Annotated in this window: 60 protein-coding genes (1 of these 60 running past the window's edge); 39 read left to right on the top strand and 21 right to left on the bottom strand. The window is 65.8% G+C overall.

Features of this window, described 5'->3' with window-relative positions:
• The 4 genes in view from DSM104443_RS02925 to DSM104443_RS02910 are tightly spaced (at most 16 nt apart) and all read right to left on the bottom strand, a layout consistent with a single transcriptional unit that may run on beyond the window.
• Nucleotides 1-818: the 5' portion of a retroviral-like aspartic protease family protein gene (locus tag DSM104443_RS02925; protein ID WP_171089287.1), read on the bottom strand. Its footprint begins 565 nt before the window's first position; 818 of the gene's 1,383 nt are visible here — the first part of the coding sequence; it begins with the start codon at nucleotides 816-818; the stop codon falls past the left edge of the window.
• A gap of 8 nt (nucleotides 819-826) precedes the next feature.
• Nucleotides 827-1,486, bottom strand: a complete 660-nt coding sequence (locus tag DSM104443_RS02920) for an RraA family protein (protein ID WP_171089285.1) — start codon at nucleotides 1,484-1,486, stop codon at nucleotides 827-829.
• Between the two features lies 1 nt (nucleotide 1,487).
• On the bottom strand, nucleotides 1,488-2,453 hold the full coding sequence (locus DSM104443_RS02915) for a Bug family tripartite tricarboxylate transporter substrate binding protein (RefSeq protein ID WP_171089283.1): 966 nt from the start codon (nucleotides 2,451-2,453) through the stop codon (nucleotides 1,488-1,490).
• A 16-nt stretch (nucleotides 2,454-2,469) separates the two neighbouring features.
• Nucleotides 2,470-2,871, bottom strand: coding sequence for a cupin domain-containing protein (locus DSM104443_RS02910; RefSeq protein WP_171089281.1), 402 nt, complete (start codon nucleotides 2,869-2,871; stop codon nucleotides 2,470-2,472).
• A gap of 55 nt (nucleotides 2,872-2,926) precedes the next feature.
• Here DSM104443_RS02910 and DSM104443_RS02905 point away from each other — a divergent pair, with 55 nt between their 5' ends.
• From DSM104443_RS02905 to DSM104443_RS02895, 3 genes are read left to right on the top strand one after another with little or no spacing between them, the layout of a single operon-like run.
• The gene (locus DSM104443_RS02905; RefSeq protein WP_171089279.1) at nucleotides 2,927-4,189 is read left to right on the top strand and encodes an amidohydrolase; all 1,263 of its coding nucleotides are present in this window, start codon (nucleotides 2,927-2,929) and stop codon (nucleotides 4,187-4,189) included.
• A 31-nt stretch (nucleotides 4,190-4,220) separates the two neighbouring features.
• Nucleotides 4,221-5,009 carry a class I SAM-dependent methyltransferase gene (locus tag DSM104443_RS02900; RefSeq protein WP_171089277.1) on the top strand — a complete coding sequence of 263 codons (789 nt, stop codon included), beginning with the start codon at nucleotides 4,221-4,223 and terminating at the stop codon, nucleotides 5,007-5,009.
• On the top strand, nucleotides 5,006-5,800 hold the full coding sequence (locus DSM104443_RS02895) for a hypothetical protein (RefSeq protein WP_171089275.1): 795 nt from the start codon (nucleotides 5,006-5,008) through the stop codon (nucleotides 5,798-5,800). Before DSM104443_RS02900 ends, DSM104443_RS02895 begins: the two co-directional genes overlap by 4 nt.
• 10 nt (nucleotides 5,801-5,810) lie before the next feature.
• On the opposite strand, the gene DSM104443_RS02890 is transcribed toward DSM104443_RS02895, so the two are convergent.
• Entirely contained in the window at nucleotides 5,811-8,018 is a 2,208-nt protein-coding gene (locus DSM104443_RS02890) for a hypothetical protein (RefSeq protein ID WP_171089273.1), read from the bottom strand.
• 158 nt (nucleotides 8,019-8,176) lie between these two features.
• Here DSM104443_RS02890 and DSM104443_RS02885 point away from each other — a divergent pair, with 158 nt between their 5' ends.
• From DSM104443_RS02885 to DSM104443_RS02875, 3 genes are read left to right on the top strand one after another with little or no spacing between them, the layout of a single operon-like run.
• Nucleotides 8,177-10,129: a gluzincin family metallopeptidase gene (locus DSM104443_RS02885; protein ID WP_171089271.1), complete on the top strand. Its 1,953-nt coding sequence runs from the start codon at nucleotides 8,177-8,179 to the stop codon at nucleotides 10,127-10,129.
• Nucleotides 10,130-10,137: 8 nt separating this feature from the next.
• Nucleotides 10,138-11,637, top strand: a complete 1,500-nt coding sequence (locus DSM104443_RS02880) for a ComEC/Rec2 family competence protein (protein ID WP_171089269.1) — start codon at nucleotides 10,138-10,140, stop codon at nucleotides 11,635-11,637.
• A gap of 19 nt (nucleotides 11,638-11,656) precedes the next feature.
• Nucleotides 11,657-12,805 (top strand): patatin-like phospholipase family protein, encoded by a 1,149-nt coding sequence (locus DSM104443_RS02875; RefSeq protein ID WP_171089267.1) that lies wholly within the window; start codon nucleotides 11,657-11,659, stop codon nucleotides 12,803-12,805.
• Here DSM104443_RS02875 and DSM104443_RS02870 read toward each other — a convergent pair.
• Nucleotides 12,802-13,893, bottom strand: coding sequence for a metallophosphoesterase (locus tag DSM104443_RS02870; protein ID WP_171089265.1), 1,092 nt, complete (start codon nucleotides 13,891-13,893; stop codon nucleotides 12,802-12,804). The two genes, DSM104443_RS02875 and DSM104443_RS02870, sit on opposite strands and share 4 nt — an antisense overlap.
• A 138-nt stretch (nucleotides 13,894-14,031) precedes the next feature.
• Here DSM104443_RS02870 and DSM104443_RS02865 point away from each other — a divergent pair, with 138 nt between their 5' ends.
• The 15 genes from DSM104443_RS02865 to DSM104443_RS02795 all read left to right on the top strand — a co-directional run bounded on the left by DSM104443_RS02865 (nucleotide 14,032) and on the right by DSM104443_RS02795 (nucleotide 22,723).
• Nucleotides 14,032-14,547, top strand: coding sequence for a hypothetical protein (locus DSM104443_RS02865; RefSeq protein WP_171089263.1), 516 nt, complete (start codon nucleotides 14,032-14,034; stop codon nucleotides 14,545-14,547).
• A 31-nt stretch (nucleotides 14,548-14,578) separates the two neighbouring features.
• On the top strand, nucleotides 14,579-14,965 hold the full coding sequence (locus tag DSM104443_RS02860; protein WP_171089261.1) for a hypothetical protein: 387 nt from the start codon (nucleotides 14,579-14,581) through the stop codon (nucleotides 14,963-14,965).
• Between the two features lie 117 nt (nucleotides 14,966-15,082).
• Complete coding sequence (locus DSM104443_RS02855) at nucleotides 15,083-15,466, top strand: AgmX/PglI C-terminal domain-containing protein (RefSeq protein ID WP_171089259.1); 384 nt, start codon at nucleotides 15,083-15,085, stop codon at nucleotides 15,464-15,466.
• Nucleotides 15,467-15,483: 17 nt separating this feature from the next.
• Nucleotides 15,484-16,002: a nuclear transport factor 2 family protein gene (locus DSM104443_RS02850; protein ID WP_171089257.1), complete on the top strand. Its 519-nt coding sequence runs from the start codon at nucleotides 15,484-15,486 to the stop codon at nucleotides 16,000-16,002.
• Between the two features lie 23 nt (nucleotides 16,003-16,025).
• A complete protein-coding gene (locus tag DSM104443_RS02845; protein ID WP_246232472.1) occupies nucleotides 16,026-16,349 on the top strand; it encodes a DUF2200 domain-containing protein in 324 nt (107 codons plus the stop codon).
• Nucleotides 16,346-16,852, top strand: coding sequence for a hypothetical protein (locus DSM104443_RS02840; protein ID WP_171089253.1), 507 nt, complete (start codon nucleotides 16,346-16,348; stop codon nucleotides 16,850-16,852). Before DSM104443_RS02845 ends, DSM104443_RS02840 begins: the two co-directional genes overlap by 4 nt.
• Nucleotides 16,853-16,895: 43 nt before the next feature.
• A complete protein-coding gene (locus DSM104443_RS02835; RefSeq protein WP_171089251.1) occupies nucleotides 16,896-17,303 on the top strand; it encodes a hypothetical protein in 408 nt (135 codons plus the stop codon).
• 3 nt (nucleotides 17,304-17,306) lie between these two features.
• Nucleotides 17,307-17,762, top strand: coding sequence for a cupin domain-containing protein (locus tag DSM104443_RS02830; protein WP_171089250.1), 456 nt, complete (start codon nucleotides 17,307-17,309; stop codon nucleotides 17,760-17,762).
• Nucleotides 17,763-17,804: 42 nt separating this feature from the next.
• Nucleotides 17,805-18,197: a hypothetical protein gene (locus DSM104443_RS02825; protein ID WP_171089248.1), complete on the top strand. Its 393-nt coding sequence runs from the start codon at nucleotides 17,805-17,807 to the stop codon at nucleotides 18,195-18,197.
• A gap of 2 nt (nucleotides 18,198-18,199) precedes the next feature.
• The gene (locus DSM104443_RS02820; RefSeq protein WP_171089246.1) at nucleotides 18,200-18,865 is read left to right on the top strand and encodes an FABP family protein; all 666 of its coding nucleotides are present in this window, start codon (nucleotides 18,200-18,202) and stop codon (nucleotides 18,863-18,865) included.
• On the top strand, nucleotides 18,865-19,983 hold the full coding sequence (locus DSM104443_RS02815; protein ID WP_171089244.1) for an SRPBCC family protein: 1,119 nt from the start codon (nucleotides 18,865-18,867) through the stop codon (nucleotides 19,981-19,983). The genes DSM104443_RS02820 and DSM104443_RS02815 overlap by 1 nt, the downstream gene beginning before the upstream one ends.
• Complete coding sequence (locus DSM104443_RS02810; protein ID WP_171088668.1) at nucleotides 19,980-20,330, top strand: hypothetical protein; 351 nt, start codon at nucleotides 19,980-19,982, stop codon at nucleotides 20,328-20,330. Before DSM104443_RS02815 ends, DSM104443_RS02810 begins: the two co-directional genes overlap by 4 nt.
• A 102-nt stretch (nucleotides 20,331-20,432) precedes the next feature.
• Nucleotides 20,433-21,023: a hypothetical protein gene (locus DSM104443_RS02805; RefSeq protein ID WP_171089242.1), complete on the top strand. Its 591-nt coding sequence runs from the start codon at nucleotides 20,433-20,435 to the stop codon at nucleotides 21,021-21,023.
• Entirely contained in the window at nucleotides 21,004-21,987 is a 984-nt protein-coding gene (locus DSM104443_RS02800; protein WP_171089240.1) for a sensor histidine kinase, read from the top strand. The genes DSM104443_RS02805 and DSM104443_RS02800 overlap by 20 nt, the downstream gene beginning before the upstream one ends.
• Nucleotides 21,980-22,723 (top strand): LytR/AlgR family response regulator transcription factor, encoded by a 744-nt coding sequence (locus DSM104443_RS02795; protein ID WP_171089238.1) that lies wholly within the window; start codon nucleotides 21,980-21,982, stop codon nucleotides 22,721-22,723. The genes DSM104443_RS02800 and DSM104443_RS02795 overlap by 8 nt, the downstream gene beginning before the upstream one ends.
• A gap of 9 nt (nucleotides 22,724-22,732) precedes the next feature.
• On the opposite strand, the gene DSM104443_RS02790 is transcribed toward DSM104443_RS02795, so the two are convergent.
• From DSM104443_RS02790 to DSM104443_RS02765, 6 genes are all read right to left on the bottom strand, one after another.
• Nucleotides 22,733-23,527: a cytochrome P460 family protein gene (locus DSM104443_RS02790; protein ID WP_171089236.1), complete on the bottom strand. Its 795-nt coding sequence runs from the start codon at nucleotides 23,525-23,527 to the stop codon at nucleotides 22,733-22,735.
• Between the two features lie 51 nt (nucleotides 23,528-23,578).
• Entirely contained in the window at nucleotides 23,579-25,204 is a 1,626-nt protein-coding gene (locus DSM104443_RS02785; protein ID WP_171089234.1) for an NAD(P)-binding protein, read from the bottom strand.
• 65 nt (nucleotides 25,205-25,269) lie between these two features.
• A complete protein-coding gene (locus DSM104443_RS02780; RefSeq protein ID WP_212756912.1) occupies nucleotides 25,270-26,841 on the bottom strand; it encodes a polyamine aminopropyltransferase in 1,572 nt (523 codons plus the stop codon).
• Nucleotides 26,841-27,056, bottom strand: coding sequence for a DUF350 domain-containing protein (locus tag DSM104443_RS02775; protein ID WP_171089232.1), 216 nt, complete (start codon nucleotides 27,054-27,056; stop codon nucleotides 26,841-26,843). Before DSM104443_RS02775 ends, DSM104443_RS02780 begins: the two co-directional genes overlap by 1 nt.
• Nucleotides 27,057-27,077: 21 nt before the next feature.
• Nucleotides 27,078-27,269: a hypothetical protein gene (locus DSM104443_RS02770; RefSeq protein ID WP_171089230.1), complete on the bottom strand. Its 192-nt coding sequence runs from the start codon at nucleotides 27,267-27,269 to the stop codon at nucleotides 27,078-27,080.
• Between the two features lie 10 nt (nucleotides 27,270-27,279).
• Nucleotides 27,280-29,274 (bottom strand): DUF4178 domain-containing protein, encoded by a 1,995-nt coding sequence (locus tag DSM104443_RS02765; protein ID WP_171089228.1) that lies wholly within the window; start codon nucleotides 29,272-29,274, stop codon nucleotides 27,280-27,282.
• Nucleotides 29,275-29,404: 130 nt separating this feature from the next.
• Here DSM104443_RS02765 and DSM104443_RS02760 point away from each other — a divergent pair, with 130 nt between their 5' ends.
• The 5 genes from DSM104443_RS02760 (at nucleotide 29,405) to DSM104443_RS02740 (ending at nucleotide 33,565) form a co-directional block, all read left to right on the top strand.
• On the top strand, nucleotides 29,405-30,196 hold the full coding sequence (locus tag DSM104443_RS02760; RefSeq protein ID WP_171089226.1) for a DUF4184 family protein: 792 nt from the start codon (nucleotides 29,405-29,407) through the stop codon (nucleotides 30,194-30,196).
• 85 nt (nucleotides 30,197-30,281) lie between these two features.
• Complete coding sequence (locus DSM104443_RS02755) at nucleotides 30,282-31,487, top strand: NAD(P)/FAD-dependent oxidoreductase (RefSeq protein WP_171089224.1); 1,206 nt, start codon at nucleotides 30,282-30,284, stop codon at nucleotides 31,485-31,487.
• Nucleotides 31,488-31,552: 65 nt separating this feature from the next.
• The gene (locus DSM104443_RS02750; protein ID WP_171089222.1) at nucleotides 31,553-32,041 is read left to right on the top strand and encodes a tetratricopeptide repeat protein; all 489 of its coding nucleotides are present in this window, start codon (nucleotides 31,553-31,555) and stop codon (nucleotides 32,039-32,041) included.
• Between the two features lie 10 nt (nucleotides 32,042-32,051).
• Nucleotides 32,052-32,522, top strand: a complete 471-nt coding sequence (locus tag DSM104443_RS02745) for a tetratricopeptide repeat protein (RefSeq protein WP_171089220.1) — start codon at nucleotides 32,052-32,054, stop codon at nucleotides 32,520-32,522.
• Nucleotides 32,523-32,530: 8 nt separating this feature from the next.
• Nucleotides 32,531-33,565 (top strand): DUF3187 family protein, encoded by a 1,035-nt coding sequence (locus DSM104443_RS02740; protein WP_171089218.1) that lies wholly within the window; start codon nucleotides 32,531-32,533, stop codon nucleotides 33,563-33,565.
• A gap of 15 nt (nucleotides 33,566-33,580) precedes the next feature.
• Here the strand turns inward: DSM104443_RS02740 and DSM104443_RS02735 are convergent, their stop codons facing one another.
• Entirely contained in the window at nucleotides 33,581-34,849 is a 1,269-nt protein-coding gene (locus DSM104443_RS02735; protein ID WP_171089216.1) for a serine hydrolase domain-containing protein, read from the bottom strand.
• A 32-nt stretch (nucleotides 34,850-34,881) separates the two neighbouring features.
• Here DSM104443_RS02735 and DSM104443_RS02730 point away from each other — a divergent pair, with 32 nt between their 5' ends.
• Nucleotides 34,882-35,769: a YihY/virulence factor BrkB family protein gene (locus DSM104443_RS02730; protein ID WP_171089215.1), complete on the top strand. Its 888-nt coding sequence runs from the start codon at nucleotides 34,882-34,884 to the stop codon at nucleotides 35,767-35,769.
• A 101-nt stretch (nucleotides 35,770-35,870) separates the two neighbouring features.
• Here the strand turns inward: DSM104443_RS02730 and DSM104443_RS02725 are convergent, their stop codons facing one another.
• The 4 genes from DSM104443_RS02725 to DSM104443_RS02710 form a co-directional block, all read right to left on the bottom strand.
• Entirely contained in the window at nucleotides 35,871-36,050 is a 180-nt protein-coding gene (locus DSM104443_RS02725; protein WP_171089213.1) for a hypothetical protein, read from the bottom strand.
• Nucleotides 36,051-36,152: 102 nt separating this feature from the next.
• The gene (locus DSM104443_RS02720; RefSeq protein ID WP_171089211.1) at nucleotides 36,153-37,313 is read right to left on the bottom strand and encodes a serine/threonine-protein kinase; all 1,161 of its coding nucleotides are present in this window, start codon (nucleotides 37,311-37,313) and stop codon (nucleotides 36,153-36,155) included.
• A complete protein-coding gene (locus DSM104443_RS02715) occupies nucleotides 37,310-38,185 on the bottom strand; it encodes a PEGA domain-containing protein (protein WP_171089208.1) in 876 nt (291 codons plus the stop codon). The genes DSM104443_RS02720 and DSM104443_RS02715 overlap by 4 nt, the downstream gene beginning before the upstream one ends.
• 7 nt (nucleotides 38,186-38,192) lie before the next feature.
• The gene (locus tag DSM104443_RS02710; protein ID WP_171089206.1) at nucleotides 38,193-38,579 is read right to left on the bottom strand and encodes a YkgJ family cysteine cluster protein; all 387 of its coding nucleotides are present in this window, start codon (nucleotides 38,577-38,579) and stop codon (nucleotides 38,193-38,195) included.
• Nucleotides 38,580-38,740: 161 nt separating this feature from the next.
• On the opposite strand from DSM104443_RS02710, the gene DSM104443_RS02705 reads away from it, so the two are divergent.
• The 4 genes from DSM104443_RS02705 to DSM104443_RS02690 are packed head-to-tail and all read left to right on the top strand — an operon-like array spanning nucleotide 38,741 to nucleotide 41,592.
• Nucleotides 38,741-39,022: a hypothetical protein gene (locus tag DSM104443_RS02705; protein WP_171089204.1), complete on the top strand. Its 282-nt coding sequence runs from the start codon at nucleotides 38,741-38,743 to the stop codon at nucleotides 39,020-39,022.
• A 6-nt stretch (nucleotides 39,023-39,028) separates the two neighbouring features.
• A complete protein-coding gene (locus DSM104443_RS02700; protein WP_171089203.1) occupies nucleotides 39,029-39,973 on the top strand; it encodes an aldo/keto reductase in 945 nt (314 codons plus the stop codon).
• Between the two features lie 57 nt (nucleotides 39,974-40,030).
• On the top strand, nucleotides 40,031-40,411 hold the full coding sequence (locus tag DSM104443_RS02695; protein ID WP_171089200.1) for an RDD family protein: 381 nt from the start codon (nucleotides 40,031-40,033) through the stop codon (nucleotides 40,409-40,411).
• A gap of 35 nt (nucleotides 40,412-40,446) precedes the next feature.
• On the top strand, nucleotides 40,447-41,592 hold the full coding sequence (locus DSM104443_RS02690; RefSeq protein WP_171089198.1) for an alpha-hydroxy acid oxidase: 1,146 nt from the start codon (nucleotides 40,447-40,449) through the stop codon (nucleotides 41,590-41,592).
• Between the two features lie 62 nt (nucleotides 41,593-41,654).
• Here DSM104443_RS02690 and DSM104443_RS02685 read toward each other — a convergent pair whose 3' ends face one another.
• Together DSM104443_RS02685 and DSM104443_RS02680 are read right to left on the bottom strand one after the other, a co-directional pair.
• A complete protein-coding gene (locus DSM104443_RS02685; protein WP_171089196.1) occupies nucleotides 41,655-42,515 on the bottom strand; it encodes a pirin family protein in 861 nt (286 codons plus the stop codon).
• On the bottom strand, nucleotides 42,493-44,232 hold the full coding sequence (locus DSM104443_RS02680; RefSeq protein ID WP_171089195.1) for an IlvD/Edd family dehydratase: 1,740 nt from the start codon (nucleotides 44,230-44,232) through the stop codon (nucleotides 42,493-42,495). The genes DSM104443_RS02685 and DSM104443_RS02680 overlap by 23 nt, the downstream gene beginning before the upstream one ends.
• A 95-nt stretch (nucleotides 44,233-44,327) precedes the next feature.
• On the opposite strand from DSM104443_RS02680, the gene DSM104443_RS02675 reads away from it, so the two are divergent.
• The 7 genes from DSM104443_RS02675 to DSM104443_RS02645 all read left to right on the top strand — a co-directional run bounded on the left by DSM104443_RS02675 (nucleotide 44,328) and on the right by DSM104443_RS02645 (nucleotide 50,886).
• Nucleotides 44,328-45,110 (top strand): polysaccharide deacetylase family protein, encoded by a 783-nt coding sequence (locus tag DSM104443_RS02675; protein WP_171089193.1) that lies wholly within the window; start codon nucleotides 44,328-44,330, stop codon nucleotides 45,108-45,110.
• Nucleotides 45,107-45,571, top strand: coding sequence for a hypothetical protein (locus DSM104443_RS02670; protein ID WP_171089190.1), 465 nt, complete (start codon nucleotides 45,107-45,109; stop codon nucleotides 45,569-45,571). The genes DSM104443_RS02675 and DSM104443_RS02670 overlap by 4 nt, the downstream gene beginning before the upstream one ends.
• A gap of 48 nt (nucleotides 45,572-45,619) precedes the next feature.
• Nucleotides 45,620-47,530: a DUF2339 domain-containing protein gene (locus DSM104443_RS02665; protein ID WP_171089188.1), complete on the top strand. Its 1,911-nt coding sequence runs from the start codon at nucleotides 45,620-45,622 to the stop codon at nucleotides 47,528-47,530.
• Nucleotides 47,527-48,510: a Bug family tripartite tricarboxylate transporter substrate binding protein gene (locus DSM104443_RS02660; protein WP_212756910.1), complete on the top strand. Its 984-nt coding sequence runs from the start codon at nucleotides 47,527-47,529 to the stop codon at nucleotides 48,508-48,510. The genes DSM104443_RS02665 and DSM104443_RS02660 overlap by 4 nt, the downstream gene beginning before the upstream one ends.
• A 14-nt stretch (nucleotides 48,511-48,524) precedes the next feature.
• The gene (locus DSM104443_RS02655) at nucleotides 48,525-49,625 is read left to right on the top strand and encodes a Gfo/Idh/MocA family protein (protein ID WP_171089184.1); all 1,101 of its coding nucleotides are present in this window, start codon (nucleotides 48,525-48,527) and stop codon (nucleotides 49,623-49,625) included.
• A 154-nt stretch (nucleotides 49,626-49,779) separates the two neighbouring features.
• On the top strand, nucleotides 49,780-50,055 hold the full coding sequence (locus tag DSM104443_RS02650) for a hypothetical protein (RefSeq protein WP_171089182.1): 276 nt from the start codon (nucleotides 49,780-49,782) through the stop codon (nucleotides 50,053-50,055).
• A 234-nt stretch (nucleotides 50,056-50,289) separates the two neighbouring features.
• Nucleotides 50,290-50,886: a DUF2087 domain-containing protein gene (locus tag DSM104443_RS02645; RefSeq protein ID WP_171089180.1), complete on the top strand. Its 597-nt coding sequence runs from the start codon at nucleotides 50,290-50,292 to the stop codon at nucleotides 50,884-50,886.
• A 5-nt stretch (nucleotides 50,887-50,891) separates the two neighbouring features.
• On the opposite strand, the gene ettA is transcribed toward DSM104443_RS02645, so the two are convergent.
• Nucleotides 50,892-52,553: an energy-dependent translational throttle protein EttA gene (ettA, locus tag DSM104443_RS02640; RefSeq protein WP_171089178.1), complete on the bottom strand. Its 1,662-nt coding sequence runs from the start codon at nucleotides 52,551-52,553 to the stop codon at nucleotides 50,892-50,894.
• A 111-nt stretch (nucleotides 52,554-52,664) separates the two neighbouring features.
• Between ettA and DSM104443_RS02635 the strand changes: the two genes are divergently transcribed.
• Entirely contained in the window at nucleotides 52,665-52,892 is a 228-nt protein-coding gene (locus DSM104443_RS02635) for a hypothetical protein (protein WP_171089176.1), read from the top strand.
• A 414-nt stretch (nucleotides 52,893-53,306) separates the two neighbouring features.
• On the opposite strand, the gene DSM104443_RS02630 is transcribed toward DSM104443_RS02635, so the two are convergent.
• Nucleotides 53,307-53,750, bottom strand: coding sequence for a YXWGXW repeat-containing protein (locus DSM104443_RS02630; protein ID WP_212756908.1), 444 nt, complete (start codon nucleotides 53,748-53,750; stop codon nucleotides 53,307-53,309).
• Between the last annotated feature and the right edge of the window lie 11 nt (nucleotides 53,751-53,761).

The following is a 53,761-nucleotide window of genomic DNA, read 5'->3' as shown; positions in this document are numbered from 1 at the left end:
GACGCCTGCCTCATGTCCGTCGTCGAGTAATCCTGGATGCGGAGCATCGGATCGCGGATCGTCTCGTTGCCGATGGACACCGAGTCGAACCGGGACACCCAGTTGCGCAGGCCCGTGCCTCCCATGCCGGACGAGCATCCGCCCGGAAGGACGCCCGGGGAATCCTTCGTGATGCCCACGCTCTCCGCGAATGCAAGCGAAACGAGCGAGCCCGCGGCGCCACTGTCGAGCGTGGCCCTTCCCTCGCGGCCATTGATCTTGATGGGCACCACGACATGTTGCTTGTCGTTCAACATCGGCAGCACCTGCGCGTTCGCATCCCAATATCCGAGAAAGGCGCTCTTGCAGTTCTCCGGCTGGAAGACGCGCACCACGCCCTTGGCGTAGTCGAACTCGAGATCGACCTGCCTGAAGAAATCGTCGCCGAGGATGAAGTCGAACGGAGGAGCGCCTTCGCCCGCGACGCGCACACGCCAGTTCTTCCGCACCGATTCGCCGATACGCATCTCCTCGATATTCGTCACGAAGATCGGCGTCGAGCCGCCGAAGCCGCCCGCGAACTGGCCCGTCCCCCTCAGGTTCAACCCGAGCTTCTCCGCCGATGCCTTCATGACCAGGCTCACGTAGGAGCCGGTGTCCAGGAGGATCGTGATCTTCTTGCCGTTGATAGCACCGTCGATAACCGGATTGTTTCCGACGAATCGAACCGGCCACTCCGCGATCTTCGCGAGCTGGCATTTCGCGGGCTGCTGGGCGATGGCCGGGAGGATGGCGGTGGCCATCGCCACGCCGATGAGAAGCGAGCGCATCGTCTTCATGGCGGTCCTCAGGTATCGGTCGGTCTCTGGAGGTCGTGATACTTCACGATCTTTCGCGCTTCGTCCATCCGCATCCCACCGCGCACCATCTCCCGCACGCGCGTCTCCGCCGAGGCGACTTCCTCGGCGATCTTCAGCACCTCGTCCTCGCGCGATTGCGGCACGACGACCACGCCATCCGCATCGCCGCGAACGAGGTCGCCAGGCGAGACGCACACCTGGCCGATGGTAACCGGCACCTGCAGTCCGGCCAGCTCGATGCGGCCCTTGCCGGTGCGCATCCAGTGGCCACGCGCGTAGATGGGGTAGCCCAGCTCGAGGCACGCGGAGGCATCGCGCACGAGACCATCGACGAGCGTTCCGGCGATGCCCTTGTGATGGGCTGTCTCGGTGAGGATCCCGCCCCAGGTGCTGACGTCGTCGCGGCCCTGGTTGTCGATCACGATCACGCTGCCGGGCGGGACGTCGTCGATGTACTCGCCGACGTTGCCGGTGGTGACGGTCGCGGGTCGATAAAGGATCGTGAAGGCGCGGCCGGCCATGCGGAATTTCTTGTCGATCGCCACGATGCGATAGCACTGGCCGGCGATGCGCAGGCGGTCCAGCGCATCGCTGATCGCGGCACACTCCAGCTTCGCCGCGCGGGCGACGTTCTTGTCGGTGCTCATGTCAGTCCGCCTTGATCTTCGCGTCGGTGATCACCTTCGACCAGTACGCGAGGTCGGTCTTCACCACGGCATCCAGCTCCGTGGGGGTGAGGTAGCGCATCGTCATCCCCGTGGCGCGCGTCTTCTCGGCGACCTCGGGGTTGGCGAGCGCCGCTTTCGCGGCGGCAGTCAGCTTCGCGATTGCATCGGGCGGCGTGCCCGCGGGCGCGAACAACGCCACCCACGCCTCGAGCTCGAAGGCGGGGAAGCCCTGCTCCGCCGCGGTGGGCACGTCGGGCAACAACGGATGACGTGTCTTCGCGGCGACCGCGAGCGCGCGCATCCGCCCGGCCAGCACGAACTGGAGCAGCGACGGCGGCGTAGCGACAGTGACCTGCACATTGCCCGCGATGACGTCCTGCATCGCCGGGCCCGAGCCCTTGTAGGGGACGTGCGTGAAATCGGTGCCCGTCTGCTGCTTGAAGAGCTCCATGCCGACGTGCGGCACCGAGCCGCTGCCGGGCGTGGCGTAGTTCAACTTCCCGGGGCTCGCCTTCGCGAGCGCCACCAGCTCCTTCAGGTTGTTCGCGGGCACCGACGGATGCACCGCGAGCACATGCGGCGAGACGACGAGCATCGCGACCGAGGAGAAGTCCTTCACGGGATCCCATGGCAGCTCCTTGAACATCGACGGGTTGCCGACGTGGAACATCGAGTAGCCGACGAGCAGCGTGTAACCGTCGGGCTTTGCCTTCGCAACGATCGCGGCGCCGATATTGCCGCTCGCTCCCGGCTTGTTGTCCACGACGATCGGCTGGCCGAGCGCTTTCGACATCTCGGGCGCGATCATGCGAGCGACGGTGTCGAGAATTCCGCCGGGCGCCACCGGAACGACGAGCGTGATCGGCTTGTTGGGGAAGGCCTGGCCAAATGCGGCGGTGGCAGCGAACAGCGCGGCACCGAGCACGAGACGGATGGTTGTTGTCATCGGGAGCGTCTCCGGTTCATTTCGGGTCCATCGTGGTGAGCGGCTCGCCCGCATTGACGATGAAGACCGCGAGCATCTTCGCCGGCCGCGTCTTGCTCGCGTTCTCGCTCACCACGTGGTGGGCGCCCGGCTCCTCGAAGAAATCCTCGCCCTCTTCGTACACCCTGGCGGGACCGTCATCGACCTTGCTGCGGATCGAGCCCGACAATACATAGGCATAGATGAAGGCGGAAGGCGCATGGCGGTGCGAAGGGGTCTTCCCGCCCGGTGGGTATTCGACGACCACGGTGACGATCTTCTTGCCCGGGATGTTGGGCAGGTCGCGCTGGAACTGGATGCCGCGGGGCTTCGGCTCGTCGGCATGGGCAGGGATCAGTACGGCGCAAAGCAAGGCGATGGCAAGGGCTCGGACGATCATGGCGCACTCCTCTCGGGTCTCTGCCGGATTCTAACCGCGGGATTAGAATGGCCCCATGAACGCACCCGACCGCGCCTTCCCCTTCGACGAAGCCATCGCCACCGCCGCCGAGAAGATCGAGGCCAAGGTGATCGCGTGGCGACGTGACCTCCACCAGAACCCGGAGCTCGGCAACCGCGAGTTCCGCACCTCCAAGCTGCTGGCCGCGCACCTCAGGTCGCTGCCCGGCATCGAGGTGCAGGAGAAGATCGCGCACACCGGCGTGATCGGCGTCCTCAAGGGTGGCCAGCCTGGACCCGTGGTCGCGCTTCGCGCCGACATCGACGCCCTGCCCGTGAAGGAGCTGGTCGATGTGCCCTTCAAGAGCCAGGTAACGACGGAGTGGAACGGCGCGCAGTGCGGCGTGATGCACGCGTGCGGCCACGACGCGCACACCTCCATCCTGATGGGCGTGGCGGAGATCCTTTCCGGCATGCGGGACAAGATTCCCGGCACCGTGAAGTTCATCTTCCAGCCCGCGGAGGAAGGCGCTCCCGATGAAGAAGAAGGCGGTGCGCAACTGATGATCAAGGAAGCCGCGCTCAAGAATCCGGACGTGCAGGCGATCTTCGGGCTTCACGTCACGTCGAACCACCACACGGGCCAGGTCGGCTACCGCGTGGGGCCGATGATGGCCTCGTCGGACAAGTTCAAGGTCTTCGTGAAGGGCGTGCAGACGCACGGGGCGCAGCCGTGGCGCGGCGTCGATCCCATCGTCACCAGCGCGCAGATCGTGATGGGGCTGCAGCAGATCGTCTCGCGCAAGATGGATATCGCGAAGGAGCCGTCGGTCGTGACCGTGGGCAGCATCCACGGCGGCAACCGCGACAACATCATCCCCGACGACGTGAGCATGGAAGGCACCATCCGCACGTTCGACGAGCAGCAGCGCGACAGCATCCACGAGCACGTGAAGCGCATCAGCGAGATGATCGCGGCCGCGGGCGGCGCCAAGGCTTCGGTATCGATCAAGCGCGGCTACGACGTGACGGTGAATCATCCCGCGTTGACCGAATGGGCGATCCCGACGCTGGGCCGCATCGCGGGTGAAAAGAACGTGGGCGTCGTGGACAAGGTGTGTGGCGCCGAGGACTTCTCGTTCTTCCAGAAGGAAGTGCCCGGCCTCTTCTATCGCCTGGGCTGCACGCCGGCCACCACGGCGATCAACGATTCCGCGCCCGGCCACAGCCCGCGCTTCTACCTCGACGAGAACTGCCTGAAGCTCGGCGTGAAGCTGCAGTGCGCCCTCACGCTGGACTGGCTCAGCGCCAATCAATAAAAGGGTCAGACCCTTTTATTGGAAGACATCGATGAGTGTGTCCGACAACTGGAAGCAGGGAGACCTCTACGAACGCTACGTCGGGCGGTGGAGCCGGCAGGTCGCTCCGCGCTTCGTCTCGTGGCTGGGCGTTCCCGCGGCACGCCGGTGGCTCGACGTGGGCTGTGGCACCGGGGCGCTCTGCGCGGCGATCGCGGACCACGGGTCGCCCGCGAGCGTGACAGGGGTCGAGCCCTCCGAAGGATTCCTCAAGTCGGCCGCGGAGAACCTCGCGGGCCGCGCCACTTTCCTGCAGGGCAACGCCGCATCGATCCCCCTCGGTGACGCTTCGGTGGACGTCGTGGTATCCGCGCTCGTGCTCAACTTCGTGCCCGATGCGCGCGCGGCGCTGGCCGAGATGAAGCGCGTGATCACGCCGGACGGCACCATCGCGGCGTACATCTGGGACTACACCGGCCGCATGGACCTCATGCGCTACTTCTGGGATGCGGCCGTGGAGATCAACCCGGAAGCGGCCTCGGCGAACGAGAGCGTGCGCTTCCAGCTCGTCACCGCGCCGGGACTCGCGAGCGCCTTCACGGCGGCGGGATTCAAGAACGTCGAGACGGGCGCCATCGACATCCCGACGCCCTTCGCGAGCTTCGACGAGTACTGGCAGCCGTTCCTCGGCGGCCAGGGACCGGCACCCGCGTATGCGATGTCGCTCGACGAGGCCACCCGCGCCAAGCTGCGCGATCGGCTGCGCGCCAAGCTGCCCACCGCTGCCGACGGATCGATCGCCCTGCTGGCTCGCGCGCTCACGGTGCGCGGAACGGCGTGAGCCCGGCTCGCGCTCGACGCGGCCTTCTTCTTTTCGCGTCGCTGTTCGCGCTGGCCCTCGGCGCGGCGGCAGAGCTGCGCGTGAAGGTCGTCGAGACGAGCCCGCCCATGCCGGCCGTCGTCGGCATCGATGAGCCGGTGTTCCTTCGTATCGAGTATTCCGGCGCGGTGGATATCCGGCTCTGGACGACGCCCTACTCCGGAGGCCAGCCCCTCGCGCGCGTGAAGACCAACGTCTCGCGGGCCTACGACGGCTCCGGCACCACGTTCGGCTGGTTCTCGCTCAACGGCGAAGGGCGCGTCGAAGAGGTGCGCATTCGCGCCGGCGGCGGGAAGCCCTACAAGGAATTCGAGGTCGCGCGCTTTCCGGTCGATGTGCGCGGGAGTGGCCTGCCCGGTCCCGAGGCGCCGCCGCGTGCGCAATGGGTGACGGACCTCATCCTCGAGAACGAGGCCATCGTGAAGAAGGAGCGCACCGAATCGCGATCGGGGAGCTCCGCCTCCTCGGCGCTGCTCTTGTCGGGCTTCGGATTGGCGGTGATGGGATTCGTCGTCTTGATCGTGCTCGGGCCGTTGTTTGCGATCTGGAAGTGGCACGGCCCGTGGCGCTGGCTCGCTGCGCTACCGCTGGTTGTCATGGCGGTTGTCGTAGGGAGGATCGTCATCGATACGTCGCGCGATCCCACTTCCCACAATCTCTGGCCGTTCGAGATCCTGATGTTCGGGGGTGGCGGACTCGCCTTCTTCGCCACGCTCGTGATGCTTCGGCGAGTCCTGGGCCGACGGTCATAGTTCGGTCGCGCTATTGGAGCGCCAGGGAGATTCCTTCGGCGGGCTTGTTGTCGGCGACGTTCTTGAGGATGCCCTTCAGATTCGTCGCCGCGCCGTCCAGGGCAGTCTTCGCGGCCGCATCTGCCGGCTTCGCCTTCAACACCTTCAGCGCCGCGTCGAGATCCTTGAGAGGCTGCACGGAATCCGCCACGGCCTTGGACACCAGCTGGTAGTAGGCCAGCGCATTCTTGGCCGCGGTAGCCGTAGCACCCGCCTCGTCGACGCGCGGCTTGTACGCCGACGGATCGCCCTCGGTGTTGAGTCGCGAGCGCACGCCCTCGAGGGTCTCCCGCGCCTGCTTGAGCGCCTCGACGCCCGCCTTGCCGTTGCCGAACAGATCCGCTTTCAGCTTCGATTTCGCGTCGCCAGGCTTGACTCCATCGACGAGCAGCTTCAGGGGCTTGATGACATTGCCATCGAGATCCGCCTTGGTCGTCGCGTCGGCATGGGCTGTCACGCTCTTCGCCGCTTCCGTCAACGCGGTCTGCGCATCATTCCAGGTGCCGCTCGGAAGATCGAACAGCTTCGCGCCGGTCGCTTGCGTCGACCAAGGGCGTAGGAGCTCGAGCTTTCCGATCAACGCGGGGACCTCGCCCAGGAGATCGAGGTACTTGTCGCGAATGGCCGGATTCTCCACCTCGAAAAGGTCTTCGAGCCGGATCGAAAGGTTGTCGAAGCTCACCGCTATAACGTATGTCTTCGGCTTCGCGTTGCGGATATCGCCATCGGGAGTATCGCTACCGCTGATCCGACCGAAGAGGTACGGATCCGACACCATGCCGTCGATGTCCTTTTTCGGGAAGAAGAGGACCTTCGGCTGTTCCGTCCTCGAATTCGGGCCCACCTTGATGAGGTCGGGCATCGCGTCGCGCACCAGGTTCTTCTGGTAGCCCGGCCAGCGATCCGGCCAGGCCCTTTTCGTTTCGGGGATTACCAGCCCGGTGAAGAGACCGAGGTTCTTCGTCGTCTGGATGCCCGGAGAAGTAATCGCGGCGATGCCGGTTGCGAGCGCACCCACGAGCTCGAGCGCCCGGAAGGTCCGGGGCCGCACCTGGTCAACCTCCTGGTCCTGGAGGATCGAATAGATCTCCTGGAGGCTGTGGGGAACGAGCGTGAGTGGCATGGCGAACGGCGGCTCACCGGAGCCCGGCTCCGGTTCGACGCGGGCCGTTCCCGTGACCCGAATCCCTCCGCTGCTGACAAGCTTCGCCGTGGCTCCGGGGTTGCGAATGGAGATCCGCACGGCGAAGTAGTTCTTGGCGATGAGCGGCCCGTAGAGGCTGTCGATTTCCTCTTCGGTAAGCGGAAATGCGCTATGGGGACCGATCCGATCCTTCTGGTAGACCTGGCGGTAGTCACCAATCTCGAACAAGGTGAAGGCGCGCTTGGAGTAGGCAACCTTCCGCGGTTTCTTTTCATCCGGAGGGTATCGCTCGCTGAAGCTCACCGAGATCGTCAGCATGTCGCCCGTCTTGAGTCGATCGAGATACGGCTCCAGCAGAATGACATTGGCCGTGTCCGGCCGATCGGGCGTGGGTTCGGTGACATAGAAGTCCGAGTTTTTTTCTTTTTCGCTGCGCTCGGTGCGACTGCCATATCGCGAGACGGGCACCGTGCCCGAGATCTGGATTCCCATCACGACGCAACGCGGATCGAGGGCAAAGCCATCGATGGGAATACGCACCGCGCGTTCGCCAGCGCTCGTCGGGCGAGAATCGCTCCTCGCCTCGAACACCAGCTCCGGCTGGAAGCCGATGGTGTGGATCTGCGGGCGCGTATTCCCGCAGAACTTGTATCGGTCGTTCAGCGCCGCTTGATAGGGGCCCAACAGACGCTCGAGTCGCTCCGCCGACAGGAGGGACATGAACTGCGCCTGCCAGACTCGAGCATCGACCTGGGCTTTCTGGTCCTCTCCCGTACGGTTGGATCCCGCACCCAGCTTGCCGGGTGCGCAATCGAAATCCGATTTTGTCTTCTTGATTTCCTCGCAGCTGGACTGGAAGGCGGCTGCCCCCGCCTTCATGATCACATCCTCGAAGAGGAAGGGATCTGCCTTGAGGTTCTCGCGGGCCTGGCTTGCGAGATGTGGCGTGGCCTGAACGACGGGCACGGCATCGGCTGCATTTGCCGTGGACAGCGAAAGGCAGAGCAATAGCGCCAGCGTCGAGCTTCTTTTCATTTTTGACCTCCCAGGTGCGCGACGCCGTCAATCCTAGGCCGGCCATCTCTGCACGCGGTGTGAATTTTCCCGTTCGTGCCCGCCGGAATTGCCGTATTCCCTGGAACATCCCGGCGCAAAGATGGCGCGCTAACAAGAACAATTAGAAAGGGAAGCCGATGGCAAACCGCAAACCCGCGAATCGCAATGTCGTCCAGGTGGCCTGGTCGGGCCCGGCCAAGGCGCCGCGCCACATGGCGTCGCAGCCCCAGCAGCCGACGCATCGCGCGCTGCGCGGCTATGCGTTCGACCCGAGCCTCGCCACCAGCCTCGATACCGCCGTGGTCAGCGAGATCACCTACCGCGTGCCGTGGGAGAAGCTCGAACGCGGACCGATCGGCGAGTACGTCGAGGTCGTCGACTACGATCCCGCAAGCCAATGCTTCTATGCACCGGTGGACCTCGATCATCCTTTCGTCCTGGCTGAAGACGGCTACGGCCCCTCCGAGGGGAATCCCCAGTTCCACCAGCAGATGGTCTACGCGGTGGCAATGACGACAATCGATCACTTTGAACGCGCACTTGGCCGCAAGGCCTTCTGGGCGGACCGCTTCGAGAAAGGAACGCATCTCAGCGATGACGAGCAGTTCGTCCGCCGGCTACGCATCTACCCGCACGCGATGCGCATGGCCAATGCGTACTACAGCCGCGGCAAGTTCTCGATCCTGTGCGGCTACTTCCCGGCGACCGAGGACCGCAGCACGGGGCAGTTTCCGCGAGGCATGGTGTTCACGTGCCTTTCGCACGACATCGTTGCGCACGAAACGACGCACGCGCTGCTGGACGGATTCCATGAGTATTTCCTGGAAGCGACGAACCCGGACGTGCTCGCCTTCCACGAGGCCTTCGCAGACCTCGTCGCGCTCTTCCAGCACTTCACCTTCCCCGAGATCATCGCGCATCAGATCGCCAAGACGCGCGGAAACCTCGAAAGCGACAACCTCCTCGCCCAGCTTGCAGCGCAGTTCGGGCTCGCGCGCGGAACGCACGGGGCGCTGCGCGATGCCATCGGCCGCTTCGATGCCGACAAGAAATGGGTACGGCATGTCCCCGACCCCACGGAGCTCGACGATACGCTGGAGGTCCACGAGCGCGGCGCCATCCTGGTCGCGGCGATCTTCGATGCTTTCCTGGCGATCTACAAAGGCCGCACGCGCGACCTTGTGCGACTCGCTTCTGGAGGCACAGGCGTACTGCAACAGGGTGACCTCCACCCCGATCTCGTGAACCGACTCGCCGACGAAGCCGCCATGGCCGCCAGCCACGTCCTCAACATGTGTATCCGTGCGCTCGACTACTGTCCGCCCGTGGACCTCACGTTCGGCGAGTACCTCCGCGCCCTCGTCACTGCGGACATGGATCTCTACCCCGAAGACCAGCGTGGCTATCGCGTGGCATTCATCGAGGCGTTCCGCCGGCGTGGCATCTACCCCGAGGACATCCGCACACTCTCCGAGGACAGTTTGCGCTGGGCGCGACCCGGGGAGGATCCGGAGCGGGAGCCTGGGGAGGTCGAGGGAATGCTCGCGCGCTTCATCAACGACATCAAGCTGCGTACTCACGTGGACAAGCTGCGTTACCTCAAGACGCGCAAGGAGATCTGGAAAGAAACGCGGCAGATCCGGATCGACCTTCACAATTTCATCCAGAACGCCGTGGTCAAGGCCGAGTTGCTGCAACGCCTCACAGGATTGGCGCTGGCGGAATACCAGGCGCCCGAAGGCGTGAGGGTCCGCCGCAATGGCATGCCGGTCTTTTCAGTGCGGAGCCTCCGCGAAGCGCGGCGCGCGCGCGAGGACGGCCGCGCCCTGAACCAGGTCTTCGTGACCATCCTGCAGACCGAGACGATGGAGCACGAAGGCCAGAGCCACACGATCCGGTGCGGGAGCACGCTCGTCATCGACCTCGACGAATCGAAGGTGACCTACGTGATCGGCAAGGGCCTGCACGACAAGGCGCGGCTCCTTCGCAACATCAAGTTCAAGGAGGCGATGGAGAACAGTCCGCTCGCAGTCACGTACTACGGAGAAGGCAAGGAACCGTTTGCCGCCCTCCACAACATCTCCGCGTAAGGACGACCATGGCCACCCAGCGGAAGCCCACCTCGAAGAAGCGCATCACCACCAAGAAGAAGCTGGCAGCACCGGCGGGCTCGCTGGGTCCGATCAAGGCACCCGGCACGCCTCAAAGCTACCGTGCACGCGTGCGCATGTACCGGCACGGGCTGGGCGACTGCTTCCTGCTCACGTTCCCGCGCCCGGGCAGGGTGCCCTTCCAGATGCTGATCGACTGCGGGGCGCTCGCACGCGACGCGAAGGCGATGACCGCCGTGGTCGAGCACATCCGCGACACTGCGAAGGACGGCCAGGACCGCGCACGCCTCGACGTCGTGGTCGGCACACACGAGCACAAGGATCACCTCTCGGGCTTCAACCAGGCGCGGAAGGTCTTCAACGACGACATCGACTTCGGCGCCGTGTGGATGAGCTGGGCGGAGAACCTCTCCCAAGCCGACGCCCGGAAACTGAAGGAGGCGAAGAAGGTCGCCAAGGCGAAGCTCGAGATGGCCCTCTCCAGCTCCTTCGCCGGAGCCGCACCTCTTGCCGGCGTGTCGGAGCTGCTTGGCTTCACGAACGACGACGACTCCATCGAGGGGAAGAAGGTCGCCGACGCCGTGGCGTACCTCAAGCTACGCGGCAAGGAGGCGCAGGACCTGCGCTTCCTCGAACCGGGTAGTGAGCCGTTCGTCGAGAAGGAGCTGCCCGGATTCCGGTTCTACGTGCTCGGGCCGCCGCGCGACCCGCGCTTCCTCAAGACCAGTGCGATCACGCAGCAGATGAAGAAGGACGACGTGATCTACCACCTCTCGCGCATGGGCACGGCCGGCCTCGACTCGCTGGGCGCCGCGGTCGCGCCGGGAGGGGAAGGAGACGAGCTCTGCCATCCCTTTGCCGCCGAGCATCGCATCGCGCGGCCGGTGGCCGGCCAGTCCAGGACGTACTTCGCGGAGATCCAGCCGTTCGTCGACGCGACCTACGACAAGCCCAGCGAAGCATGGCGCCGAATCGACGAGGACTGGCTGAGCGCCTTCGGGCAGCTCGCCCTGGACCTCGACAACGACACCAACAACACGAGTCTCGTGCTCGCCATCGAATGCATCCAGACGCGTGACATCCTGCTCTTCCCGGCCGATGCCCAAGTAGGCAACTGGCAATCGTGGGCGACCGTCAATTTCCAGGTTCCGAATCGCACGACGCCCTGCCCGGCCCACGAGCTGCTCGGCCGGACGGTCTTCTACAAGGTCGGGCACCACTGCAGCCACAACGCGACGCTGAAGGCTGGCGGCCTCGAGCTCATGACGAAGGACAACCTCGTCGCCTTCATCCCCCTGGACAAAGCGACTGCCAGCAAGCAAGGCAAGACGGGCTGGGACATGCCCGCCACGCCGCTCTTCAACGCATTGCGGGCGAAGACGAAAGAGCGCGTCGTCATCTCTGACGTGAACGAGCAACCGAGCGCCGAGGCCCTGCAGGCCGGGGTGATCGCGACCCCGGGATACATCGACTACTTCCTGCGCTGAGCGCCGAGGAGATACACCCATGCCCGACCCACTCGACACCGGCCTCGCCCTCTCCGGCGGCGGCTACCGCGCGATGCTCTTCAGCCTGGGCAGCCTCTGGCGCCTGAACGAGCTCGGCTGGCTGCGAAAGATCGACGTCATCACGAGCGTCTCGGGCGGGTCCATCCTGAACGGCGTGCTTGCGACGCGCTGGAAGGACCTTCAGTGGTCGAGCAGCGGCGTGGCGACGAACTTCGCACCTGTGATCGCCAAGCCCGTGCGTGAGATGGCGAGCACGACCCTCGACGTCTTTGCCGGTATCGAGGGGTTCCTCTCGGTCTTCAGCACGATCTCCGACAAGGTGACCGAGAAATACGACGAGAGTCTTTTCCACGGCGCGAAGCTCGCGTCGATCCCCGAGTTCGAGAAGGGGAAGACACCGCGCTTCATCTTCTACGCGACGAGCCTGCAGACCGGATCGTCGGTGCGCATGGAGAGGAAGCGGATCGCGGACTACAAGATCGGCGAGATCCAGAATCCGTACATCCCTGTCGCGCGCGTGGTCGCGGCATCGAGTGCGTTTCCGCCGGTGCTCTCACCCGTGGAGCTGGAGTTCAAGCCTTCGGACTGGACGGTGTTCCCGAACGCGAAGCTCGGCAGCCGAGACGACCTCAAGGAGTGCCTCATGCTCACGGACGGCGGCGTCTACGACAACATGGGGCTGGAGGCGATCTGGAAGCGCTGCTCGACGGTGCTGGTCTCCGATGCCGGTGCGCCACTCGATGCCGAAGCCGAACCGCATACGGACTGGACGCGCCAGGCGATCCGCGTCCTCGACATCGTGAGTGACCAGACTCGAGCGCTTCGCAAGCGGTGGCTCATGCAGGAGTTCAAGCAGACGCAGGAGGAAGGTCTCGAGAACCCGACGAGGCCCGCGACGAAGAAGGGGACCTACTGGGGCATTACGACGCGGATCGACAACTACCAGGCCGGCTCGCCGATGACACATGACTCTGCCGCCTCAGGAGCGCTGCAGCACATCCGCACGCGACTGAACGAGTTCTCGGCGAAGGAGCAGGGTCAGCTCATCAACTGGGGCTATGCGCTCACCGATGCGGGGATGCGCAAATACGTGCAAGCGGGCGTGGCGCCTCCGGGCACGTGGCCCGACCCCGGCTTCCCGCTCTAGGCGCGGACGAGGCGGATGCGCGTGATCTCCGAAGGAATGCCGAATCGATTCGGCGGCCCCCAGTAGCCCGTGCCCCGATTGATGTACACCCACATCTTGCCGAGCTTGTGCAGGCCCGCGGTGAACGGCTGCTGCAGGCGCACGAAGAGATTCCAAGGCCAGAACTGACCCCCATGCGTGTGGCCCGACAGTTGCAGATCGGCACCGGCTTGCGCGGCATTGGCAGCCGAGCGCGGTTGGTGGGCGAGCAGCACCTTCGGCGCGCCTTCCGGTGCGCCGTCCAACGCGGCGACGGCATCGCTCTTCTGCGTGGCATCGAAGTGATGCGCGGAGTAGTCGGTGACGCCGGCCACGGTGACCTGGGCACCGTCATGCTCCAGAACCACGTGCTCGTTCATCAGCACCTGCGCGCCGAGCCTTCGCAGCTCCGCGACCCAAGCGCGCGCTCCAGAGTAGTACTCGTGATTGCCGGTGACGACGTACGTGCCGTGGCGCGATGCGAGGCGGCCGAGCGGGGCGGTGTCTTTCGCGAGCTCGCCGACGCTGCCGTCCACGAGATCCCCGGTGATCGCCACCATGTCGGCCTTGAGGCCGTTCACGCGGTCGACGATCGCATCGACGTAGGGTTTCTTGATCGTCGGCCCGACGTGGATGTCGCTGATCTGCGCGATGGTGAAGCCCTCGAGCGCCGCGGGGAGGTTGGCGATCGGCACCTTCACGTCCGTCACGCGGGCTGTCCGACGCGCCATGGCATAGCCGATCAGCGTGACCACCGGAACGAGTGCCGCGACGAGGATGGCCGAGGGCTGCACCCACGCGTCGTGCAGGCGGGCGTTGGCGATGGCGAGGCCGATCAGCGCGAAGTCGCGCACAAAGGTGAGCACCAGCAACGACGAAAAGACGCCCGTCATCACCCAGGGCAGGAAGATCCGCCACGGGCTGTCGCCGCGGAAGCGAAAGCCCCGGGGCAGGAACCAGAGGACGGCCGCCAGGACAGCCCAGCCGGCGATCTGCACGGGAAGCGGGAAAGGGGCCAGGAGGCGCAGGCCGATATAGACGTGCAGGAACGCGAGGACGACGGTCATCATCCGGGGGACATGGGGGCGTACCGGCGTGAATAAAGGGGTCAGACCACTTTATTCAATTTCCCGGCTCCGGGTAGCGCCGAAAGACGTCGTTGTTCCTCGCCTTGACGTAGGTTCACCTCGAACTCCATGGAGACTCGCATGACCCTGGTGAAGCTCGCAACGCTCGCGATCGCCACACTGTTCGCGCCACTCTGCGGAGCGGGTGAGCTGGTCATCGACGTTTCGTCCCCCGACGTCACCATCACCGTGCCGAACGTTCCCGCGATGAAGATGGAGCGTCATCCCATGAGCGCGACGCAGCCTCACGCGAGGTTGCTGGGATCCGAAGGGTCGTACACCGTATCCGTCCTGATGCCGACCGCCGACGCCGGAATGAGCGCGCTCGAATGCGCCAGCTCGACCATAGGAGCGCTTTCGAAAAGACCCGGCGTGCCACCGCAGGCGCAGATCTACAAGGCCCGCATCAACGCTCAGACCTTCATCGCCATCTACGCGGCACCCGCGAGTGGAGCCGTTCTCCTGCATGCGCATCTTGTGTCGGCGGCGGCTGGAACCCACTGCGTCGAAGTGCACGTGTCGAAGGTGTCCATGTCGCAGGACGACCTCAAGCCCTGGTTCAAGGACTGGGACAAGGCCAACATCAGCGCAAAATGAACCAGGTCACTCACCCTCACAGGAGCCTCGAATGAGCGCAAAGACTGCCGGTATCGTGGTTTCCCTGCTACTCGTGGTCACGGGCTGCTCGACGACGTCTTCGTCCACCGCCCTTGCGCCTGGAGGGCCCGTGTGGGAAGGGCCGATCCTGGTGACGCAGTCCGCAATTCCCGCTGGCATCGAATACAAAGTGCTCGGGTCCGTACAAGCCGACGCGCGAGCTGGCTACGATAGCGCAGTGAGCTTGTATCCCCTGTTGGCTGCCGAGGCCAAGAAGATCGGTGCAAACGCAGTTGTAAATGCAAAAGGGGGGCGGCGGGTGACCGCCTTCTCGTGGTCTGCCGCATACGTCAGCGGGATCGCGGTCAAAGTCGATGACCAGCGGCTTCTCAAATCGCTACCAGGCTCATATCACTGAGGCCCCGCTACGGGTTCGAGCGCGCGACCGGCGCGTCGGCGCAATTTCCGGCACGGAGGTAGCATTGCGACGAACCGTCCTCCAGAGGCGGCTTTCCAATTCTCCAGGGAGCTTTTCATGACCACTACCAAACTCGCAGTGCTTGCAGTCGCAGCCGCCTTCGCCGTCCCCGCCTACGCCCAGATGAGCATCCCGGGCGTCACCAAGACCAAGGAAGTCGAGAAGCTCTCCAAGAGCGACATCTCCAAGGAAATGGTGTTCAAGAAAGGCGACATCGACAAGTGCAAGGACGAGGCCAAGAAGAAGGAGCCGAAGGTGAGCGGCAACATGGCAGCGCGATTCAAGGTGAACACCGACGGCACCACGACCGATATCACGATCGTGGATACCAAGCTCCAGAGCTCGGCCTTCGGCACGTGCCTGTCCAACAAGATCAAGGGGTGGACGTTCACGAAGGCGAAGCAGAAGAGCGACAGCTACGACCTTGTCACCACATTCTAGGTTTCGCGGGTAGGACAATGTCCAACGACTTCTGGAAGGACAAGTGGCTCAACGACCAGTTCAACCAACGCAACCCAGGACAAGCGAACCATCCTGATGCACAGCGCGAGTCGCCTCCGCCAGGTCGCATAAGCACGGAAGTTGAAGCCCTGAAACAGTTCTTCGCCGCAATCAACCGCAACGACATGCAGACGATAACCAAGGACCTCGACCCGCAGATCGTGCGCGTCGAGCCCGAGGGCTTCCCAACGGCCGGCACCTATCGGGGTATCGCGGAAGTCCAAGAGCACGTCACGAAAGGACGCGGGACCTGGGCCGAAGGAACCTGCGAGCCCGAGAAATTCCTGGCGAACGGAGACAAACTTGTCGTGTACCTCCACGTCCGGGTTCGCTTGAAGGACTCGACTGACTGGGTAGACGGACGATTCGCCGATGGCTTCGTGTTTCGCAACGGAAAGATCACGCAATACCTCACCTTTGGCGAACGCGCGGAGGCCCTCAGGTGGGCCGGCATTGAAGATCAACAGGTGACGTGATGCCGGGACATCGAATCTTCACCATGCCCTTCGCGACCGTGTACCCCCTTTACGTCCAGAAGGCCGAGCGCAAGGGCCGCACGAAGGAAGAAGTCGACCGCGTCATCTGTTGGCTCACGGGCTATAGCCAGTCCGCCCTGCAAGGTCAGATCAAGAAGAAGGTCGACTTCGAGACCTTCTTTGCCCAGGCGCCGGCGATGAATCCGAACAGCTCGCTCATCAAGGGCCTGATCTGCGGCATTCGCGTGGAGGACATCGAGGATCCGCTGATGCAACGAATTCGACAGATGGACAAGCTCGTGGATGAGCTCGCCAAGGGCAAATCCATGGAGAAGGTCCTTCGATGAGTTCGCAGAGAGTGTTGCTCAACTGCGCGTACGCCCTGGGATTGCTCTCGATGGCCACCGGTCTCTGGGCCGCGGATGGAATCCAGCTCCTCTCGAAGAAGTGGGAGTCGGGATACACCGCGAAGACCGTGCAGCAGGAGCTGGACGAATACGTCCTTCCCGGCGAAACGGTCCACAACTGGAGCGAGCTGGTCACGCGCCAACTCTTCGTGGATCCGGCGGCCCGCGTTCCGCTCGATCGCCTCGTCCAGGCGGTGCGGCGCGGCTTCGGCCCCGACTGCAAGGACTTCACCTGGAAGATCGTGCGGCAGACCGAGGTCGCGGTGCTCTATGCGTGGGCCCATGGAGGTTGTGCCAAGGATCCACCCCAAGCCGAGTACTCGCTGATGCAGCGCGCGCCGCGCGGAATCTGCCGGTGGGCCTATGCCACGAAGAAGCCCCCGATCACCGAAGCCTCCGGGCGCGTGCTGGGCGAGGAGCTTGCGAAGCAATCCTGCAATTGATGGGTGTGCACAGCCGCTAGCCGCTGAACAAGAGGAGGTCGTCGTGAACCGAGCAACCTTGCTTGCCCTGACCGTCGTGAATCTGGTCCTGCTCCTCGTCACCATCTCCTTTCAGCTTCGACCAGCGTTCGCACAAGGCGACGCGTCCGTGTTGCGAGCACGCGGCCTAGAGATCGTCGACGCCGAAGGCCGCGTCCGCGCGAGCATCAAGGTCCTGCCCGCGTCCAAGTCACCGAACGGTGACGAGCAAGCCGAGACCGTCCTGTTGCGACTCATCACCGAGCGCGGGCGTCCCTCGGTCAAGATCGCCGCGTCGGAACCGTCTTCGGGCCTCAGTTTCGCGGGGCCGACGGGCACGAAGGACACGTACGTGATCCTGGAATCCAAGGGCACAGCGAGCTCCCTGAAGCTGAGGAGCGAGAACGGCCGCGAGCAGGTCGTCACGCCCTAGCCCATGCCCAAGATCGACCTCGCCGACATTACGGTACGAAAGGGCTCGGGCTACCCGGCCCCATTCGATGCACCTTGCGCAAATCGCACTCGCCGCCGCCTGGGCGACGCCGGCGGCCTTCGCGATTTCGGCGTGAATCTGATGACTCTTCCGCCCGGTGGGTGGTCGAGCCAACGTCACTGGCACAGCCATGAAGACGAATTCGTCTATGTGCTCGAAGGCGAGCTCACGCTCGTCGAGGACAACGGCGAGACGCTGCTTCGCGCCGGCGATTGCGCGGCCTTTCCAAAGGGCACGGGCAACGGTCATCATTTGAAGAACAACTCTTCCGCGGTGGCCCTCTACCTGGAAGTGGGCTCGCGGAATCCGGACGACCTCACCACCTGTTCGGACATCGACTTGATGAGCTCCAATTCCGACGGCCGGTTCGTGCACAAGGATGGCAGTCCCTACCCCTAGGCGCTACGGAGCAAAATAGTCATGAACAGAAAGGACTGAACGATGAACACCCTGCCAAACGATCCCGCCGACCCGCTGCGTGCCCGCGAAAAAGAGGCCGTGCACAATGTGCGCGCGCTGGTGGACGAGCTCGAGCGGGACGAAAGCCGGCGTCGCAAGCGGGTCTGGTACCTCCTGGCCGCGCTGATTCCCTTCGCGTTCGTGGTGGGCATCGTCCTGGTGAGGACGAAGGAGGACCCCGCCCGGCTCGCCGCGGACCAGACGAGAGCGTGCGAGCTCGCCTGGTGGGCCGCGAACTCCGGCAAGTTCGAAAGGGAGATGCGGGAAGCCAATCCCGGAATGCCGAATAATGAGATCGGCAAGAAGCTGGAGAAAGAACGTCCATCCCTGATGGCCACCGCAAAGACCGAGTGCAACTCGACGGCGAAGAAATGACCATGGAAAACTATCCGAAGGACATCTACACCGAGCCCGAGCCGGACCCGAACACGCTCGCGAACCTGGGACCGCTCACCAAGATGGCGGGCATCTGGGCCGGTTCGCGCGGCCTCGACGTGAACCCGAAGGAAGACGGCCCCGAGAAGCAGGCGTACATCGAGCACATGGAGCTGCAGCCGATCGACGCGCAGACCAACGGGCCGCAACTCTTCTACGGGCTGCGCTATCACACGCGCATCGTGAAGCCGAACGACGTCGAGACGTTCCACGACCAGGTGGGCTACTGGCTCTGGGAGCCGGCGACGGGCACCGTGACCCAGACGCTTTCGATCCCGCGTGCGCAGGTCGCGATGGCCGTCGGTCATGCGGCCGCGGATGCGAAGACGTTTCGTCTCGAGGCAGTGCGCGGGTCCACGACGAACGGCATCGTGTCGAATCCGTTTCTCGAATATGCATTCCGAACGGACAGCTACACCGTCACGGTCACGATCAACCCGGATGGAACGTGGTCCTACGAGCTGGACACGATATTGATCATCCCGGGGCAGGCGGAACCCTTCCACCACACCGACCGCAACACGCTGCGCAAGGTCGGCGAGCCAACGCTCAATCCCATGGCGGAGGCGGCTGCGAGAGAGGCGATGGTCGCGAAGACCACGGCCTGATGGCCTATTGCCCGAACTGCGCTCGCGAGATCGCGCCGGACGCGTTCAAGTGTCCTGGCTGCGGTGCGGACTTCAAGGAACGGGACCAATGGCGGCCCGTGCTCATGAAGCCCGAGACCGCCAAGCCGCTGAACATTGCCGGCGGGCTGATGATGATCGGCGTGTACCTCCTCGTCCTGGGTCTCGGCGCGATCTATGGAGTCGCGGCCTACAAGACTTTCGCGGACGTGTTTTCGATTCGCGAGGCGAGCGCCAGCGGATTGATGCTCGTATCGTTCCTGGTCGGCGTCCCGTTGGCCATCGGAGTGCTCGTGGGGTTCATCGCCAGGCGCCGCACGAATGCAGGCGTGGCCGGAACGGGAGCGCTGTCCACCCTTTCCATCGCCCTCTTCGTATTCACGGCGGGTGCCGTCCTGCGCGAAGGTTCCATCTGCATCGTCATGGCCGCGCCGCTCTTCTTCGTAGCGGGGATCATCGGCGCGATCGTCGGCTCTTTCATCTCCCCGCCCAAGCGCCGCGGCTCGAAGCTGGTTCCGGCAGTTCTCCTGATACCCCTGGTAGGTGGTCCGCTGGAGGCCCAATTTCCGAGCCCCACCGAGCACCAGGTGATCACGCGCAGCGTCCACATCGCCGCGCAGCCCGAGAGCGTGTGGCAGCACATCAACTACCCGCTCGACATCCAGCCGAGCGAGCTCTCGGAAGGATTCGCTTACCGGATCGGCGTTCCCTATCCGATCGAGGCACGCACGATCGAAGGACGCGTCGGTGGCACCCGCACTCTCAAGTGGGAGCGCGGCGTGACGTTCGAGGAGACGATCACGGCGTGGGAGCCGAAGCGGCGCGTGGCCTGGGTGTACAAGTTCGGGCCGGACTCATTTCCGCCCGGCTCGCTCGACGACCACATCGTCATCGGCGGGAAGTACTTCGATCTCGAGGAGACTTCTTACACGCTGACGCCGGAGGCCGGCGGTACACGCCTCACCATCAAGGTCGGCACGCGCATCACGACGAATTTCAACTGGTACGCGGGCCTCTGGGCCGACTATCTCGTCAGTGACACCGCGGAGGCTATCCTGAAGTTCTACAAGACCCGCTCCGAGAAACCGGCAAGAGGATGAGCTCCACCGACACCACTCCCAGGGAAGCGAGCGCCATCGTCGAGCGATACCGCAGCATCGGTCTCGTGGGCGGGCTGTTCGTGGGAGGCCTTGCCGCCGCCATGATCGGCGGGCCGCATTTCAGCGATTGGTCGATGACGCGATCGCTCGTCACCTTGCTGGGATCGGTCGGGCTCGGCGGGCTCATCGGCTATATCGCAGCCGAGATCGCCATCGGGTCGCAGGCATCGGGTCCGGGAATCGGAGATGGAGATCACTCCGGCGATCACGCGCAGGATGGAAGCGCGAGCGGTGGTGACGGAGGCGGTGGCGGCGACAGTGGTGGCGGCGCCGGCGGCGATCCGTAGCGCCGAATCCGTCGCGCAGATGCCGGGTTTCGTCGCAATCCCCTTTTCCGGGGCGGGACGCAGTACTAGGGTGTGGCCATCTTCACAGCGAGGATCCTGGACATGACCTTCAAATCCCTCATCGCCGCATTTGCCATCGCTTCGGTGGTGGCCTTCGCAGCCATCGCCGAATCGACCACGGTACCCGGCTGGTTCATGGCGGGCAGCAAACCGGACAGCTACCAGATGGGCGTGGACCCTTCCGGCGGTCCGAACCGCGAGCCCGCCGCTTATCTTCGGGCGAAGGGCACCTCGACCGAGGGCTTCGGCACGATGATGCAGCAGTTCGCCGCGGATGACTTCCGCGGCAAGCGCGTACGCCTCTCCGCGGACGTTCGTGCCGAGAGCTTGCGTAAATGGGCCGGCCTCTGGATGCGCGTGGATGGAGAGCCGGGCCGCACGCTCGCCTTCGACAACATGGGCAAGCGCCCGATCATGGGCACCACGGGCTGGACGCGCCACGAGATCGTGCTGGACGTCGCGCCCGAGGCGAAGCTGATCGCGCTGGGCGTCCTGATGACCGATGCAGGCGCGCTGTGGCTCGGCAACGTGAAGTTCGAGGTCGTGGGGGACGCCGTTCCCGTCACGGCGAAGACCCCCTCCACCGACTCGCTTCCGAAGACGCCCCGCAACCTTGGCTTCGGCGAATCCTGATTCGGCGCCGTTCGGATCGCCCGCGGCGTGGATCGCCGCGGCGATCGTCGCGGGCTGCGCCTTCGCTTACGCGGGATGGAGTGCGTGGCTGGGCCGTTTTCTCCAGCTCGCCCTGGCGTGCGCCATCGCGCATGCCGGCCTAGTCCTGGCAACTGCATACCTCTCGCGTCGCGATATCCGCTTCCAGGTCGCGCTGGCGCTCGTGGCGTCCGCACTCGGCGCGGCCATCGCGACGGCCGCATTACGCTGGAGCAACGCCGCGATGAAGTTTCCGAATGCCGACCTCGCGTTCGATCTCGGCCTGGCCGCACTGCTCGCGGCGACGCTCCTCGTGACAGCGATCCTGCAACGCGACGCTCTCTCGCGTGCAACGCAGGAACGGCAACTCGCGGAGTTGCGCCTGAGTGCGCTCCAGGCGCAGGTCGAGCCCCACTTCCTCTACAACACGCTCGCAAACGTGCAGCAGCTCGTACGCAGCGACGCGGCGGCCGCTGACCGCATGCTGGAGAGCCTGATCCGCTACCTGAAGACCAGCATCCCCGACGTCCGCTCGGGCCGCTCGACGCTGGGACAGGAACTCTCCCGCACCGAGGCGTACCTTTCGATCATGAGCATCCGCATGGGCGAGCGCCTGCGGTACGAGATCGCCGTGCCGACCGCGCTGAACGACGTGTCCGTCCCGCCGCTTAGCGTGATGACGCTGGTCGAGAATGCCGTGAAGCACGGCCTCGAGCGTCGCGCCGCGGGCGGCCGCGTGGTGATCGCAGGGGAAAGCCGCGGCGGCCAGCTCGTGCTGCGCGTCACCGACGATGGCCTCGGGTTCGGCGCGGAGATGGGCACCGGCACAGGGCTCACGAACCTCCGTGAGAGGCTCGCGAGCTTGCATGGCGACCGGGCGCACGTAGAGCTTTCACACGCGGAACCCGCCGGCGTCGAGGCGCAACTGGTGGTGCCCCTTGGCTGAGGCACCGCGAGCACTGGTCGTAGAGGACGAACCCCTGCTTCGTCAGGCTCTCCGGGATCATCTTGCCGAACTGTGGCCGGAGCTGCACGTCGAGGAGGCACCGGACGGGCTGGAAGCCGCACGCGCGATTGCAGAGCACATGCCGGACGTTCTCTTCCTAGACATTCAGGTCCCCGGATTGAATGGCCTCGAAATCGCACGGCTAGTGTCCGGGCGCGCGCACGTCGTCTTCGTGACGGCCTTCCAGGAACACGCGATCGCCGCGTTCGAGCAGGGCGCGGTGGATTTCGTCGTGAAGCCGATCGAAGGCGGCCGCCTGGCCGTCACGGTCGCGCGACTTCGGCAGCGGATGACGAGCGTTCCGGCGGACCTAGAATCGCTCCTGCGCGACCTCGCGAATTCGAGCGGCAAGGGCCACATCCGTTGGGTGCAGGCCACGGTGGGAAACCGGATCCGCATCGTCCCCGTCGAGGAAGTTCACTACTTCCAGGCGGACGCGAAATACACGAAGGTCGTCACCGACCGCGGCGAGGTGCACATCCGGCGCTCGATCAAGGAGCTCGTGGACGGGCTCGATTCCGAGGCGTTCTGGCAAGTGCATCGCGGGACCATCGTCAATGCGTCGCGCATCGATTCGATCCAGCGCGACGGTGACCGCATGGACCTTCGCCTCGTCGGCCGGCCGGAAAAGCTGGCGGTGAGCCAGCCCTTCCAGCCGCGTTTTCGTAGCCGCTGAGCTCGCGCCCTACTTCGCCGCCGCCAGCTCCTTCAGCGTGAACGTATAGCTCACCTTGTCCAGCGGCTTGTGGCAGGCGAGGCACTCGGCCTGGTTCACGTTGGGGCGATGCTTCTTGTCGAGCGTGAAGACGGCGTAGTTCCAGTCCTCGTTCTTCAGCATGTCGGGGATGTCCTTGCCCCAGCCCGCATCGCGCGCCATCGCCGTGTAGAAGAGCTGCTTGTCGGCGACGAAGAAACCGTCGGCACCCTTGACCGGATTCTTCGCCTCGTCGAGCTTGGCCGACCACACTTCCGCGAAGAGATACGCGCCATTGGGTAGATCCTTGCCCGCCCTGGCTGCGTCCACCGCCGCCTTGTTGGCGAAGTAGTAGCGCACCTGCTTCGTGGCCGGGAAATTGATCGTGTGGTATTTCACGAACGACTTGTCGTAGCCCTCGGGGAAGGTGACGCCCGTCTTCGTGAGCTGCGGCATGAAGTCCGATTTGGCCGCCGCGCCTGCCCCCGGAAGGGACGCGAAGTACGCCGCGACGTTGGAGATCTCGTCGGCCGTAAGCTGGCTCGCGATGGCGTTCATGACCGGGTTCTTGCGCGTGCCGTCCTTGAGCACCTTCAGCTGCGCCTCGATGTAGCCGGCGCGCTGGGCGGCGAGGTTGGGAATCGTCTCGCCGACGCTCACCCCCGCCACGCCATGGCAGGCGCCGCACACCGCCGCCACCTTGGCCTTGCCCGCTTCGATGTCCGCTGCCTGCGCGGCCGGAAGGGCCAGCAGGGTTGCCACTGCGATTGCTCGAACCTTGGTCATTTTCTTCTCCCTGGGTTTGGATTCCCGCCACGGGTCAACGCTTGGGGCGGGTCAACTATTCCACCGCATGCTCGATGTACGTACGCTAAAACTGGCCAGGGTGGATTCGGCTGCGGCGACCCCGCGATCGGCCGCCTCCTCGACGAGGGAAACGCCGCTTGCATCGGCGTGGGCAAAGTGGACCCTGCCCTTGCGCGCAGCGATCACCTGGGCTGCGCCGCCCCAGATGCGTCCGGGCCTCGGGATCACCATCGCGTGCCCGTTGGCGAAGACGTCGACGCGCTGGGCGATCTGGCGGATCTCGGGGTGCGGCTTGGCCAGCTCCGCTAGAGCCATCTCCGCCCAGGCTTCGCGCGGCGTTTCGAGTAGGCGCTTGCGACCCGCGGCGGGCGTGTCGGTGGCGAGGGGGAGGTACCAGGTGAGGACGGTCGGCCCGGGCCGCGCCTGGAGGCCCTGGTGCGTGGCGACGACGTAGCCGAGCGACGGGCTGTCGTAGAGCACGTTGTCCCAGGAGAGCGGCGCTCCGTGGTGGATGTATGGCAGCTCCGAGAGCGCGACGTTGGCGGTGATCCACGGCGCGTAGTCGTAGCTTCGAAGGGCCTCGGCGATGGGTGGGGGTGCGTTGGCGAAGGCACGCGCGGCGAATCCGAAAGGGGCTGCCCAGATCACGTGCTCGGCTTCGATGGCGACGGAGCGGTTCTCGCGAGCGAGGAATGCCGTCAGCGTGACGCCTTTCGCGGTCTCTTCCATGCGGTGCACGATCGCCGCGGGCTTCACGTCGAATGCGTAGCGCTTCATGAGCTCCCGCACGAGGAAGCCGTTGCCTTCGGGCCAGGTGAGCACCGCGTCGTGGTCGGCGTCGCGCGCGGAACCGACGCGGCATGCGAAGTAGTGGATGCCCGCCCAGGCGGACGCCACGCGGTACTCGCAGCCATAGTCGTCGCGGCACGCGTAGTTCACGACCCAGCGCACCGCCTCGGAGTGGAAGCCCTCGGCCTGCAGCCACGCACCCATCGTGATCCTGTCGAGCGCGAGGATGGCCGGGTCGCGCGACGAATGCTCCACGGGAATCACGAACGCGCGGCGTCCGTCCTTGCCGCGCAGCTGCTGGAATTCCCGCATGCGGCGCTGGAACCGCTCCCACTCCTCGACCTCGCCGCGCGAACGACCGGCGATCGGCACGAGGTGCTCGTCCCAGGTGCCGTTGCGGTAGAGGCGTTCCTGCGGCGCCTGGCATAGGGCCCGCTCTTCATAGCGCGGTGTTTCCGCTTCGGGGTCGCCGAGGAGCACGCCCAGCTCCGCGAGCAGGAGTCGCAAGGCCCGTGACTCGCGCGTCGGCAGCGGGATGTAATGCGAGCCCCACGGGTAGCGCGTCACGGCGCTCTCGCCCCAGCGTGCGTTGCCTCCGGGGGCGCTCTCCAGCTCGAGGATCTCGAAGTCGCTGAAGCCCGCCCGCCGCAGCCGCCATGCCGCACAGAGCCCCGAGAGGCCTGCGCCCACGATCACAACCTTCGCCTTGCGCTTCTCGGTCGCTGCCGGCAGCCCGCCATCGCGCATCCGGTGGCCCAGCGCGTGGCTCGTCGCCAGCATCTCGCCCGGCGGGAGCGGAGGATCACCCTTCGCGCAACCGGCAGCTGCGAGGGCGGCGGAGGTGAGGAGAAAGTCGCGGCGTTGCATGGAAGAACAATAAAGGGGTCAGACCACTTTATTCGAACAGCGATGAATAAAGTGGTCTGACCCCTTTATTGGGCGGGGCCGCGGCGCCACTCGGATTCGAAGTAGCGGACGAGCGCGTGGTTGTTGAGGCGGTTCACTTCGGTGGGCACGCGCTCCATGTCCTTGGGGAAGGCGAGCAGCGCGGCGTGGATCTCGGGCGTGATGAAGCGCAGGCCCGGCACGTCGTACTTCGCGGGCGGGATCCACGGCTCCTGCGAGGCGATGATGAAGCCCCATTCGCCGAACGACGGCACCAGCGCATGGAAGGGCGTGACCTCGAAGCCGGCTTCCTCGAGAGTCGTCACCACGCACCAGTACGACTTGCGCGCGTAGAGCGGCGAGGTGGACTGGATCACCGCCATCCCCTTCGCGGAGAGGCGGCGCTTCAGCATCGAGTAGAACGACGTGGTGTAGAGCTTGCCCAGCGAGTGGTTGCTGGGATCGGGGAAGTCGATCACGACGAAATCGAAGAAGTCGCGCGAGTTCTCGAGCCAGATGAAGGCGTCGGCATTAACGACCTTCACCTTCGGGTCGTTCAGCGAGTCGTGGTTCAGCGCGCGCATCGCTGGCGACTCGGTAAAGAGCTTCGTGATCGCGGGATCGAGGTCCACCAGCGTCACGGCTTCGATGTTCTTGTACTTGAGGATCTCGCGCACGGCGAGGCCATCGCCACCGCCCAGGACCAGCGCGCGCCGTGCGTGCGGCATGGTGGCGAGCGCGGGATGCACCAGCGCCTCGTGGTAGCGGTACTCGTCCATGGAGCTGAACTGCAGGTTGCCGTTCAGGTACAGGCGCCAGTCGTCGCGCCAGCGGGTCACGACGATGCGCTGCGCGCGGCTCGATTCCGCGTGCACGATCTGGTCCACGTACAGGCGGTCCTCGGAGAGCTTCGTGAGCTCTTCGGAGAACATGAAGCCGCCCAGCAGCAGCGCGATCACGACGGCGCAGCGCGCGGCCACGCCCGACGCACGGCCGGCGAGCCGATCGCGAAACACCCACGCGGCCCACGCGGCCACGACGGCGTTCATCAGCCCGAAGAGGAACGCGGTGCGGATCAACCCCAGCCGCGGCGCGAGCAGGAGCGGGAAAGCAATCGACACACCGAGCGCGCCCAGGTAGTCGAACGTCAGCACCTGCGCCACGAGGTCCTTGAAGCCGAGGCGGTCGCGCAGGATCCGCATCACGAGCGGGATCTCGAGGCCCACGAGCATGCCCACCAGCACCACGATCCCGTAGAGCACCACGCGGAAGCCCGGCCCGGCATAGGCGAACGAGAGGAACATCACCGCCGCCGAGAAGCCGCCCAGCACCGCGATCATCAGCTCCACGTCGATGAAGCGCACGATCAGTCCGCTCGTCACGTACTTCGAGACGTACGAGCCCACGCCCATCGCCGCGAGGTAGATGCCGATCACGACGGAGAATTGCGTGACCGAGTCGCCCAGCAGGTAGGTGGAGGCCGCCGCCGCGATGAGCTCGTAGACGAGCCCGCAGGCGGCGATGACGAACACCGACCCGAGCAAGGCGCGGGTCAGCACCTCGCCTGGGAGCGGAGGTGTCTGGGCACCCGCCTGCGCGGGTGTGACGGGCTCGGACACTAGTGGATCGCCGCGGCCACGATGATCGCGATGGCGAGCACGAATGCCGCCACGACGGTGGCGAGCGGCTGGTTGCGGTTCTCGATCAGCTCCTTCCACAGGTCGTACGGCGTGATCTTGTCGATCACGACGAACCCGACGATGACCAGGAGCAACCCGATCACCGAATAGACGATGGAACCGATGAGCGCTACGGGCTTCAGGTACTCGAACATGGCTCTTCTCCCTTGCGTTGCCTACTTGTGACCCGATGAACCGCCGGAGCCGCCGCCGCCCGAGCTGCCGCGGCCCCAGCTCGACGACGACGATCCCGCCTTCTGGCGCTCGAACTCCTGCGCTTCCGAGGCGAACATCGACCAGCCCTTGTACTGCGCCGTCCCGTACGACAGGAAGGCGATGACAGCAGATGCGAGATACATGCGAAACATGATGTCTCCTTCAGTCGTCGTCGACCACGTCCAGCACTTGCTTCAGCAGGCCGCCGGTGCCCGTTTCATCGTCGTCGTCATCGCCCGGCGCATAGTCGCTCTCCGACCAGCGCTCCTTCTCGAACGAATGGGACCGCGCCCAGGCACCCAATGGCCAGAGCACCAGGAAGAACGCGAACAGCCAGTAGTTCGACCAATCCACCTTCGAGCGGTAGACCTGCACCTTGCCCTGCGTGGCGGGCGCTCCGGAAGGGCTCAGCGCGTCGATGGCGAGCGTGTAGCGCCCGGGCGGAACGCCGAGGATCTCGCCCACGTCGTCGCTGCTGCCGCTGCGGCCGCCGCCCACGTTCTGGTAGCCCACGGAGCGCTTGAGCTCGTAGGCGCGGCCGTTGTCGGCCTCCACGAGACGCATCGTGAGCGAGACCCATTGGTCGTTGAGCGAGGTCTCGGTACGCACCGTCGCGCGACTGCTGCCGAAGCCGCCCAGCTTGAAGACGGGGCTCACCGTGTGCGTGGTCTGTCCCGGCGCCGTGCTGAACGCGATGGGGTTCGGTCGGATCGCCGACTGCAGCATGGAGAACAGCATCTGCGCGAAGAACCCGACCACCAGGAAAGCGAGGAACGCGAGCCAGTAGCGCCCGACCTTGCCCTTGTGCGGCGAGGGCTGGTTCGGCGCCACGCCCACGGGCTTGGGCGGCTTGCCCTTGAGGCCGAACGCCTTCCACAGCTCCGGGCCCTCGACGTACTCGCCGATCGTCCACGTGATCTCGTTACCCGTCGATTCGGACGAGAGCATGAGCGGCGGGTCGACGTAGTCGTTGCACATCGCCTCGTCCTGCAGCTTCACGATCCAGTAGAACTCGCCGACGAGGTAGCTGACGGCCGGCTTGGAGCGCGAGAAATGCCCGAACGTGTGGCCGAGGTAACGCACTGCCGGGCCGCGCGACATCATGACGCTGGTGGACTTGGGGATCTCCGCCGCGGTCTTCGCGTAGTTGAAGTGGCCGTTGTATTCGGTGAACCACGCGTAGCCCTGCTCCACGTTGTGCAGCAGGTACTCGCCCCACGTATACGGAATGCCGTCGACGCGGATCGTGCGGCGCATGAAGCCCACGACCTCGTAGCGCACGTTCTTCCAGCGTCCCACGGTGCCGAGCGGGATGTAGGGCCGGCCCGCCATCTCGTTGCGCGTGTTCTTCTGCACGAGCTCGCCGATGGTGCCCTTCACGTCGGTGATCGAGCCGCAGGAGTCGCAGGCCACGACCTCGGTCGTCGTGAGGCGCTTCTCGATCGGAGCGCCGCAGCCCGCGCACTTGAACGCGAGCGCGGTGCCCTTGGTGAACCCAATGCGGTCCGGATCGCGCAGGTTCGAGAACGAGAACGTGTCGAACGGCAGCTTCTCGCCCACGTAGAGGTGCGGCGGCGTCTCGGAGTAGTCGATGGTGGCGAAGCGCGCGCCGTCGCCGCGAAGGTCGACCACGTTCGCCTTCCAGCCGGACTTGAACTGGAACGGGAGCTCGCCCTGGCCGGCGACCACCTCGGCCGCGTCGACGTTGGTCACGGTGTAGACCCCCGCGTACCACTTGTCGCCCTTCACGATGAGGTTCTGCCCCGGCTTCATCTGCTCGAAGGGGGGCAATGGCTGCGGCGGGACGAGGTAGGCGATCGTGTACTCGCGGCTCGCATCCGAGAGCCAGGCGCCCTTGCTGCCGGGGAAGAGCACGTGCCACTCGCTCCACACGCCGGCGCTGTACTTGTACTGGATGCGCCCGACGACGGTGAAGCCCACGCCGCGGTGCTTGCCCTCGGCGCCGATCTGGATCGGCGTGTCGTCCTCGAGCAGCTCGGCCTGCTTGCCGATGTTCTCGAGGTTGACGCCGTCGCGGACGAGAGTCGCCTTGCAATAGGCGCAGACGGCGACGACCGACGTTGCACCGCGAAAACGCAGCGGTGCTCCGCACGACGGACACGAGACCAGCCGCTTCGTTGGTGCCGCTTCTGCCACGACTCCGCTTCCCCCGGGAAATGGCCGCGGCCAGTATAGCCGCCCCGCGCCTCCCGGGGCGCGCCACGGCGCCGGTGAAAATTCACTTTTCCGCCCGTTCACCGCCATGATTGGCGGCCACGATCGCGGCATGCCGTGGACCCTCGCACATGCCGCCGCCGTCGTGCCCCTCCAGCGCTGGAGCCGCGGGCGCCTGAGCTTCGCCGGACTCGTCGCGGGCAGCATGGCGCCGGACATGCCGTACTACCTCCTGCGCTTCGACCTCGGGCAGTTCGCGCATACGCCCGCGGGCACCGTGCTCGCGTGCGTGCCGCTGGGCTTGATCGCGCTGCTGCTGCTCTACGCACTTCGCGAGCCGCTGGTGTTCGCGCTGCCGCAGCCGCATCGCGCGGCCTGGAGCGCGGCGCTCGATCCACGTGCGCCCCTTCTCGCTTCACCTACGCCCCTTCTCGGTCGGCCCGCAATGGGAGTCGCCGTCCTCGCGCTTTCCATCCTGCTCGGCGCGTGGACGCACATCGCGTGGGACGCCTGCACGCACGGCACGGGATGGGTTGTTGAGCAGCTTCCCTTCCTGCAGCAACCGTTTCCCGGAACGACCATCGGCCTCTATCACGGCCTCCAGGAACTGAGCACGATCGTGGGTACGGCGGTGCTCGTCGTCGTCTATCGAGGTTGGTTGAAGCCCGTGGTGCCCGCTCGCGGATCGGGCGACGGTTGGCGATACGCGGCCCTCCTCGCTTGCATCGTCGTTGCCGCGATCATTGCGAGCGCGTTCGCGGCCGGTGACGCGACGACATTCAATGGCGTCGTCGCACTTCGAGTGTTCCTCTTCCGGGGCGCGCTTTACGGGACCGTTTCTTTCGCGTTGCTCTACCTCGCCGTTGCGATCGCCGCTTTCACGTGTCGCGAACGGAGAGAGTGATAGGGATCACCTCGATCGAAATGCAGCTTCATGCACTTAAGTCTATTAAGTGTATGAAGCTGCATGCTCGCAGGAGGGCGCCCTCATGAGCGACTTCGACGTCGCCATCGTCGGCGCGAGCTTCGCAGGGCTCGCCTGCGCCACGGTGCTCGCAAACGCGGGCCGCCGGGTGCTCGTGCTCGAACGGAAAGGCGACGCGGGCGAGAAGTTGCACACCACGGGGCTCCTGGTAAAAGAAGCTGTCGAAGGTTCCGGGGCGCTCGAAGACCCTATTCCCCTTGAAGGTACCCAGATTCCCGAAGGCTTCCGGATCCTCGAAGGCTTACCCGCGTCACTCACGCGCCGCCTAGAGGGCGTTCGATTGCACGCGCCGAACCTGCAGTACATCGATCTCGATGCTCCGGGCTACTACTTCCTCGCCACCGATACCTCGGGTCTTCTTCGGTGGATGGCCGCTCGCGCCGTGAATGCGGGCGTGGAGATCCACTGGCGGACGGCGTTCGAGCATGCGGGGCGGCTCGAGAAGGGCTTCACGCTCGGAAGGCTCGGACGCGCGCACTTTCTCGTCGGCGCGGACGGACCCACTTCGCGTGTGGCGCGCGCGTTCGGGCTCGGCGTGAACCGCGAGTTCCTCTTCGGCATCGAGCATGAGTACGGCGACGGGCACGACTACGCTGCGAACGTGTCTGGCGGCGACGGACGGCACGGTGTCGTCAACCGACAGCACGGCCTCACCGACCGCCTGCACTGCTTCATCGACCGGAAGATCGCGCCGGGATACCTGGGCTGGGTGTTCGCAGGCGTGGGCTCGGTGCAGGTCGGCATCGCGCGACGGGAACGCGGCGGCGCGGCGCGCGAAGCGAAGGCGGCGATGGCAGTTTTTCTCGAGAAAATCGCGCCCGTGTTCGACTTTCGCTCGGCCACGCCTGCCTCGGTTCGCGCCGGATGGATCCCGTGCGGCGGTGTCGTGCGCCGCGTGCATGCCGATCGTGTGTTGCTGATTGGCGACGCGGCGGGAACCGTGTCGCCCCTGACCGCGGGCGGCATCCATACCGCGCTTCGTCACGGGGCAGCGGCAGGTGTCGCGATCGACGCCTTCCTCGCGGGACGGACCAGCGATCCGGGCGCTCTCGTCGCCGCCGGCTATCCGCGCTTCCGCGGCAAGCGGCTACTGCGCCGCGCATTCGACGCTTTCCAGCACGACGGCCTCGCCAACCTCCTGCTCGGGACCCGCGTGGTGCGCGACGCCGCGAGCCGCATCTACTTCCACCGGGGGTCGCGGGCATTGTGACAACCGATTCGCGGCTTCGCGCGTATCATTCCCGAAGCCCCCACGAACAGCCCCCCGGTGGAACCATGACCTCCTTTGCACGCCTCTGCGCCCTCGCCCTGCTCGCCGCCGCCCCGCTCGCCCTGGCCGCGCCCACCGAGACCGAAATGCGCTCGATCGCCGCCGCCAACACGGACTACCAATACGCGAAGCAGGCCATCGCCAAGGAAGACTGGAAGTCGGCCATCGCCGCGCTGAACAGCGCCGCGCGCAACGACCCCAACAGCGCCGACGTGCAAAATTTGCTCGGGTTCTCCTACCGCAAGTCGGGCGACCTCGATTCCGCGTTCAAGCATTACTCGAAGGCGCTCGAGCTGAATCCCCGTCACCTCGGCGCGCATGAATACGTCGGGCGCGCCTTCCTGATGGCGGGCAAGCCCGACCAGGCCAAGGAACACCTCGCGGCGCTCGAGAAGTACTGCACCGAGACCTGCCCGGAGCGCGAGTCGCTGAAGAAGGCGATCGCCGAATGGGATCCGTGGAAGTCGGGCGTCCGCACCGGCCGCACGTACTGAGCGCCGGGACATGAAGCTCGCCGCCGCCCTGATCCTCGCATTCGCCGCCGCGCTGCCCGCCGTGGCATTCGCCGACGCCACCGAATCCCAGCCCCGCGCCCTCGACACGGCCAACGATTACGACGCGGCGAAGAAAGCCATCGACCGCAAGGACTGGAAGTCGGCCATCACCTCGCTCGAGGCCGCCGCGCGCCGCGATTCGAAGGACGCCGATATCCAGAACCTGCTCGGCTATTCGTACCGCAAGTCCGGCAACCTCGACATGGCCTTCAAGCACTACGCCAACGCGCTGCAGCTGAACCCGCAGCACAAGGGCGCGCACGAATACGTCGGCGAGGCCTACCTCATGGCCAACAAGCCCGACAAGGCGAAGGAACACCTCGCGAAGCTGGTGCAGCTCTGCCCGCAGGGTTGCGAGGAGCGTGACGACCTCGCGAAGGCCGTCGCCGAATACGAAAAACGCAAGACCACCGCCCGCTAGAACACCCGATGCGCTTTCTTCGCACCGCGTTCGTCCTCGCGGCGCTCGCGAGCGTTGACGCTTGCGCGCGCGACCTCTCGATGTTCGGCGTGCTCCGCGTCGACCTCCCGCAGCCCCCGCTCGAGACGCCGGCGCCCGGCCGCTGGGGCTACAGCCTGGACCTCGGCTACCAGAACACGTGGTCGATGAGCCCCAACATCGAGGACTACTTCACCAACCGCCAGGCGCAGCGCCAGTTCACGGCCACGGACCTCCTCTTCATCCGCAGCCTCGAGGGCGAGAAGTTCCTGGTGGACGGAGAGCTGGGCGTGATCGACTTCACCGTGCGCCGCCAGCTCGATGCGCACTGGGGAATTCGCGGCACGGTCGGCGTGATCGGCTATACCGGCGGCTTCATGGATTCCACGATCGAGGGCTTCCACCGCGCGTTCGGTTTCCGCGACTACCTGCGCCCGTCCGTGCCGCGCAACCTGTTCACCGTCCTCACCGAATTCCAGAACGGCGATTCACAGACCCGGCTCGATGCGCCCTCGAGCGGCCTGCTCGATCCGGAGATCGGCGTTCGCTACTCGTGGTTCGAGCGCCCCGCGCCGTGGAACCTCGTGCTCGACGCGGCGATGAAGATCCCGGTGGCCGGGCGCCGGGCGTATCTCTCCAACGGCGGATGGGACGTCGGTACCCAGGCAACCCTGCAGGGCGTGTGGGGCAAGCACGTGGGAACGGCGAGCGCTTCGCTCACGTACTCCCGCGGCGGCGGCGTCATCGAGACAGGCGGCTATCGCCTCGCGCCGGGCATGATGCTCGGATACGAATACGCGCTCGCGGATGCAACGCGCGGCTTCGTGCAAGGCTCGCTCTACCGTTACCCGCTCAACAGCGACGACACTGCGATCGGCGGGTTGCGGCAGCGGAAGTCCCAGCTCGAAGTGGGATTCCGCCACCGCTATGGAGATTCGACGTTCGAGTTCTCGATCGTCGAGGCCTTCGGCGCGTTCAACGGGTTGCCGGACTTCGGGATCCAGCTCGGCTGGTCCACCCGTTGATTCGCCCCGCGTGATTCAGCGCGCGCGCCGCGACTCCGTCATCGCCCCGTACACCAGCGCGCCCATCTGTTCGCGGTAGTACTTGCGGATATCACCAGGCCCCGCGGTGCCCACCACCACCGTGAGCTTCTCGGCCGGGTCGTTCCAGAAGAGCGTGCCGTTGGCGCCGTTCCACGTGTAGTCACCCGGCGTGCCGGTCGTGGCCGCGACGCCCTCGACCAGGCGAACCGCGACCGAGAGACCGAAGCCGTAACCGTCGCGATGGCCTTCGATGCCGGCCACCTGGTTCCTGATGTTGGCGCCGAGGTGGTCGCTCGTCATGAAGGTCACGGTCTTCGGCGAGAGCACGCGCTGCCCGTCGATCACGCCACCGTTGTTGAGCATCTGCGCGAAGCGCAGGTAGTCGCCCACCGAGGCCCACGCGCACGAGCCGCCGCAATCGAACTTCGCGGCCTTCGTGAGGAGCGCGATGTCCTGGGGCTTGCCGGAGAGCGGGTCCTTCGCGAGCGGCTTGGCGATGCGGTTGGTCGGCGGCATGTTGAACGTGGTGTCCGGCATCTTCACCTTGTCCCAGACGTTGGCCTTGAGGTACTCGCCCAGGCGCTTGCCGCTCACCTTCTCGACCACGAGGCCCAGCATATCGGTCGAGAATCCGTAGTCCCACACCGTCCCGGGCTGGTACATCAGCGGCAGCGACGCGAGCTTGTCGACGAACTCCGTGGACGTGTACTGCACCGCCGCGCCCGCCGAGCCGCCCGGGTAGAGCTTGTGCACCGGCGTGTTGCCGCGCGAGCCGTACGTGATGCCCGACGTGTGGCGGTAGAGGTCGTGGATGTAGATCGGGTTCTTCAGCGGCTCCGGCGTGATCTCGCCGTTCGCGCCGACGACGCCGACGCTCATCTTCGCGAACTGCGGGTAGTACTCGTCGAGGCGCGACTTGAGCGGAAGGCGGCCCTGCTCGTTCAGCGTGAGCGCACCGACGGCGGTCATCACCTTCGTCATCGAGGCGAGCTGGAACACGGCATTCAGCGGCATGGGCGTGCCGGCTTCCTTGTCGAGGAAACCGTAGGCCTTGTAGTGGATGAGCTTGCCGTCGCGCGCGACCGCGACCACGGCGCCGGGGATGCGTCCGGCCTCGATCTCGCGGGCCCAGAACGCGTCGATGCGCGCGAGTCCGTCCTTCGAGAACCCGGCCTTGGCGGCGTCGCCGGCGGGCAGGGGTTGCTGCGCGATCGCTGATGCGGAAATACCGAGGAACAATACAGCGCTGGCGACTCTAAACATGGGATCCCTCCTCCGGTCGTTTTGGACTGCTTATGGCCTCGATCATACCCAGCACAGCACCCGACACCGGGCGCATTTACCACCCGCGCACGTTTTATCGCCTGTTATCGGATTCGGTGCAGGCCTTCCGCGACGACGGCGGCCCGAGCATGGGCGCGGCGCTCGCGTTCTACACGCTGCTCTCGATGGCGCCCCTGTTGCTCCTGGTGATCATGGTGGCGGGAATGGCGATCGGCCCGGAGCAGGCGCGCACCGTTCTATTGGGTGAACTCGGCGGTTTGCTCGGAGAGACGGGCGCGGAGGGCGTGCGCTCGGTGCTGGCCGCGGCGAGCACGCCGGAAGGGGGAGCGATCGGCGCGCTGGTGGGATTGGTCGTGCTGATCTTCAGCGCGACGACGGTGTTCGCGGAGCTGAAGACGGACCTGGATCGCATCTGGGGATTCAAGGCGCCGCCCTCGGGCGGGATCGTGAATTTCCTGCGTTCACGCGCCGCGTCGTTCGGCCTCGTGGTCGCGATCGCGTTCGTGCTGCTGGTCTCGCTCGTCGCGAGCAGCGTGGTGTCGGCCCTGGGCCGCTATCTCGGGGATGCCGCTTGGTCGGAAGCGGTGATGCACGCGGTCGAGACGCTGGTCTCTTTCGGCGTGACCACGCTCGGCTTCGCGGCGGTCTACAAGCTGCTGCCTTCGCAGCCGATCGCCTGGCGCGACGTCTGGCTCGGCGCCGCGATCAATGCGTTGCTCTTCGGGATCGGGAAGCTCGTGATCGGGCTCTATCTCGGCAAGAGCGCCGTCGCTTCCTCGTTCGGTGCCGCCGGCACGGTCGTGGCGGTCATCGTCTGGGTCTACTGGTGCTCCCAGATCTTCTTCTTCGGCGCCGAGATCACCAAAGTGAATGCCCGGCGCCTCAACCCAGACAAATGAATGGGGTCAGACTCCATTTAGCTTCGCGGCAGGGAGCTAAATGGAGTCTGACCCCATTCATTCACGCAGCAGGAAGCTAAATGGAGTCTGACCCCATTCATTCAGTCGTCGAAGGAGGCGGGGAAGTCGGCCATCTGGACGGAAGGATCGTCCTCGTCGGAGGACCAGGCACGGCCTTCGTGAAGGTCCATGTCCACGATCGGCAGGCCATCCTCGTCCAGGTCCAGGATCGGAGGGAGTTTGCCAAACACGCGCGGCTCGATGCGGGGAGGGGCTCTCATGTCGTCACTCCAGTCGGGTTGTCGTTTGCTGTTGGAACGACTGTAGATGCGACGCCTCTGACGTCCTGTAGGACAGGACCGCTTTGAGGTGTGGGAACTCCGCTAGAACAGGACGATGGCAATCGCCGCCAGGACGGCCACCAGCCAGATGCCCAGCAGGGGGGCGAGCTGGCGGGCGCGGCGGCGCTTCACCTTGGCGGACGGCACGGTCCAGCCGGCGCGCGACTTCGTTTCCGACGCATCCAGCGGAAACACGGCGAGGCGTGCGATGCCTTCCACCGAATCGAAGCGCGGAGAGGGGCGCAGCGCGACCTGCTCCTCGGAGAGGGGTAGAGGCCGCGAGGACTGCGTCGGCATGTCGTGCGGCGCAGGCGGCGCATTGGGCGAAGTCCGCGTGCCGTCGTCCGGCTTGGCGCGCGCCGTGATCTCCGCCTCGGCGACTTCCGCCGCGCACGAGCGCAAGTCGGACGCGAGCTCCGCGGCCGTCTGGTAGCGCTCGTCGGGATTCTTCTTCAGCGCCCGGGCGATGATGTAGTCGATCACCGGCGGCAGCGACGGCTGAAGGTGGCGCGGCGGCTTCGCGGCCATGTTGGCGATCGAGAAGAGGAGCTGCGTCACGTCCTCGCCCGCGAAGGGCTTTGCCCCGGTGAGCATCTCGTAGAGCACCACACCGAGCGAGAAGATGTCGGCGCGCGAGTCGACCTGGCCGCCCGCGATCTGCTCGGGCGACATGTACTGGGGCGACCCCAGCAGCGTGCCGGTCTGCGTCTTCACCGCGTTCTCGCCGAGGCGCGCGATGCCGAAGTCCATCACCTTCACGCGCCCGTCCTTCAGCACCATGATGTTGCCGGGCTTCACGTCGCGGTGGACCACGCCCCGCTCGTGCGCGTAGGCCAGCCCGTCGGCGACGGAGGCCGCGATCGCCACGGCCTGCGGCGGCGCGATCGTTCCCCAGCGGATCAGGTCGCGGAGCTCGTTGCCTTCCAGCAGCTCCATCGCGATGAAGGCCACGTCGCCCTCGCGGCCCACGTCGTAGATGGTGATGATCGCCGGGTGGCCGATGCCGCCCGCGGCCCTCGCCTCCTGGAGGAAGCGGGCCTCGTGGATGTCGCGCTCCTGCGGGCTGCCGGTGAGCGCGATCGTCTTGATGGCCACCGTGCGACCGAGCGACGGGTCCTCGGCGCAATAGACCACGCCCATGGCGCCGCGCCCCAGCTCGGAGGTCACGCGGAAGCGCCCGAACTTCTCCGGCCGCTCCGTCACGATCCCCCCAGCTTGCGCTTGAAGTCGGACCACAAGCTGGGCTTGGGCGCGCCCGTGAAGTTGTACGCGATCGTGACCTGCTCGCCCGGCTGGACGTTGATCGACACCTTGAGGGGCGCGAAGCCCTGCGAGCGCAGCTCCACGACGTGCTTGCCGCCTGCCACCTGGATTTCGGTGAGCGGCGGCGTGCGGCCCTTGTTCACGCCGTCCACGTAGATGTCGGCGCGCGGCTTCACCAGCAGCTTCACGGTGGCGAGCGGAGGCGGGAAGAAGCGCTGCACCGCCTCCCGCGCCAATACGCCGGCAAAGAGGATCACGGCGATGCCGGCCAGCGCGGTGAAGAACACCTTGCGCTTGCCCGCCCGCTTCTTGCGCTCGTTGGGCGTAAAGAACGTATGCAGCCGGACGCGCGTATCAGTGAACTCACCCGCGGTCTCCAGCTCGGAGGAGCGGTCGGGCGCGGTGGCATCCAGGGCCTTGGCGAAGTCCTGCGTGAGGAGGAGGCGATCGGGCGTCGCGAAGCGGGCCGCCGCGGCCGCGCCCACCAGGCCGTCGCCGAACACGCGGGCATCGCTGCCGCGCGAAGACAACGCCAGGGGACCGTAGTTGAGGCCGGCATGGACCGGGCCCTTGCGGTAGACGGCCTGCGTGACCTCGAGCGCGCGCTCCGGATCGCCGAACAGGACCAGCGCCGCGCCCTCGTCGGCATCCAGCACGACGCGATCCCCCGCCGGCAGCCCCGAAGTGGCTTCGCGCAGCCTCGCCTCGAGGCTTTCCTTCTCGGAAGCCTGCTGGGCGACGGTGCGGGTATCGAACTCGGGGATCCGGAAGTACGCGACGTTCGCGTAGACCGGGGTGGGCGACGGCGTCATCGAGACCCTACGTGAGGGCGACGTAGTCCTTGTCGTCCTGCTGGTTGCGCTCGAAACGCAGGAAGTCGTAGTAGCCGCAGTGGGTGGCGGCCGGGTACTTCCGGCACACGCCCGGGCGCACCGCGTAGACGGTGCAGCAGCGCTTGTCCTGGTCGAAGAACATGCAGGCGGAATCGAAGATCTTGTCCTGCTTGTGGCGCAGGATCTTCGCCGTCTTCGCGTCGTCGAGCTTGGTGAACTTCTTCTCTGCCTGCTTGGGGGAGAGGCCGAAATGCTTGCCGAGACGCGCGATGTCGTAGTCGGTGATCTCGATGTCCGAGTAAGTGCAGCAGTAGCCGGGGCACTTGCGGCAGTCGTAGTAGACGCGGACCGGAACCGGGAAGGGCTTCGCCATGGAGCATTGACACCTGTAAACGTTGCCGAATTGTACCGGGCAACGAAGGCCGGCGTAAGTGCTGTCGGCCTGTACCTACAGGGTCTTCATGACACGTCCGACTGCGCTCGCCGGCGGTCCATGGGGGAATACGCTCATCCCCCCACGTAGCGAGGCGCGCAATGGACTGCTGGCACCGGGAAATCGACAAGGCGGGCTCCGAGGACGAAGTCGTCATGAGCGCCAAGGACTACCTGGTGCTCTGGTCGCCGCACGAGCTGCAGGCCCTCACGCACGAAGAACGCGCGCCCAAGATCGACGACGGCACCGACATCGTGCATCTGGAGCGCCGGCTCGCCGAAGGCTGCTACGACATGCCCCCGCAGTCGGAGCATCTCGAAGAGCTGGTCACCTACTTCTGGCACGCCGCGTCACGTATCCGGGAGCTTCGCCGGGCCGCATAATGCGGCATGGAAAAACGACAGCTCGGCCGTAGCGGCATCTCCGTCTCCCCCCTCGCCTTCGGCGGCAACGTCTTCGGATGGACCGCCGACCAGGCGACGTCCTTCCGCCTGCTCGATCATTTCGTCGACCATGGCTTCGACCTGGTCGACACCGCCAACACCTATTCGACGTGGGTTCCCGGCCACCAGGGCGGCGAATCCGAGACCGTCATCGGCAACTGGCTGTCGCAGTCGGGCAAGCGCGACAAGGTCGTGATCGCGACCAAGGTCGGGATGAAGATGGGCGACGGCTCGCAAGGGCTGAAGGCCGATTACATCGCCCAGTCCGTGGAGGACTCGCTGCGCCGGCTCCGCACCGACCGCATCGACCTCTACCAGGCGCACACCGACGACAAGGAAACGCCGCTCGAGGAAACGCTCGAGGCGTTCTCCAAGCTGATCAAGGCCGGAAAGGTGCGCGCGATCGGCGCCTCCAACTACACCGGTGCCCGGCTGCGCGAGGCCCTGGAGACCAGCAAACGCCTGGGCCTTCCGCGCTACGAGACGCTGCAGCCCTGCTACAACCTCTACGACCGCGAGGATTTCGAGAAGGACCTCCTGCCGGTCGTGAAGGAGCACGAGGTCGGCGTGATCCCGTACTTCGCGCTCGCCCGCGGCTTCCTCACCGGCAAGTACCGCAAGGCGGAGGACATCGTCGGGCGCCCGCGCGAATCGGGGCTGAAGAAATTCTTCGAAGGCGACCGTGGAACACGCGTGCTCGCCGCGCTGGACGAGGTTTCCGAACGCCGCAAGATGCTGCCCACCGAAGTGGCCGTGGCGTGGGTGATGTCCGCGCCTGGAATCACCGCACCGATCGCGAGCGCCACCTCCGTCGCGCAGCTGGACGAGGTGCTCTCCGCCGCCCATCGGAAACTGGACGCCACCGATCGGGCCACGCTCGACGCCGCTTGACGCCCCGAGGGGGTGGGCACACCATGCCCGCACAACAAGCCCCAGGGAGGCAAGAAAATGCAACCAGTCGGACTCGGTCCTCGGATCGTCGCAGGCATCATCGACCTCATCATCATGATGGTCATCATCTTCCCGCTGTCGTTCATCGTCGGGCAGAGCCTCGGTGCGCAGCTCGGCGTGAGCCTCATCGGCATCATCTACTTCATCGTGATGGAAGCGCTGAAGGGCGCCACGGTCGGCAAGATGGCCATGGGCCTCAAGGTCGTGAAGAAGGACGGCTCGGCCATCAGCTGGCCGGAATCGGTGATCCGCAACCTCCTTCGCATCGTCGATGCGCTGCCGGCGTTCTACATCATCGGCATCGTCTGCATCGCGGTCACGCCCAACAAGCAACGCGTGGGCGACATGGCGGCCAGCACGCTGGTGGTCAAGAAGTAATCCGGTCCCGTCCTTCATGCCCGTAAAATGCGGGCATGAAGGACATCCTCTGCCTCGACGATTTCGAAACTGCTGCGCGCAAGCGCCTGCCGCGGCCGATCTTCGCCTACTACTCCGGCGGCGTCGAAACCAACCAGTCTCTCCGCGATAACCGCTCGGCCTTCCAGGAGCTGGGCTTCGTGCCGCGTGCGCTCGCCAACGTGGCCGGGCGCTCGACGCAGGCCTCGCTCTTCGGCGAGCGCTACGCCGCGCCCTTCGGCATCGCGCCCATGGGGCTCTCGGCGCTCTCGTGCTACCGCGGCGACGTCGTGCTCGCGCGCGCGGCCGAGCAGGCCGGCATCCCGATGATCATGAGCGCCACGTCGCTGATCCGCCTGGAGGAGGTGAAGCAGGCCGCTCCCAAGGCGTGGTTCCAGGCGTACCTGCCGGGCACCACGGAGCGGATCGAGGCCCTCGTCGATCGCATTGCCGCCGCGGGGCATACCAATCTCGTGGTCACGGTGGACGTGGCCGTGCTCGCCAATCGCGAGAACAACATCCGCGCGGGCTTCACGACGCCGCTCAGGCCCTCGCTTCGCCTCGCGTGGGACGGCATAACGCGGCCGCGCTGGACCGTGGGCACGTTCCTCCGCACGCTCGCCAAGCACGGCATGCCGCATTTCGAGAACTCCTTCGCCGAACGCGGGGCTCCGCTGCTCTCCTCCACCGTGCTGCGCGATTTCGTCGCGCGCGACAACCTCGACTGGAGCCACGTCGAGCTGATCCGCCGGCGCTGGAAGGGAAAATTCATCCTCAAGGGAATCCTTTCGAAAACCGACGCGGTCCTCGCCCGCTCCCACGGCGTGGACGCGATCATGGTCTCGAACCACGGCGGCCGGCAGCTCGACGGCGCGGTCTCGCCGCTGCGCGTGCTGCCCGAGATCGCCGAGGCGATCGGCGGCTCGATGCCGGTGATCCTGGATAGCGGCATCCGTCGCGGCTCGGACGTACTGAAGGCGCTCGCCCTCGGCGCCGACTTCGTCTTCATCGGCCGTCCCTTCCTCTACGCCGCCGCCGTCGGAGGCGAGGCCGGCGTCTTGCACGCCGCGAAGCTCCTGCAGGAAGAGGTGCAGCGCGACATGGCGCTCCTCGGCGTCAGCTCGGTGGAGCAGCTCGGCCCCGAGCACCTCAGGAAGCAATAAAGGGGTCAGACCACTTTATTCGCACGTCGCTACGAATAAAGTGGTCTGGCCCTTTTATTGCCTTACGTGAGGAAGTGGCCGAACTTGCCGGCCTGGTAGTCGCGGATCGCTTCTTCGATCTCCTCGCGCGTGTTCATGACGAAGGGACCGTGCGCCACGACGGGCTCGTGGTTGGGCGTGCCGTAGCCGAAGAGGACGAAGGCGTCGGTGGCGGCCTGGATGTCGATGCGCTCGCCGTCGTTCGCGAACTCCACCAGGTGGCGGCCGTTGGTGCGCTTGCCGTTCACCAGCACCTCGCCGCGCACAACGTAGAAGAACACCGACATCTCGGCCGGCACCATGCGGATCAGGTTCGCGCCCTTCTTGAGGATGAGCTCGAAGAGCCGAACGTCTGTGAGGTCGCGCTCGGGCAGCTTGTCGATGAGCACCTTGCCGTTGTCCGCCATGTCGCGGTGGATGTCTTCCTTCTGCAGGCCCACGTAGTCGGGCTCGGTCATCTTCAGGCGCGCGGGCAGGTTCACCCAGAGCTGCAGGATCTCCAGGGGACCGCCGTTGCGCTTGAACTCCTCCGACGAGAGCTCCGAGTGCAGCACGCCGCTGCCCGCCGTCATCCACTGGATGCCGCCCGCCTTGATATGGCTTTCGTAGCCGCTCGTGTCCTTGTGGATGAGGTCGCCCTGCAGGATGAAGGTGACCGTCTCGAAGCCGCGATGCGGATGCGGGGCGAAGGGCAGCCCCTTGTTGTGCATCGGGTAGACCTGCGGGCCGTGATGATTGAGGAAGAGGAAGGGCTCGAAGCGATCGAACGGAACGCCCGCCACCGGCATCGCCTGGTAGGTCACGAGATCGCCGATGTCCTCGCGGCGCGCCGCGTGGAACGCGACGACGCTTCGCGTGCTGCTATCCGCCAGGCTTCCGGTCATTCGCGGGGTCCGCCATCAGGAAATCGAAATCGACACCCTTGTCGGCCTGCGTCACCGTCTGCAGGAAAAGCTTGCGGTAACCGCGCGCGGCCTTCGGCGGCGTCACCGGATTGGACTTCGCGCGGCGCTCGAGTTCCTCGGGGGTGACGAGCAGCTCGATCGAGCGGTTCTTCACGCTGAGACGGATGCGGTCGCCGCCCATCACGTACGCGAGCGGGCCGCCGATAGCGCTCTCCGGCGTCACGTGCAGCACGATGGTGCCGGCCGCGGTGCCGCTCATGCGCCCGTCGGAGATGCGCACCATGTCCTTCACGCCGGCGCGCGCGAGCTTCTTCGGGATCGGGAGATAACCCGCCTCAGGCATTCCGGGCGCGCCCAGCGGCCCGATGTTCTTCAGCACGAGGATGTCGTCGGCCTTCACGTCGAGCTTGTCGTCGTCGATGCGGGAGGCGAGGTCCTCGAGGTTCTCGAACACGACCGCGCGGCCCTCGTGCTCCATCAGCTTCGCGTCCGCCGCCGATTGCTTGATGATGGCGCCGCCCGGAGCGAGGTTGCCGCGCAGCACCGCGATGCCGCCCTGCGGGAAGATCGGGTTCGAGCGCGGCTTGATGACCTCCTGCTTGAAGCCCGCGCCCGACGCTTCCATCTCCTCGCCCAGCGTGCGGCCCGTAACGGTGAGCGTGTCCAGGTGCAACAGGGGCTTGAGTTCCCGCAGCAGCGCCGGGACGCCGCCTGCATGGTGGAAGTCCTCCATGTAGTGCTGGCCCGAGGGCTTGAGATCCACCAGCACCGGCGTCTCGCGGCCGATCGCATCGAGGCGGTCCAACTCGATGGGAATGCCCAGGCGCCCCGCGATCGCCGTCACGTGGATCACGCCGTTGGTGGAACCGCCGATCGCGAGCAGCACGCGCAGCGCGTTCTCGAACGCCTTCGCGGTCATGATCTTGTCGGGTGTGAGCTTGGCCTTCGCCATCGCAACGGCGGTCGCACCCGAGCGCTCCGCCACGCGAATGCGATCCGACGTCACGGCCGGCGGAGCAGCGCCACCGGGCACCGTCATCCCCAGCGCTTCCGCCACGCACGCCATCGTGGACGCCGTGCCCATCACCGAGCACGTGCCTACGGAGGCGACGAGCTGGTCGTTCACGTCGGCGATCTCCTGGCCGTCGATCTCTTCCGCGCGGTACTTGGCCCAGAAGCGGCGGCAATCCGTGCACGCGCCCACGCGCTCGCTGCGATGCGAGCCGGTGAGCATCGAACCGGTGACGAGCTGGATCGCGGGCACGTTGGCCGAAGCGGCACCCATCAGCTGCGCGGGCACCGTCTTGTCGCAACCGCCGATCAGAACTACGGCATCCATCGGCTGCGCGCGGATCATCTCCTCGGTGTCGATGGACATGAGGTTGCGCAGGTACATCGAGGTCGGCGAAGAGAAACTCTCGTGGATCGAGATGCTGGGGAAATCCATCGGCAGCCCACCGGCGAGCATGACGCCGCGCTTCACCGCGTCGACCAGCTGCGGCGCATTGCCATGGCACGGGTTGTAGGCGCTGCCGGTGTTGGCGATACCGACGATGGGACGCTCGAGCGCATCGTCCGTGTAGCCCGCGCCCTTGATGAACGCCTTGCGCAGGAACAGCGAGAAGCCGCTGTCGCCATACGACGTGAGGCCCTTTCGAAGGCCACCTTTGGAACCCGAGTCGGAATCGTTTGCCATGCGGAGATGGTACCGAAATCGCCCGATGCTAGGATGTTGGCGATGGCTGTGAACTCCCTACCCCCCCCCGCATCGCCGTCCTGAGTTACCACCCGATGCACATCTCGGGAGCGTCGTACGAGGACAACGATCACGTGGCGCTCGCCCGGGATCTCGAGCTGATCGCGGACCTTCACCTGCGCGTATGCCCGTTGAGCGATGTCGTGGTCGCCGTCGAAACGGGTGACTTCCGCGACGTCGAAGGGTGTGTCGCGATCACCTTCGACGATGGCAGCGATTTCGACTTCCATGATCTCCCGCATCCGACCTGGGGCGTCCAGCGCGGCATGTTCGGGATTCTCCAGGACGCGGCAAGGTCTGGGCAGCACCCGACCCTCGAGGCGACGACGTTCACGATCGTTTCCCCCGACGCCCGGCAGGAGCTCGACCGCAAGGAGATGATCGGGAAGCGCTGGTGGAATGACGATTGGTGGCCGGCAGCCGAGCGCAGCGGTCTCCTGCGGGTCGAGAACCACAGCTGGGACCACAACAACGCTTCCCTGGATGCAACGCAAACAACCGCGACGCGGGGCACGTTCCGGATCACCGAGCAGGCCGAAGCCGATGCCGAAATTCGCGTCGCGAGCGAGTACTTGTGCGTTGCGCGCGGCCGGCCCGGGCCGGTCCTGTTCGCCTATCCCTACGGCGATGCCAGCGACTACCTCGCCACGGAGTACTTTCCACGCGGCAGCGCAGCCCACGGCGTGCGGGCGGCCTTCACCACGGAAGGTGTTGCGGTCACCCCCGGCGCCGACCTCTGGCGGTTGCCGCGGTACATGTGCGGCCACCATTGGAAATCGCAGGACGAGCTGAAGCGGATCCTGGACGACTGCCGATGATTGGCTTTGAAGAAGTGGCGGCTCCGGACGCGCAAGCTGCATCGCTGTTCTTCCGGTCCTTCAACGCACCCGCGCCCGACATCCCCAGGCACTTCGTGGCACGGCTGCCCGATCGCGCCGTGTGCGGATATGTTCACCTGACGCCGATCGAGCCGGAGGTCTTCCTGGTCGGTGGCCTGTGTGTCGACAAGGACGCCTATCGGCGGATGTCCGCCGAGAATCGCCAGGAAGTTGCCGGCCACGGCTCGTTGTCCCGCTGGCTGCTCGAGCAGTCCATCCACATCGCCGGATCGAAGCGCGCCGTGTTCGCGTACACCGGCAACGTCATGAGCCGCAGGGATTGCGAGGCTCTCGGATTCGTGGCGGCCGCAGGCCCATACCTCCTTGTCCAGTGGCATGCCCAGCCTGAAGGCCAGCGTCGCGAGCTGATCGAGAAAATCGCCGGACTGGGGCCTTTCTAGCTCGACGCCCGGATACGCACGCCCGACGCGGCTGCTAGGATTTGCGCCATGAAAATGCGCTTCGAGGTCCAGGCTGCCGGAGTCGCGCTCGCCGCCGTGGCCGCAATGGCGTTCCTCCGTGCTTGGCTGAGCGACGACGGCTTCATCACCTTCCGGGTCGTGGAGCAGATGGCGCACGGCAACGGCCCGGTCTACAACATCGGCGAGCGCGTGCAGGTCTTCACGCATCCGCTGTGGTTCTTCGCGCTGGCCGGCTGGAACGGCCTCGGCGGGTCGCTCTACCCGGGCACGATGTACTTCTCGCTGCTGGTCTTCGCGGCCGGCCTGGCGGCGTTCACCGTCGCGTTCCGCGACCGGCCGGCCACGCTCGCCGCGGTGCTGCTCGCGATGTTCTTCTCGCGCGCGGCCATGGACTACGCCACGAGCGGCCTCGAGACGCCGCTCAGCTTCGCGCTCGCCATGACGGCCGCCTTCGCGATTCGCCGGGGCCACGTCCCGCTCGCCATTGCGGCGCTCGCACTCCTGCCGCTCAACCGGCTCGACCTCGCGGCCTACGCGCTGCCGTTCGCGCTCGTGGTGCCGGTGGCTTCATGGCGCGGCCGCGCCGGTGTCGTCGTTGCGATGATGGCCCCGGCCGTCGCCTGGGCGCTCTTCTCGTTCGTGTACTACGGCTCGCCGGTGCCCAACACCGCGCTCGCGAAGCTGAGCGACGGTCTTGCGGGCCGGATCGACCAGGGCCTCTCCTACGTCGTGGCCTCGCTGCTCACGGATCCGGGAACCTTCGCGTTGATCGCGACGGGCTTCGTGCTCGGCGTGATGCGCCGGCATGAGCCGCTGGCGCGCGCGGGCCTCGCTGCAATCGTGCTCACACTCGGCTACACCGTGTGGGCGGGTGGCGACTTCATGCTCGGCCGCTTCGTCCTGCCGGCGACGTGGGCGTCGATGATCGTGATCGCCGCGGCGCTTCCCGGTGCGTGGCGCGAGAACCGCCGGGCGTTGGCCTCGCTCGTGGGAGTGCTGGCGATCGCGCATGCCGTCTCCGGCCACACGACGCTCATCACGCACCTCGGCCAGCAACCGCACACGGCTCCGCTGCCGCACTACCGCGGCGCCCTCGATGAGCGCTTCTTCTACCTGCCGCACTTCGGCCTCTTCGCGACGGCCCCCGCACGCAAGCTCGACTACGACGAGATCCCGCCGTCGAAGACAGATCCGGAGCTCGCGAATGCGGTGGGAGCGCACGCGTATTTCCGCCCGCTCGAGCGCGCCATCGCGGACACGTGGGCGCTCGCCGATCCGCTCCTCGCGCGAATCCGCCCGCTGCCCAACGGGCGGCCGGGCCATGGCTATCGTCCCGTTCCGCCGCAGTGGTGGCGATGGCGCGAGCCGGGCTTCCACCTGGGCGACAAGCACCTGGACGCGATCGCGGGCGACCTCCGCCTCGCGCATCGTTCCCCGGATCTCTTCTCCACCGAGCGTTTCGCCGCGATCGCGCGCCTGCTGCGGGAGCGAAACGTGCGCTACACCGCGATCGATTTCGAGCCCAGCGCGGAGTGGGTGGATATCGCGATCCGTCCGCGCCGCCTCGACCGCCGCGCCGAGCCTTCCGGCGAGCCCGTGGCGTGGGTCACGCGCGATTGCCAGCCGGAGTATCCGCGCTACGAGAACGGCTACCTCATCGCCGTGGATCCGCAGGGCGTGGCGCACGTGCGATGCCCCGCGAAGGACTTCAACGCCGCGCCTTTCGGCCTGCGCGCGGGCTCCTTTCGCGCCGACCGACCCGGTGAGCTCGCCTTCCTCGACGAGATGATCGCGGTCGTGCGTCCGAAAGGCGGTTGGGTACGCGACATTCCGGCATGGGCGTTTTCCGGTTGGCGGGAAGATCCCCTGCCAGCCCTCGTTGTATCGTTGCTGCTCGCCACCCTCTCGGGTTTCCTCCTCGTGGAAAGAAAACAATGACCCGCTCCGTGTTCGTTACCATCGCCCGGTTCGCCGTGGCGGTCGCATTCCTCCCCGCCCTCGCCTTCGCGCAGTACCCGAACAAGCCCATCAAGCTGGTCGTGCCCTACAGCCCCGGCGGGGCCACCGACGTGATCGGCCGCGTGCTGGCGCAGGCGCTCTCCACGCAGCTTGGCCAGCAGGTCGTGGTGGAGAACCGCGCCGGAGCCGGCGGAAACATCGGCGCCGAGTCGGTCGCCAAGGCGGCACCGGATGGCTACACGCTGCTGATGGGTGCCATGACCTCGCACTCGATCATGGCAACGCTCGAGAAGGGCTCGATCCGCTACGACCTGCAGAAGGACCTCGTGCCGGTGTCGATGGCGGGCTCGGTGCCGCTCGTGTGGGTCGTGAACCCCGATCTGCCGGTGAAGAACATGAAGGAGCTCGTCGCCTACGCGAAGGCCAACCCCGGCAAGCTCACGTATGCCTCGTCGGGTGCCGGAGCGCCGCAGCGCATGTGCGCGGAGCTGCTGCGCAGGATGGGCGGCTCGCAGCTCGACATGGTCCACGTTCCATACAAGGGCAGCGGCCCGGCGATGACGGATCTCGTGTCCGGCCAGGTGAACACGATGTGCGAGACGGTTCCCGCGTCGATCGGCTTCATCAAGGCTGGGCGGCTTCGCGCCCTCGCGGTCACCACGCCGCAGCGCATCTCGATGCTGCCCGACGTGCCGACCACCGCCGAGGAAGGCATGGCCGGCTACGAGGTCGCGTCGAACTTCGGCGTCGCCGCGCCTGCCGGCACGCCCAAGCCCGTCATCGACAAGCTGAACGCCGAGATCCAGAAGGCGCTCGCGAAGCCCGAGGTGCAGCAGCAGCTCCTCGACCAGGGCGCGTACGCCACGCCGACCACGCCCGAGCAGGCGCAAGCCCGCATCAAGGCGGAGATCGACAAGTGGGCCAAGGTGATCAAGGACGCCGACATCAAGGCCGACTGAAAACCGGGGTCAGAGTGGACTTTCCCGCGCGCGGTCGCCGGCGCTTCCTCGGGCAGCTTCCCGCGGCAGGCGCGCTCCTCGCTACGCCTGGCGCGCTCGCCGCGAATCCCATGGACAAGAAGAAGCTCGGCGTCGCATTGGTAGGTCTTGGCAGCTACTCCACCGGGCAGCTCGGTCCCGCCCTCAAGTCGACGGAGCACTGCCGCCTCGCGGGCGTGGTGACGGGCTCGCGCGAGAAGGGCCTCGCGTGGGCGCGCGACTACGGCTTCCCCGAGGCGAGCGTCTACGGCTACGACACGATGGCGCGCATCGCGGAGAACCGCGACATCGACATCGTGTACATCGTCACGCCGCCGGGGCTGCACGCCGAGCATTCGATCGCGGCTGCGAAAACGCGCAAGCACGTCATCTGCGAGAAGCCAATGGCCAACACCGTGGCCGAGTGCGACGCGATCCTCGCCGCGTGCAAGGAAGCCGGCGTGCGCCTCTCCATCGGCTATCGCCTGCATTTCGATCCGCTGCACGAGGAAGTGCGCCGCATGGCCCGCACGAAGGAGGCCGGGGCGTTCATGAAGATGTCGGGCGGCTTTGCGTTCACCATGGGCCGCAAGTCGTGGCGCGCCGAGAAGAAGCTCGCGGGCGGCGGGCCGCTGATGGACCTCGGCATCTACGTCGTGCAAGAGGCGTGCATGGCCGCGAACGCAACGCCGGTGGCCGTCACCGCGCGCGAACGGCCGAAGAAGCGCCCCGACTTCTTCGTGGACGTCGAGGAGAGCATCGAGTGGACGCTGGAGTTCGCCGACGGTGCGCGCTGCGAAGGCTTCACCAGCTACGACGAGGGACGCAACGACTTCCGCGCCGAGGCGAAGGACGGCTGGATCGAGCTGCGGCCCGCGTTCAACTACGGCGGGAACCGCGGGTCCACGCACCGCGGCCCGATTGAATTCACCGCAGTGAACCAGCAGGCCGTCCAGATGGACGACTTCGCGCTCTGCGTGAAGGAGGGTCGGCCGAGCCGCGTCCCCGGGGAACTGGGGCGGCGTGACCTCTCCATCGTCGAGGCGATCTATGCCTCCGCCGCTGCCGGCGGCAAGCGCACCCCCATCCGCGCCTAGGCTGCGCTTGTAACCTGGGGTGTGAACCACGGCATTTGCCCGGTGTTAATCAGTGTGGCCTAATGCGGCCACATAGGAGGTGCGTCCCACGAGGCGCGCCGGCAATTTCGCGCTTTCGGACTGTTCCAATCCATAACGAGAAAGGAATGGTCCCATGGACCAGGACACGCTCAAGCTGCTCGCGAAGGTGAAGGTCGCCGCGCGCAAGGCGCTCAATCTCGAGATTGACGTGCAGCGCCTCACCCATGACCGCGACTACGCGGCCGACATCCTCGGCAAGGCTTCCGTCACCGACAACGAAGAGCTCGTGCTCGCGGCGATCACGCTGCAGGACAAGTTCGGGCTGCTCGCCGACAAGCCGAAGGCGAAGACCGAAGCCCACGACACCGAGCACGACAAGGACAAGTACAAGTTCGGCGCACGGGGGTAGCCGTCCCCGCGGAGCCTGCCTCCGAATGAGTCTATCGGAGGGCGGGGACCCATGGATTCCCGCCTCCATGGGAATGACCTAGAATCGCTGCCAGGTCGGCAGTTCACCCAGGCGTTGCCGCGCGACACCCTCGCGAGCTAAACCTGCCCGTACTTTTCCAGGCCGCGAAACCTTCGTGCGCCCTGCTGCAAGCCGGCAACCGCAGCACTCCGCGTGGCGCACGGGAGGCAATCCATGAATGCATCGCGTGAACTCGTTCCGCTCCACGTGGCGGACCTTTCCCTTTTTTCCAAACGGCTGCGCAAGCTGCTCGCGGAATCCGGCGCGACGACCGTCCCCAGTCACGTCGTCCTGCTGAACCTGCTCGCGAAGAGCGCGGGCCATGGCAACTACCAGGCGCTGCGGGCCGCCCCAGCGCCTGCGAGTCCCGATGCCGCTCCAACACCGAGCGCGAAACCCATCGCGATCGCGCGCGGCTCCGTGCTGCCGGATGCGACGCGCAAGACCCTCGGGCATTTCGATACGGACGGACGCCTGGTGCGCTGGCCCACGAAGTACGCGGTGCAGCAGCGTGCTCTCTGGGCGCTATGGGCGCGTTTGCCGGCGCGGCGCGTTCTGACGGAGCGCGAGGTGAACAAGTACCTCACGGACCATCACGCGTTTGGCGATCCCGCGACGTTGCGCCGCGAGCTGGTGAATGCGAAGTTGCTGTGGCGCACGCCCGACTGCAGCGCCTATCGCAAGGAACCCCGCCGGCCCGTGGGCGAGGTGCGGGAGTTCCTCACGGTGCTCTTCGAGCACACACGACCCGCTAGCAATAAAGGGGTCTGACCCCTTTATTTGTGCAGGGCCTTGAAGCGCAGGCGATGGGGGGCAGCACCCTCCTCGCCGAGGCGCTTCTTCTTGTCTTCCTCGTACTCGTGGTAGTTGCCGGGGAAGAAGACCCACTGTGAATCGCCCTCGGCCGCGAGGATGTGCGTGGCGATGCGGTCCAGGAACCAGCGATCGTGGGAGATCACGAGCACGGAGCCCGCGAATTCCGCGAGCGCATCTTCGAGCGCGCGCAGCGTTTCCACGTCCAGGTCGTTGGACGGTTCGTCCAGCAGCAGCACGTTGCCGCCCGCGAGCAGCGTCTTGGCGAGGTGCAGGCGCCCGCGTTCGCCGCCGGAGAGATTGCCCGCGAGCTTCTGCTGGTCCTGCCCCTTGAAGTTGAAGCGGCCGATGTACGCGCGCGACTGGATCTCGAACTTGCCGACGGTGAGGATGTCTTGCCCGCCGGAGACCACCTGCCAGACGTTCTGGTCGGCCGGCAGGTCACGCGACTGGTCGACGAACGTGATCTGCGCCGTGTGGCCGATCGTCACCTTGCCGGAATCGGGCTTCTCCTTGCCGGTGATCAGCTTGAAGAGCGTGGACTTGCCCGCGCCGTTGGGTCCGATGATGCCGACGATGGCTCCCGCCGGAACCTTGAACGAGAGGTTGTCGATGAGCAGGCGATCGCCGAACGACTTCGACACGCCCTCGAACTCGATCACTTCATTGCCCAGCCGCTCGGCGACGGGAATGAAGATCTCGGCGGTTTCGTTGCGCTTCTGGTATTCGTAGGACGCCATCTCGTCGAAGCGCTGCAGGCGGGCCTTGTTCTTCTTGGTGCCGCCCTTCGCGTTCTGGCGCACCCATTCCAGTTCCTTCTTGAGCGCCTTCTGCCGCGCGCTCTCGGTGGACTCTTCCTTCTGCAGGCGGTCACGCTTCTGCAGCAGCCAGCTGGAATAGTTGCCTTCGTACGGGATGCCCGTGCCGCGGTCCAGCTCGAGAATCCACTCGGCCGCGTTGTCGAGGAAGTAGCGATCGTGCGTCACCGCCACCACGGTTCCGGGATAGCGCTGCAGGAATTGCTCGAGCCAATCGACGCTCTCGGCATCGAGGTGGTTCGTGGGCTCGTCCAGCAGCAGCATGTCGGGCTTGGAGAGCAGCAGGCGGCACAGGGCCACGCGGCGCTTTTCTCCACCGGAGAGCTTGTCGACGATGGAGTCCCACGGCGGGATGCGAAGCGCATCGGCCGCGACTTCGAGCTGGACGTCGGTGGTATCCGCGTTGCCCGAGGCGAGGATCTTCTCGAGGCGCTCCTGCTCGGCCGCGAGCTTGTCGAAATCCGCGTCGGGCTCGGAGTAGGCGGCGTAGACCTTGTCGAGCTGCTTCTGCGCGTTGAAGATTTCGCCGAGACCTTCCTCGACGGCCTCTCGCACCGTGTGGCCCGGAGTAAGCTGCGGCTCCTGCGGCAGGTAGCCCACCTTGATGCCGGGCATGGCGAAGGCCTCGCCCTCGATCTCGGTGTCGATGCCCGCCATGATCCGAAGGATCGTGGACTTACCGGCGCCGTTGAGGCCCAGCAGGCCGATCTTGGCCCCGGGATAGAAGGCGAGATTGATGTTCTTGAGGATCTGGCGCTTGGGCGGCACGATCTTGCCCACGCGCTTCATCGTGTAGACGTATTGCATACGGGGGATAACCCTTCGAATGAAACGGGCTTTTCGCGAGGCGTCCGCGAAAACCTCTATTTTCGCCGATTGTCAGAGACAGTGCACGTACAACCTTCAGCGGAGACCCGAATGTACAAACTTCAGATCCAGGACGACCCCGACAACCCCGCTTCCTGGCACGACGTGCTGGGTGCCGATGGCGCTCCGCTCACCTTCGGCGACGAGGGTGCCGCCCGCCAGCGGCTCGAGGAGCTCTACCCCGTGCAGGTGAAGGCGGAGCGTTTCGATGCGGGGCCGAAGGTCACTCGCGTCCTCAACATCATCAAGGACGACGACGACTGGCCGAAGAAAAAGTAGGTCCCCTACGCGGTGCTTTCAAGGCGGCATTCGCCGCGGAGGCGATGCCCACCCTTGGAAAAAAGGAAGCCGCCAGGAGGCGGCTTCCAGACGGCGGTATTCACGGATAAACACGGATGAACCCTGCAAGGTTTCATGTGCCAGCGCGGTTTTCTTGGGATGGTGAAAAGCCATCCCGTAGCTGTTTTTATCCGTGTTTATCCGTGTATACCTGCTTGCTGAGAGCCGCCTTCGGGCGGCTTTCCTATTTCCAAGGGTGGGCATCGCCTCCGCGGCGCATGCGCCAGCGCACAAGTGCGGAGCATGAGTAGAACGCGGAGCAAAAAATGAAGAAGCCGCCGCCCCCTCCAGGAAGCGACGGCTACTATCCACCGGAATCATCCACCCAGCGTCCCGGCGAATACGGTCCCCGCGCTAGCGGTAGCGGGGGTTGTCCGGAGCGTTGTCGTAACGGTTCTGCACGCCGTCGCCGTCACGATCCCGGTCGTTCTTGTTGGGAATGCCGTCGCGATCGCGATCGCCGTAGGCACCCGGGCCGCGCGCCACGCGCGAGCTCTCGACCCAACGCTCCTTCTGCAGGTAATAGCGGCCGTTGCTCTGCTGCCACGTCGGCGCGTAGTACACGTAGCCCGGGCGCGACTTCACCCAGTGGCCCGTACGCCACCGGTGCTGGTTGCCGCGATAGTCCCAGTAGCCCGGCGCCCACACATAGCCGGCGCGCGGAGCGGGCACGACTTCATAGCGGGCCGCGGGGGGCGCGGTGTTGAAGTAGATCTCGGTATCCGCGAAGACCGGCTTGGCCGTCGCACTCACCATGATCGCCGAGGCGACCATCGCACTCATCACGAGCTTGCGCATTTGCGTTGTTC

It is taken from the genome of Usitatibacter rugosus (genome assembly GCF_013003965.1).
GTDB classification, from domain to species: Bacteria; Pseudomonadota; Gammaproteobacteria; order Burkholderiales; family Usitatibacteraceae; genus Usitatibacter; species Usitatibacter rugosus.
Note: the sequence above shows the minus strand (reverse complement) of the source record. Positions and strands in the feature narration are given on the sequence as shown.

What these genes read in the sequence shown, in the direction of transcription:
- DSM104443_RS02920 (WP_171089285.1), bottom strand. Translation starts at nt 1,486, where the DNA reads ATGAGCACCGACAAGAACGTCGCCCGCGCGGCGAAGCTGGAGTGTGCC.
- DSM104443_RS02915 (WP_171089283.1), bottom strand. Translation starts at nt 2,453, where the DNA reads ATGACAACAACCATCCGTCTCGTGCTCGGTGCCGCGCTGTTCGCTGCC.
- DSM104443_RS02910 (WP_171089281.1), bottom strand. Translation starts at nt 2,871, where the DNA reads ATGATCGTCCGAGCCCTTGCCATCGCCTTGCTTTGCGCCGTACTGATC.
- DSM104443_RS02905 (WP_171089279.1), top strand. Translation starts at nt 2,927, where the DNA reads ATGAACGCACCCGACCGCGCCTTCCCCTTCGACGAAGCCATCGCCACC.
- DSM104443_RS02900 (WP_171089277.1), top strand. Translation starts at nt 4,221, where the DNA reads ATGAGTGTGTCCGACAACTGGAAGCAGGGAGACCTCTACGAACGCTAC.
- DSM104443_RS02890 (WP_171089273.1), bottom strand. Translation starts at nt 8,018, where the DNA reads ATGAAAAGAAGCTCGACGCTGGCGCTATTGCTCTGCCTTTCGCTGTCC.
- DSM104443_RS02885 (WP_171089271.1), top strand. Translation starts at nt 8,177, where the DNA reads ATGGCAAACCGCAAACCCGCGAATCGCAATGTCGTCCAGGTGGCCTGG.
- DSM104443_RS02880 (WP_171089269.1), top strand. Translation starts at nt 10,138, where the DNA reads ATGGCCACCCAGCGGAAGCCCACCTCGAAGAAGCGCATCACCACCAAG.
- DSM104443_RS02875 (WP_171089267.1), top strand. Translation starts at nt 11,657, where the DNA reads ATGCCCGACCCACTCGACACCGGCCTCGCCCTCTCCGGCGGCGGCTAC.
- DSM104443_RS02870 (WP_171089265.1), bottom strand. Translation starts at nt 13,893, where the DNA reads ATGATGACCGTCGTCCTCGCGTTCCTGCACGTCTATATCGGCCTGCGC.
- DSM104443_RS02865 (WP_171089263.1), top strand. Translation starts at nt 14,032, where the DNA reads ATGACCCTGGTGAAGCTCGCAACGCTCGCGATCGCCACACTGTTCGCG.
- DSM104443_RS02860 (WP_171089261.1), top strand. Translation starts at nt 14,579, where the DNA reads ATGAGCGCAAAGACTGCCGGTATCGTGGTTTCCCTGCTACTCGTGGTC.
- DSM104443_RS02855 (WP_171089259.1), top strand. Translation starts at nt 15,083, where the DNA reads ATGACCACTACCAAACTCGCAGTGCTTGCAGTCGCAGCCGCCTTCGCC.
- DSM104443_RS02850 (WP_171089257.1), top strand. Translation starts at nt 15,484, where the DNA reads ATGTCCAACGACTTCTGGAAGGACAAGTGGCTCAACGACCAGTTCAAC.
- DSM104443_RS02845 (WP_246232472.1), top strand. Translation starts at nt 16,026, where the DNA reads ATGCCCTTCGCGACCGTGTACCCCCTTTACGTCCAGAAGGCCGAGCGC.
- DSM104443_RS02840 (WP_171089253.1), top strand. Translation starts at nt 16,346, where the DNA reads ATGAGTTCGCAGAGAGTGTTGCTCAACTGCGCGTACGCCCTGGGATTG.
- DSM104443_RS02830 (WP_171089250.1), top strand. Translation starts at nt 17,307, where the DNA reads ATGCCCAAGATCGACCTCGCCGACATTACGGTACGAAAGGGCTCGGGC.
- DSM104443_RS02825 (WP_171089248.1), top strand. Translation starts at nt 17,805, where the DNA reads ATGAACACCCTGCCAAACGATCCCGCCGACCCGCTGCGTGCCCGCGAA.
- DSM104443_RS02820 (WP_171089246.1), top strand. Translation starts at nt 18,200, where the DNA reads ATGGAAAACTATCCGAAGGACATCTACACCGAGCCCGAGCCGGACCCG.
- DSM104443_RS02815 (WP_171089244.1), top strand. Translation starts at nt 18,865, where the DNA reads ATGGCCTATTGCCCGAACTGCGCTCGCGAGATCGCGCCGGACGCGTTC.
- DSM104443_RS02810 (WP_171088668.1), top strand. Translation starts at nt 19,980, where the DNA reads ATGAGCTCCACCGACACCACTCCCAGGGAAGCGAGCGCCATCGTCGAG.
- DSM104443_RS02805 (WP_171089242.1), top strand. Translation starts at nt 20,433, where the DNA reads ATGACCTTCAAATCCCTCATCGCCGCATTTGCCATCGCTTCGGTGGTG.
- DSM104443_RS02790 (WP_171089236.1), bottom strand. Translation starts at nt 23,527, where the DNA reads ATGACCAAGGTTCGAGCAATCGCAGTGGCAACCCTGCTGGCCCTTCCG.
- DSM104443_RS02785 (WP_171089234.1), bottom strand. Translation starts at nt 25,204, where the DNA reads ATGCAACGCCGCGACTTTCTCCTCACCTCCGCCGCCCTCGCAGCTGCC.
- DSM104443_RS02775 (WP_171089232.1), bottom strand. Translation starts at nt 27,056, where the DNA reads ATGTTCGAGTACCTGAAGCCCGTAGCGCTCATCGGTTCCATCGTCTAT.
- DSM104443_RS02770 (WP_171089230.1), bottom strand. Translation starts at nt 27,269, where the DNA reads ATGTTTCGCATGTATCTCGCATCTGCTGTCATCGCCTTCCTGTCGTAC.
- DSM104443_RS02760 (WP_171089226.1), top strand. Translation starts at nt 29,405, where the DNA reads ATGCCGTGGACCCTCGCACATGCCGCCGCCGTCGTGCCCCTCCAGCGC.
- DSM104443_RS02755 (WP_171089224.1), top strand. Translation starts at nt 30,282, where the DNA reads ATGAGCGACTTCGACGTCGCCATCGTCGGCGCGAGCTTCGCAGGGCTC.
- DSM104443_RS02750 (WP_171089222.1), top strand. Translation starts at nt 31,553, where the DNA reads ATGACCTCCTTTGCACGCCTCTGCGCCCTCGCCCTGCTCGCCGCCGCC.
- DSM104443_RS02745 (WP_171089220.1), top strand. Translation starts at nt 32,052, where the DNA reads ATGAAGCTCGCCGCCGCCCTGATCCTCGCATTCGCCGCCGCGCTGCCC.
- DSM104443_RS02740 (WP_171089218.1), top strand. Translation starts at nt 32,531, where the DNA reads ATGCGCTTTCTTCGCACCGCGTTCGTCCTCGCGGCGCTCGCGAGCGTT.
- DSM104443_RS02735 (WP_171089216.1), bottom strand. Translation starts at nt 34,849, where the DNA reads ATGTTTAGAGTCGCCAGCGCTGTATTGTTCCTCGGTATTTCCGCATCA.
- DSM104443_RS02730 (WP_171089215.1), top strand. Translation starts at nt 34,882, where the DNA reads ATGGCCTCGATCATACCCAGCACAGCACCCGACACCGGGCGCATTTAC.
- DSM104443_RS02725 (WP_171089213.1), bottom strand. Translation starts at nt 36,050, where the DNA reads ATGAGAGCCCCTCCCCGCATCGAGCCGCGCGTGTTTGGCAAACTCCCT.
- DSM104443_RS02715 (WP_171089208.1), bottom strand. Translation starts at nt 38,185, where the DNA reads ATGACGCCGTCGCCCACCCCGGTCTACGCGAACGTCGCGTACTTCCGG.
- DSM104443_RS02710 (WP_171089206.1), bottom strand. Translation starts at nt 38,579, where the DNA reads ATGGCGAAGCCCTTCCCGGTTCCGGTCCGCGTCTACTACGACTGCCGC.
- DSM104443_RS02705 (WP_171089204.1), top strand. Translation starts at nt 38,741, where the DNA reads ATGGACTGCTGGCACCGGGAAATCGACAAGGCGGGCTCCGAGGACGAA.
- DSM104443_RS02700 (WP_171089203.1), top strand. Translation starts at nt 39,029, where the DNA reads ATGGAAAAACGACAGCTCGGCCGTAGCGGCATCTCCGTCTCCCCCCTC.
- DSM104443_RS02695 (WP_171089200.1), top strand. Translation starts at nt 40,031, where the DNA reads ATGCAACCAGTCGGACTCGGTCCTCGGATCGTCGCAGGCATCATCGAC.
- DSM104443_RS02690 (WP_171089198.1), top strand. Translation starts at nt 40,447, where the DNA reads ATGAAGGACATCCTCTGCCTCGACGATTTCGAAACTGCTGCGCGCAAG.
- DSM104443_RS02685 (WP_171089196.1), bottom strand. Translation starts at nt 42,515, where the DNA reads ATGACCGGAAGCCTGGCGGATAGCAGCACGCGAAGCGTCGTCGCGTTC.
- DSM104443_RS02680 (WP_171089195.1), bottom strand. Translation starts at nt 44,232, where the DNA reads ATGGCAAACGATTCCGACTCGGGTTCCAAAGGTGGCCTTCGAAAGGGC.
- DSM104443_RS02675 (WP_171089193.1), top strand. Translation starts at nt 44,328, where the DNA reads ATGCACATCTCGGGAGCGTCGTACGAGGACAACGATCACGTGGCGCTC.
- DSM104443_RS02670 (WP_171089190.1), top strand. Translation starts at nt 45,107, where the DNA reads ATGATTGGCTTTGAAGAAGTGGCGGCTCCGGACGCGCAAGCTGCATCG.
- DSM104443_RS02665 (WP_171089188.1), top strand. Translation starts at nt 45,620, where the DNA reads ATGAAAATGCGCTTCGAGGTCCAGGCTGCCGGAGTCGCGCTCGCCGCC.
- DSM104443_RS02660 (WP_212756910.1), top strand. Translation starts at nt 47,527, where the DNA reads ATGACCCGCTCCGTGTTCGTTACCATCGCCCGGTTCGCCGTGGCGGTC.
- DSM104443_RS02650 (WP_171089182.1), top strand. Translation starts at nt 49,780, where the DNA reads ATGGACCAGGACACGCTCAAGCTGCTCGCGAAGGTGAAGGTCGCCGCG.
- DSM104443_RS02645 (WP_171089180.1), top strand. Translation starts at nt 50,290, where the DNA reads ATGAATGCATCGCGTGAACTCGTTCCGCTCCACGTGGCGGACCTTTCC.
- ettA (WP_171089178.1), bottom strand. Translation starts at nt 52,553, where the DNA reads ATGCAATACGTCTACACGATGAAGCGCGTGGGCAAGATCGTGCCGCCC.
- DSM104443_RS02635 (WP_171089176.1), top strand. Translation starts at nt 52,665, where the DNA reads ATGTACAAACTTCAGATCCAGGACGACCCCGACAACCCCGCTTCCTGG.
- DSM104443_RS02630 (WP_212756908.1), bottom strand. Translation starts at nt 53,750, where the DNA reads ATGCGCAAGCTCGTGATGAGTGCGATGGTCGCCTCGGCGATCATGGTG.